The following is a 53,278-nucleotide window of genomic DNA, read 5'->3' as shown; positions in this document are numbered from 1 at the left end:
TGCGGTGCTGGTGGTGTGGCTCAAGCGCCTGGGCCGCGACGATACCTGGCTGGCCGTTGCGTTGGCCCTGGTGCTGGGCGGTGCGCTGGGCAACCTGTACGACCGCATCGTGCTCGGCCACGTGGTCGACTTCATCCTCGTGCATTGGCAGAACCGCTGGTACTTCCCGGCCTTCAACCTGGCCGACAGCGCCATCAGCGTGGGCGCCGTGATGCTGGCGCTGGATATGTTCAAGAGCAAAAAGTCCGGAGAACCCGTCCATGACTGATACCCGTATCGGCCAGAACACCGAAGTCACCCTGCACTTCGCGCTGCACCTGGAAAACGGTGATACTGTCGACAGCACCTTCGAGAAAGCTCCGGCGGTGTTCAAGGTCGGCGACGGCAACCTGCTGCCGGGCTTCGAAGCCGCGATCTTCGGCTTCAAGGCCGGCGACAAGCGCACCGTCAGCGTGGCACCGGAGAACGCCTTCGGTCAGCCGAACCCGCAGAACGTGCAGATCATTCCCCGCTCGCAGTTCCAGGACATGGAGTTGTCCGAAGGCCTGCTGGTGATTTTCAACGACGCGGCCAACGCCGAGTTGCCCGGCGTGGTGAAGGCGTTCGATGACGCGCAAGTGACCATCGACTTCAACCACCCGCTGGCCGGCAAGACCCTGAACTTCGAGGTGGAAATCCTCGCAGTCAAGGCCCTTTGAGCCAGGAGTCAGCCATGCAGATCAAACTCGCCAACCCACGCGGCTTCTGCGCCGGCGTGGACCGGGCGATCGAAATCGTCAATCGCGCCCTCGAGGTGTTCGGCCCGCCGATCTATGTGCGTCACGAAGTGGTGCACAACAAGTTCGTGGTCGAAGACCTGCGCGCGCGTGGGGCGATCTTCGTCGAAGAGCTCGACCAGGTGCCCAATGACGTCATCGTCATCTTCAGTGCTCACGGCGTTTCCCAGGCCGTGCGCCAGGAGGCGGCGGGGCGCGGCCTCAAGGTCTTCGACGCGACCTGCCCGCTGGTGACCAAGGTGCACATCGAGGTGGCCAAGTACAGTCGCGATGGCAAGGAATGCATCCTGATCGGCCACGAAGGGCACCCCGAGGTCGAAGGCACCATGGGCCAGTACGACGCCAGCAACGGCGGTTCGATCTACCTGGTCGAAGACGAAGAGGATGTCGCCAACCTGCAGGTTCGTGACCCCGAACGCCTGGCCTTCGTGACCCAGACCACCCTGTCGATGGACGACACCAGCCGCGTCATCGATGCGCTGCGCACGCGCTTCCCCAGCATTGGCGGGCCGCGCAAGGACGACATCTGCTACGCCACCCAGAACCGCCAGGATGCGGTCAAGCAACTGGCTGACGAGTGCGACGTGGTACTGGTGGTGGGCAGCCCGAACAGCTCAAACTCCAACCGCCTGCGTGAGCTGGCCGAGCGCATGGCCACCCCGGCCTACCTGATCGACGGTGCAGAAGACATGCAGCGCAGCTGGTTCGACGGTGTGGAGCGTATCGGCATCACCGCCGGCGCCTCCGCCCCCGAAGTGCTGGTGCGTGGCGTGATCGCGCAGTTGCAGGAGTGGGGCGCCACAGGTGCCGACGAGCTCGATGGTCGCGAAGAGAATGTAACGTTCTCGATGCCCAAGGAGCTGCGGGTGCGTTCACTGATCTGACCCGGCGGCCGCGCACAGCGGCTGATCGGTGGCGAGCTGGCGCAGGCTGACCCGCCCGGTGCGTGACAGCACCACCTGATGCAGGCTCCGGGTTCCGGGACTTTCGCACACGTGCAGGGTCCCGGCCTGGAACGCACCGCCCGCCTGCAGCGGTACCCCCAGCCCGCTGAAATGCACCTGCCGCGCCAGCGGCTGATTGCCCACCACCCGAACCTTCCCGCTGGCACGGTACTCGTGCAGCAAGCCTTCATCGTCGGCGCTCATTCGCCATCCCTTGCTCCAGTCGCTCTCAAGGGCCGTCAGGCTGACTCGCTGATTGCGCAGCAGGGCTTCGCTGCGGGCGCTGCGCAAGGCCTGGGCAAGGTTCTGCGCGCTGGCCTCGCGCTGTAGGCTCACGCTCATGGCGCTGTAGGCCGGCAGCCCTAACTGCGTCAGCGCCGCGATCAGCCCCAGCGCATACATCATTTGTATCAGTGTTACGCCCTGTTGCCCCATCGTGCATCCCTCCCTGGAAGTGCTTCTCTGTAGATTCAGTGCCGCTCGGTTGGGCGTCCAGTCGGCCGGGTAGGCAATCACATGGGGAAATTTCGCAGGAGGCGCACATGGCCAGGAGGCTGCAGCAGGGCATGACCCTGATCGAAGTGATGATGGCGCTGCTGGTGCTGTCACTGGGGGTAATGGCGGCGGCTGCGCTGCAAGGGCGGGCGTTGCACGGCACCGACGGCGCGCTGCGTACCACCCAGGCGCTGTACCTGGCCCAGGCCCTGCTCGAAGGCGCGCGCGCTGCGGGCGGGCTGAGGGCGGGGGAGGCCAGCGCCTTGCAGCGCGAGCTGGTAAAGGTGGCCGGCGCGTCCGCGCAGGCACAGGTGCGCCAGGCGGGCAATGGGCTCGCACTCGACCTGCACTGGCAGGGCGGTGGCCTTGCTGTGCAGGGGCAGGTGGGACCATGAGGCGCGACACCGGTTTCGGCCTGGTCGAGGCGCTGCTGGCGTTGAGCCTGGGCGTGCTGCTGGTGCTGGCCGGCAGTCGCCTGTTCATCGGTGCGCTGCAGGGTTGGCAGGCGCAGGGCGCACTTGCGCAGTTGCAGGAGGATGCGCGCTTTGCGCTGCAGCGCATGGCCCGTGACATCCGCATGGCCGGTGCATTCGGCTGCCTGCGGCGCGAGGCGATCAGCTTTGCCGACCCTGCCATTGCCGCGGCATTTGCCCTGCCGATCAGTGTCAGCCTCGAGCCTGACGGCACCCTGCGCAGCCTGAGCCTGGTTGGCGTGCAGGGTGGGGAGGCCGGTGGCCCGCCCAACTGGACGCTGCTCACCGACTGCCTGAGCACCGCCCAGGTGCAGGCAGGCGAGCGCTTGCCCGGGCCACACCAGTTCGCCTTGCCGGTTCGTCAGCAGGTGTACCGCCTGGTGGACGGGCAACTGCTGCTCACCAGTGGGGGCAGCCACGCGGTGCTGATCGAACATGTCAGCCAGCTGCAGGTTGACCTGGGCGTGGCGGGCGAGGGCGGTGAGCTGGCCTGGATGACGGCGGTGCCCGACCCTTCGCGCATTCGCAGCATCCGCCTGCGCCTGACCCTGGACGACCCCGCTGAACGGGTGCGCGCGCAAACCTATCAGATGGTCGCCGCCGTGCGTAACCGCCTGCCATGAAGCTGCAACGGGGCATGGCGCTGCTGGTGTGCCTGGTGCTGATGCTGCTGTGCGGCCTGCTGGGTGTTTCGGTGCTGCACAGTGCCGCCTTGCAGGCACGCATGGCCGGCAACCTGGTGATGGCATTGCAGGCGTTCGAAGCGGCGGAAGCCACGTTGCGGCTCGCCGAGGCCCGTGTGCTGGCGGGGCTTGAGCCTCCGGGCCCGTGCGTGTACTGCCTGCCGCCGCCGGAGGCACCCAGGGTACGCGCCGCCGGTGTGCAGGGCGGGGCGGGGCCAAGCTCCGGGCTGGGCTGGCAGGCGCAAGGGCCTGGCTTCTTCCTGGTACAGAACCTGGGCCGCAGCTCGCGCCCCGCGCGGCTGCCCGACGGCCTTGAGGTGCAGCTGCTTCGGGTGACTGCCGTGGGGCGTCAGCAGCAGGCGCGGGTGGTGCTGGAGAGCGTGCTGGCGCAGCCAGTGGTGTCGGCTGAATGGCCGGCGCAACGTATCTTGTGGCGGCAGATCCACTAGGGGCGCACAACATGCCGCGAACTCATCAGGGCCTGAGCCTGATCGAACTGTTGATTGTCGTCGCCGTGGTCGGCATTCTGGCGGGCATTGCCTACCCCAGCTACCGCGACACGGTGAAAAGAGCCGCACGCAGCGAGGTCGTGGGGCTGCTGTTCGACAGTGCGCAGCACCTGGAGCGCCATCGCGCCCGCACGGGCCAGTATGCCGATACCGATGCCGTGATCACCCCGTTGCCCCCCGGCACAGGCCATTACAGCCTGCACGCCAGCCGCGAGGCCGAGGGTTTCAGCCTGCTGGCCCGGCGTCACGCTGGCGGGCTGATGGCCGGCGACGCCTGTGGCGACTTCGAGCTCGATCAGCAGGGTGTGCGCGGCAACCCCGGCGCCAGTAACGAGGCGGACGGGGGGTGCTGGGGTAACTGACGTCTTTCATACGGGTACTGGACCAATAGATGACCAAGCAAGTAGTGATTGTCGGCGGTGGGGTGATCGGCCTGCTGACTGCGTTCAACCTGGCGGCCGATGTCGAGCAGGTGGTGGTGTGCGACAAGGGCGCGCTCGGCCAGGAGTCTTCCTGGGCCGGGGGCGGGATCGTGTCGCCGTTGTACCCGTGGCGCTACAGCCCGGCGGTTACTGCGCTGGCGCATTGGTCGCAGGACTTCTATCCGCAGCTGGGCGAGCGTCTGTTCGCCAGCACCGGTGTAGACCCCGAGGTGCATACCACCGGCCTGTACTGGCTGGACCTGGACGATGAAGCCGAGGCGCTGGCCTGGGCGGCCCGCGAGGGGCGCCCGTTGAGCGCAGTGGATGTGGCCCGCGCCTATGCGGCGGTGCCCGTGCTGGGGCCGGGCTTCGAGCGGGCCATCTACATGGCGGGTGTGGCGAACGTGCGCAACCCGCGCCTGGTCAAGTCGCTCAAGGCGGCGTTGCAGGCCCTGCCGAACGTGACCCTTCGCGAGCATTGTGAAATCACCGGGTTCAGCCGCGAGGGCGAGCGTATTTGCGGCGTTGAAACCGTCGATGGCCCGATCCGCGCCGACCAGGTGGTGCTTACGGCGGGGGCCTGGAGTGGCGACCTGCTGCGCCCGCTGGGCCTGGAGCTGCCGGTGGAGCCGGTGAAAGGGCAGATGATCCTGTTCAAGTGTGCGGAGGATTTCCTGCCGAGCATGGTGCTGGCCAAGGGGCGCTACGCGATCCCACGGCGTGACGGGCACATTCTGGTCGGCAGCACACTGGAGCATGCAGGCTATGACAAGACGCCCACCGAAGCGGCGCTGGCGAGCCTGAAGGCCTCGGCCATCGAATTGCTGCCGGCGCTGGCCGATGCCACGCCGGTCGGGCATTGGGCTGGGTTGCGGCCTGGCTCACCGGAAGGTGTGCCGTACATCGGCCAGGTGCCCGGGCATGAAGGCTTGTGGTTGAACTGCGGGCATTACCGCAACGGGCTGGTGCTGGCGCCGGCGTCCTGCCGGTTGTTCGCCGACCTGCTGCTGGGGCGTGCGCCGATCATCGACCCGGCGCCGTACGCGCCGGGGCCGCGCCTGCTGTAACAGCAGGCATGTGGAAACCGGCCTGGCCGGCGAAGGGGCCCTCAGCCCTGGCGGGTATCGTTGGGCCCCTGCTCCAGATGCGCCGGGCTGCAATACCACAGCTGGCCCCGGTGCAAGGCACGGTCGGTGGGCAGGTGCACGCCGCAATGGGCGCAGCGCACCATCTTCAGCGGGTCATCGAGGGTAGGGCGAGTATCGGCAGCAATGCCGGCCTTGAACTTGCGCCACAACCAGAACGCAGCAGCAATCAGGGCAATCCAGAGAATTAGGCGAACCATGGTGTCCAGCTTTGTCGAATGAAGAGCCCCCAGTTTAGGGCCTGGCAACAAAAAAGGGAGGCCATCGGGCCTCCCTTTTTCATTCACCGTATGGCGTGTCAGTCGAATACGCCAAAGGTCATGTAGCTGAACCACGAACGGTCTTCGTTGTTGCCTTCGGCTTCGTGGTTTTCTTCTTCGATCACGTCGCCATTTTCGTCCTTGGGCAGCAGTTCCTGCGGGATCGCGTCTTTGGCGTCCTGATACTGCTTCTGCACGTCCTGGTTGGCGCGGGTCTGGCCTGGCGGCAGCGGCGGCGCGCTGGAGATCAGGCCCAGGGTGGCCTTGGACAGCCACGAGCGGTTGTCCGCCTCGTCCTGCTGCGGCACGAACTGGCCGTCTTTCAGGCTCGGGTGATCGGGGTAGTTGAGTTTCAGGGTTTCCAGGCTGGTGGCTGCCAGTTCGTCCAGGTGCAGACGCATATAGGCTTCGGTCATCACCGCCAGGCCGTCACCGACCGATGGGGTTTCCTGGAAGTTTTCCACCACGTAGCGGCCACGGTTGGCGGCGGCAACATACGCCTGACGGGTCAGGTAGTAGTCGGCCACGTGGATCTCGTAGGAGGCCAGCAGGTTGCGCAGGTAGATCATGCGCTGCTTGGCGTCCGGCGCGTAGCGGCTGTTGGGGAAGCGGCTGGTGAGCTGGGCGAACTCGTTGTACGAGTCACGCGCTGCGCCCGGGTCACGCTTGGTCATGTCCAGCGGCAGGAAGCGCGCCAGCAGGCCGCGGTCCTGGTCGAACGAGGTCAGGCCCTTGAGGTAATAGGCGTAGTCGACGTTCGGATGCTGCGGATGCAGGCGGATGAAGCGCTCGGCAGCCGACTTGGCAGCCTCGGGCTCGGCGTTCTTGTAGTTCGCGTAGATCAGCTCCAGCTGCGCCTGGTCGGCATAGCGGCCGAACGGGTACCGCGACTCCAGGGCCTTGAGCTTGGAGGTGGCGCTGGTATAGCTGTGGTTGTCCAGGTCGGCCTGCGCCTGCTGGTACAGCTCGGTTTCGCTGAGGTTTTCGTCGACGACTTCCTTCGAAGAACAAGCAGCGGTGAGTCCGAGGATGGCGATCAGCAGCAGGTGTTTCACTTGCATGGCGGCTTGCGTCCCTATGACGGCTGCTGTCTTGGGCGAGGCCGTCCTGTTATGATGAGCACCCCGTTGGAACCCTCGGGGCAAAAGACGCCGTATTTAACCACAAGCGTGCAGCTGAAACCAAAGGCTGTGCCTCCGCCTGATTCGAGCATGTCCGAGAAAATTGAACTTCGCGCAGAGGTACCGTCCGAATTGGGCGGGCAACGCCTCGACCAAGTCGCCGCCCAACTGTTTGCCGAGCACTCGCGCTCGCGCCTTTCCGCCTGGATCAAAGAAGGCCTACTGACCGTCGATGGCAACGTCGTGCGTCCGCGCGACATCGTCCATGGCGGCGCCCTGCTGGCGCTTGACGCCGAGCAGGAAGCCCAGGGCGAGTGGGTGGCGCAGGACATCGAACTGGACATCGTCTACGAAGACGAGCACATCCTGGTCATCAACAAGCCGGCCGGGCTTGTGGTGCACCCGGCTGCCGGTCATGCCGACGGCACCCTGCTCAATGCCCTGCTGCACCACGTGCCGGACATCATCAACGTGCCGCGCGCCGGCATCGTGCACCGCCTCGACAAGGACACCACCGGTCTGATGGTGGTGGCCAAGACCATTCAGGCGCAGACCCAGCTGGTAGCCCAGTTGCAAAGTCGCAGCGTCAGCCGCATCTATGAATGCATCGTGATCGGCGTGGTTACCGCAGGCGGCAAGATCAACGCCCCGATCGGTCGTCACGGCCAGCAGCGCCAGCGCATGGCGGTGATGGAGGGCGGCAAGCAGGCCGTCAGCCACTACCGCGTGCTCGAACGCTTCCGCTCGCACACCCACGTGCGCGTCAAGCTGGAAACCGGGCGTACCCACCAGATCCGCGTGCACATGGCCCACGTCAACTTCCCGTTGGTCGGCGACCCGGTGTACGGCGGGCGCTTCCGCATCCCGCCGGCGGCCAGCGTGACCATGGTCGACGCGCTCAAGACCTTCCCGCGCCAGGCCCTGCACGCACGCTTCCTGGAGCTGGATCACCCGGTGACCGGTGAGCGCATGGGCTGGGAGTCGTCCCTGCCGGACGACTTCGTATGGCTGCTGTCGCTGCTCAAGCAGGACCGCGAGGCCTTCGTCGGATGAGCCCGCTGACGCACCACCTGCTGACCCCCGACTGGCCTGCGCCAGCCTGGGTCAAGGCGTGCGTCACCACCCGGGGCGGCGGCGTGAGCCTGGCGCCCTACGATTCGTTGAACCTGGGCGACCACGTCGGTGACGCCCAGGCCGCAGTGGCCGAGAACCGTCGGCGCCTGACCGCGCAGTTCGCCATCCAGCCCGCCTGGCTCAAGCAGGTGCACGGCATCGATGTGGTCGAGGCCGACCCGGCGCTGGTTGCCGAAGCCGACGCCAGCTGCACCAGCACCCCCGGCATCGCCTGCACGTCCATGACCGCCGACTGCCTGCCGGTACTGTTCTGCGACCGTGCCGGCACCCGCGTGGGCGCTGCCCATGCCGGCTGGCGCGGGCTGGTGGGTGGTGTGCTGGAGGCCACGCTCGATGCGCTGGGCGTACCGGCCAGCGAGGTGCTGGTATGGCTGGGCCCGGCCATCGGGCCCCAGGCGTTCGAAGTGGGCGGCGAAGTGCGCGAAGCCTTCATGACCGTTCATCCGGAAAGTGCCAGCGCCTTCGTGGCGGGGGCGCAGCCCGGCAAGTTCATGGCCGACATCTATGCACTGGCGCGCATTCGCCTGGCGGCCCGTGGCATCACTGCCGTGTATGGCGGCGGCCTGTGCACCGTGAGCGACCCACGCTTCTATTCCTACCGTCGCAGCCCCGTTACCGGGCGCTTCGCTTCGCTGATCTGGCTGGCGCCTCGCTGACCTGGATCAAGCCCGCTACGCTTGAATCTTCCACAATCACCCTTATCTATAGGGGTATCTCAGGCAGGTTTTTCTTCATCAGGTGTGTCCATCGCTCCGGCCTGCCCATTAAAGGAAGGTAAGTTATGCGAATAGACCGTTTGACCAGCAAGCTGCAACTGGCGTTATCCGACTCCCAGTCCCTGGCGGTTGGCATGGATCACCCCGCGATCGAGCCTGCGCACCTGTTGCAGGCGCTGATCGACCAGCAGGGTGGTTCGATCAAGCCCCTGTTGATGCAGGTGGGCTTCGACGTCAACAGCCTGCGCAAGGAACTGGGCAAAGAACTCGACCAGTTGCCAAAAATCCAGAACCCTACCGGCGACGTCAACATGTCGCAGGACCTGGCACGCCTGCTCAACCAGGCCGACCGCCTGGCCCAGCAGAAGGGCGACCAGTTCATCTCCAGCGAGCTCGTGCTGCTGGCGGCCATGGACGAGAACAGCAAGCTCGGCAAGTTGCTGCTCGGCCAGGGCGTGAGCAAGAAGGCGCTTGAAAACGCCATCAGCAACCTGCGCGGCGGCGAAGCGGTGAACGACCCCAACGCCGAGGAATCGCGCCAGGCCCTGGACAAGTACACCGTCGACCTGACCAAGCGTGCCGAAGACGGCAAGCTCGACCCGGTGATCGGCCGTGACGACGAGATCCGCCGCACCATCCAGGTGCTGCAACGCCGTACCAAGAACAACCCGGTGCTCATCGGTGAGCCTGGCGTGGGTAAGACTGCCATCGCCGAGGGCCTGGCCCAGCGCATCATCAATGGCGAAGTGCCCGATGGTCTGAAGGGCAAGCGCCTGCTGTCGCTGGACATGGGCGCGCTGATTGCCGGCGCCAAGTTCCGCGGCGAGTTCGAAGAGCGCCTCAAAGGCCTGCTCAACGAGCTGTCCAAGCAGGAAGGCCAGATCATCCTGTTCATCGACGAGCTGCACACCATGGTCGGCGCCGGTAAAGGCGAAGGCTCCATGGATGCCGGCAACATGCTCAAGCCTGCGCTGGCGCGCGGCGAGCTGCACTGCGTCGGTGCCACCACGCTGAACGAGTACCGCCAGTACATCGAGAAGGATGCGGCGCTGGAGCGTCGGTTCCAGAAGGTATTGGTAGAGGAGCCGAGCGAGGAAGACACCATCGCCATCCTGCGTGGCCTCAAGGAGCGTTACGAGGTGCACCACAAGGTGGCGATCACCGACGGCGCGATCATTGCCGCGGCCAAGCTCAGCCATCGCTACATTACCGATCGTCAGTTGCCCGACAAGGCCATTGACCTGATCGACGAGGCGGCCAGCCGCATCCGCATGGAGATCGACTCCAAGCCCGAGGTGCTCGACCGTCTGGAGCGTCGTCTGATTCAACTGAAGGTGGAATCCCAGGCGCTGAAGAAGGAAGACGACGAGGCGGCCCTCAAGCGCCTCGAGAAGCTGACCGAGGAGATCGTGCGGCTGGAGCGTGAGTACTCCGACCTGGAAGAGATCTGGACCTCGGAAAAAGCCGAAGTGCAGGGCTCTGCGCAGATCCAGCAAAAGATCGAGCAGTCCCGTCAGGAGCTGGAAACCGCCCGCCGCAAGGGCGACCTGAGCCGCATGGCCGAGCTGCAGTACGGGGTGATCCCGGACCTTGAGCGCAGCCTGCAGATGGTCGACCAGCACGGCAAGGCCGAAAACCAGCTGCTGCGCAACAAGGTGACCGAGGAAGAGATCGCCGAGGTGGTGTCGAAGTGGACCGGTATCCCGGTATCCAAGATGCTCGAAGGCGAGCGCGAAAAGCTGCTGAAGATGGAAAGCCTGCTGCACCAGCGCGTGATCGGCCAGGAAGAGGCCGTGGTGGCCGTGGCCAACGCGGTGCGTCGTTCGCGGGCCGGGTTGTCCGACCCTAACCGGCCAAGTGGTTCGTTCCTGTTCCTGGGCCCTACCGGTGTGGGTAAAACCGAGCTGTGCAAGGCGCTGGCCGAGTTTCTGTTCGACACCGAAGAGGCCATGGTGCGTATCGACATGTCCGAGTTCATGGAGAAACATTCCGTGGCGCGGCTGATTGGTGCACCGCCAGGCTACGTGGGCTACGAAGAGGGCGGCTACCTGACCGAAGCCGTGCGGCGCAAACCCTATGCGGTAGTGCTGCTGGACGAGGTCGAGAAGGCCCACCCGGACGTGTTCAACGTGTTGCTGCAAGTGCTTGAAGACGGTCGCCTGACCGACAGTCATGGCCGTACCGTGGACTTTCGCAACACGGTGATCGTGATGACCTCCAACCTGGGGTCGGCACAGATCCAGGAACTGGTGGGTGATCGCGAGGCGCAGCGCGCTGCGGTGATGGACGCGGTGGGTTCGCATTTCCGCCCCGAGTTCGTCAACCGTATCGACGAAGTGGTGGTGTTCGAGCCTCTGGGTCGCGACCAGATCGCCGGTATCACCCAGATCCAGCTGTCGCGTCTGCGCAGCCGTCTGGCCGAACGCGAGCTGAGCCTGGAGCTGAGCCCCGAGGCCCTCGACAAGCTGATCGCGGTCGGTTACGACCCGGTGTATGGCGCACGGCCGCTGAAACGGGCGATCCAGCGCTGGATCGAGAACCCGCTGGCGCAACTGATTCTGTCGGGTCAGTTCATGCCCGGCAGCAGCATCACCGCCAAGCTGGAGGGCGAAGAGATCGTCTTTGCCTGAGTTTTCGGCGGGTTACGCTAAGGCCTCGATTTTCGAGGCCTTTTTTCTTTGCATTTTGCTTCGAGTGCTTGTAAAGTGCGCCCCGCTGTATGTCGCCCCGCAGGTTTCCGGCAGAAGTGGGAATCTGAAAAAAAGTTGCAAATCAGTGTGTTGAATGCAAATTAAGGGTTGACAAGGGTTTTGAAGATTGTAGAATAGCGCGCCTCAGAGACATGAACGCAGCGATGCACAAGGTCGAAGAGTTCGAAGCGGTAGCGATACAGTTTTCGAAATTGCAGCAAGTTGTACTTGAAATTGATAGTTCCGCGATAGCTCAGTCGGTAGAGCAAATGACTGTTAATCATTGGGTCCCAGGTTCGAGTCCTGGTCGCGGAGCCAAATTTCAAACCGGGGTATAGCGCAGTCCGGTAGCGCGCCTGCTTTGGGAGCAGGATGTCAGGAGTTCGAATCCCCTTACCCCGACCATATTTGGGTCGTTAGCTCAGTTGGTAGAGCAGTTGGCTTTTAACCAATTGGTCGTAGGTTCGAATCCTACACGACCCACCATTTTTGAATCCGGTTCGCTGGGTTTGAATCTTAAAAGGTTGGTACGCCATTAGCGTCCAGCCATTAAAAAAGGCACCTTAATCGGTGTCTTTTTTTTACCGGGGTATAGCGCAGTCCGGTAGCGCGCCTGCTTTGGGAGCAGGATGTCAGGAGTTCGAATCCCCTTACCCCGACCATCTTCAGAAAAAGGGCACCTTGCAAAAGGTGCCCTTTTTCGTTTGCGCGGGGTTTAGCGCGTGTGCAGCCAGCTGGCGGTACTGCCTATGCCCAGCACATCCTGCAGGGGGCTGTAGTGCGGGGTGGCCAGGCGTTGCTGCAGGCGCAGCGCGCGCATCCGCGCCTCGTCGAAATACAGCTCGCCCCGGGTCAACCGCACCACGCCGCGGTACTGGCGAAACGCAGGCAACTCCCGATCGATCACCGCATTGAACATCTGCGGCCCACTCACGTGGCTGATGCGACGCGCATAGGCGTCCATGGTCGCCTGGCTGTCCTTGTAGTCGTAAGGGCGGCTGCGGAACAGGTCGCGGTTGCGCAGGTAACGCTGCAGGCTTTCCTCGCTGATGCGATCGAGCAGCGGGTTGTCGGGCAGCGAGCCGAAGTTGCTGTTGTTGAATTCGATGATCATCCCCAGGCGTGGATGGCTTGCCAGCCCGTTGAGCATCAGCTCGCCCGGCTTCACCTTCATTTGTACATCGCCCAGGGCGCGACGGGTGTCGCTGGGGCCATGTACCCAGTCGTCCACATCCATGTACAAGCCGCCCTCCATGCGCAACAACTGATAGCGCAGGGTATCGACCGCGCTGGCGTAGTTGATGGCCGGGCCGCTGCTGGCGCTGCGGTACTGCGGGTAGAACGGGCTCTGGCGAAACTGCTCGAAAAACGGCGTTTGTTCCAGGGTATGCAGGTGGAGGTTGGCCGGGCGCTGTTCCAGCAACTTCAAGGTATCGCGCAAGGCCTGGGGGTCGCCGATCGACAGGTACAGGTGGCATTCGAACGGGTTGGCGCCCCGTGCGGCCACCCGGGCATTGTCCAGCACCAGGCTGGCCAGCCTGCGTGGCAACGGGCCGCCGAGCCATATGCTGTGAATCTTGCGCGGTAGCGGCAGGCTGCCTTCGGCGTCCGGTATCTCGATTTCCAAGGGGATACGCGCCGCAATGTTCAGGGTGTCCAGCGCCTGCTGCATGCTGCTGGGTGATTCGGGTTCGGTGGGCAGTGCCGTCAGCAGATCGAAACCGCCGGTGGCGCTGTTGTAGCGGTAGGCGGTGCCTTGCGCGGTGCGCCAGCTAGCGCTGAACAAGTCATAGCGTACGTATTGGCGTGTGCCACCGGCCTCGATGCTGTAGAGCCAGCGCATTTCGCCAGCCGAGGGTTCGAGCACCCTCACCCCTTGCAGTAGGGTGGGCGCCTGGTGGATGACCCCAGCGTCATTGAGCGAGGGCAGTGGCGCCTCGAGTTCGCTCATCGCCATCAAGCGGCTACGCGAGGGCTCCAGACCCTCCAGTTGCAGGTGTACCTCGTCGAACAGCCAGGCCCCGTCGCCGAAGTCCTCCAGTGCGCGCGCGCCCTCTGCCCACTCCTGCATGAACGATGGCGCCAGCCCCTGTCGACTCAGGGTGAAGCGCCAGTTGTACTGCAGGTTGTGGCGCAGGGACGCGCAGGCCAGCCCCTGGCTGTCGACTTCATACACCACAAACGGGCCATCCAGCTCGGCCTTGGCGTACTCCAGCGCACCCGGCACGCTGGCGAAGGTGCGCACCACCTTGCCGGGCCGCAGGCGCGCACTGAAGTCGAAGCGCAGGGTTTCGCGTGGTACCAGCGAGCCTGCGGGCGAGCCGGTTTCGCCTCGCGCCAGCGCGTGCACCAGATACACGCGCGGCACATCGGTACGCTCGATCAGCCCCAGGCTGTTCCAGCGCTCGCCCGCCTGCAGCACGATGTTGTCCTGATGCAACTGGATCAGCGCCAGGCTTTCGCCGCTGTCCGGCACTTCAATGGGCGCGGGCCGGGGTACCGGGCTGTTCAGCGGGCCTTCGGCGGCCAGGGCTTCGTCGGCGAACACGAACGGCAGGCTGAAGGCGGCGGTGATCGCACTGGAAATGGCGTTGATAATCGCCTGGCGTCGCTGCTGGGTATCGGCGGCATGGACCGCCTCGATGCTGTTGAGGATCACGTTGGCCACCCCCGCACCGACCACCACCAGCGCCAGCGGCCAGGCGACCGGGGCGGCAACCCCGGCCAGGCCGATGAAGGCGCCCAGGTAGCGGGTCCACAGCTGGCTGGTGAGGTGGGCATTGCTCATCAGCAGGCGCTGGGCCTGCTGCGACATCTGCGTGATCGCCAGGCTGCGCAGCGCCTGGAAGCCGTCGCCCTGAATATGCTGCTCGGCCTGGTTGAGCAGGTCGATATGGGCGCCCTGCGCATCGCTGGCAAAAGTATCCAGCGCGCGGTTGGCCTTGTCCTGCTCGCTTTGCTGCAACGGGGCGAACGCGCCCAGATGGCGCAGCAGACGCTGACGGCCCGTGGGGCTCGCGGCCTGTTCGCGTACCCAGTCGTACAGCGCCTGGCGGTTGGCGAACGCCAGCAGGCTGGGGCTGCCGCCCGGCAGGTAGAGCACCTGGCGGCCCTGGCCGTTGACCACGCGCAGTGCCTGCGGCACGCGCAGGCCGGCAATGTCGAAGCTGTACAGACGGGTATCGGCCTGGGCGGGGGCCGGCATCAGCAGCCCGTCCAGGGTCAGCGGCTGGCTGACGCGTGCCCCGAGGCCGTGGCGCAGCATGCGCAGCTCCTCGCGGCCCAGCCTGCCGCTGGCGGCCTGCCGGGCCACCTGCGCCAGAAAGTGGGTCTTGGCCAGCAGGATGAAATCGTCGCCGCGGGAGTCCCAGAAGGTACGCAAGGCGTGGGTATAGGTGGCTGCAAAGTCGATGGCCCAGAAGTCCCGTGAAACCGGCGCCGCCAGCATCCTGACTTCATTGCGCTGGTCGAACCAGCTGTGCTCGGCGCCATCGGTGTAGAAGCCGCCCATCACCTGCAGGGTGTCCAGGTCATCCTGATCGCTGGCGGCGAAGCGCTGCAGCATCAATTGCACAAAGGTCAGCGAACGCAGCGGCGGGCCGCGGTGCTCCCACCCCGAAAAGCTCGCCGGGGTGCTGACGGCGCGGTCGAAGCGGTGCCACCAGACCTTCTCGGGGTCGAGCTGGCGGCCGGTATGCTTGAAGATGATGGCGCGAGCCTGGGTGATGGCCAGCTCATGCAGGTCGGGGAAGTGCTCCACCCATTCGCGGGCCTTGCGTGCCAGGGTGCTGGCGTTGACGTTCACGGGTTGCGTAGGCATGCCGATGCTCCAGGTCGATGAAGCTCGAGCCTGGCCCAGCAGGGCAGTTCGGGGAGGGTAGATAAGTATCGCCAGTGGCCTGGCGCCCATCCGGCCCCGGCAGGGCGCCGGGGCGGACGGGGGTAGCCGTCAGTGCAGCTTGAGGCGGGGTTCGGTGCCGCGGCCGATACGGCTGCCGAGCATCAGCATCAGCGTGCGGAAGGTGCCATACAGCGCCATCTGGTGCATGCGGTACAGCGACACATAGAACATCCGCGCCAGCCAGCCTTCGAGCATCACACTGCCGGTGAGGTTGCCCATCAGGTTGCCCACTGCCGAGAAGCGCGACAGCGAAACCAGCGAGCCGTAGTCGCGGTACGCGTAGGTGGGCAACGGCTTGCCCTCCAGGCGCGCCTTGAGCCCTTTGGCCAGCAGCGAGGCCTGCTGGTGGGCGGCCTGGGCGCGCGGCGGCACATTGCGGTCGCTGCCCGGCTGCGGGCAGGCGGCGCAGTCGCCGAACGCGAAGATGTCATCGTCCAGGGTGGTCTGCAGGGTAGGGCGCACCACCAGTTGGTTGATGCGGTTGGTTTCCAGCCCGTCGATGTCCTTGAGGAACGCCGGGGCGCGGATACCGGCCGCCCACACCTTGAGGCTGGCGTGGATCACCTCGCCGTTGGCGGTCTTGAGCGAGTCTGCGGTGACCTCGCTGACCGACGCGTTGGTCAGCACCGTCACGCCGAGTTTTTCCAGGGTTTTGTGCACCGGCACGCTGATGCGCTCGGGCAGCGCCGGTAACACCCGTGGGCCGGCCTCGATCAGGGTGATCTGCATGTCCTTGGGCTGGATGCGGTCCAGGCCATAGGCGGCCAGTTCGTGGGCGGCATGGCGCAGCTCGGCCGCCAGCTCCACGCCGGTGGCACCGGCACCCACGATCGCCACGCTGATCTTCTCGCTGGCAAGGTCGCCGGCGTGGGCGCGCAGGTAGTGGTTGAGCAACTGCTGGTGGAAGCGCTCGGCCTGCTTGCGGGTGTCGAGGAACAGGCAATGCTGCGCTGCACCCAGGGTGCCGAAGTCGTTGGTGTTGCTGCCTACCGCGATCACCAGCGTGTCATACGCCAGGGTGCGCGCCGGCAGCAGCTCGCGGCCGTCCTCGTCGAGGGTGGCGGCCAGCTGGATCTGCTTGCTCGAACGCTCCAGGCCGCTCATGCGCCCCAGCTGGAACTGGAAGTGGTTCCACTTGGCCTGGGCCACGTAGTTGAGCTCGTCTTCGGAGGAATTGAGCGAACCGGCCGCCACTTCGTGCAGCAGCGGCTTCCAGATGTGGGTCAGGTTGGCGTCGACCAGGGTAATCGCGGCAGTGCCGCGCTTGCCCAGGGTCTTACCCAGGCGGGTCGCCAGTTCCAGGCCGCCGGCGCCGCCGCCGACAATCACGATACGGTGAGTCATGGGGATATCTCATAAGGTTTGCGGAATTCTGGGTTGGGTCCTGAGTGGCCGGCCGCGCAGGGCGGGCGGTTTGGGCGAGCGCAAGGCAGCTCATAGCACCAGGTGGCTCAGGAGGCGGCTCAACAGGCCAAGGCTGATCGTCACGCCCACCACCAGAGCAAGGAGCAGCCATGGCCTGAAAGGCTTGCGCTCGACTTGGTGTTGGGGGGCACGCAGGTATTCATCGACTCGTCGCTGGTCTTCGGGGTTCAGGCGGCTGGTCATGGAGGCCTCCTCAGGTAGACGCATGTGACTGTGGGAACGCTACAGTGTTCACTGTAGTCCGTCGCCAAAGGCTTACCTGGGGGATCGAAGCGCTCGTGACAGCGAATGATTGCGCTTTGTATCACCCGCGCCGCATTTATGCCATCCCGCTTTGGCAGGGGGCGGCGATCACAGGCTGATCCCCACATCGAAGACGATGCTGCGCCCCAGGTTGGCGCGCAGAAAATCCGGCGCATCGGGGTGGGCGAACAGCACCCGGGCGAAGGTCGGGCCCACCAGCGACAGCGAGCGCCAGCCCTGGCGCAGGTACTCGGTGGGCGGCGGGAAGTGGCTGTTGAGGTCGAGCACTTCGCGCTTGAGGCTGGCGAAGGCAATGATGTCCAGTTCGCCCAGGTCCAGGTTGCGTTCGCGGTAGTTGTGCGACTTCTTGCGCAGGGTGGGCGCCAGGCGCTGTAGCAGCTCCTGCGCACTGATGCGTCGCGGCCGGGCCTCGCGCCTTACCAGCTGCGCGAGGGAGAACGCGCTGCGCCTGCGCTGCAACTCTTCGCGCCATTCGTCGTTGAGCCGGCGCCCTTCGTCGAGCACGAAGAACACCTCGAAGGCGGCATCGCGAAACAGCACGTCGGGTGGCTCCTGACCGGCGGCGGTGAAGTCCTCGCTGCGGTAAGGGATGTTCAGGCCTTGCAGCAGGCGCTGGCATACCCAACGCTCGCGCTCCCATTTGCGGGCATTGGACAGGAACGCATTGGCTTGTTCGGCCTGAATGGTTAGCAGGCGCAGGTAGTCTGAGTCATCCATGGGCACAAGCTTAGCGCCCAAATCATGACAACGCTGCATTCCAGGCCCGGTGGATGGCGGCAACAGGCCGTGGAACGGTGTGTAGAATGAGCCATCGTCGGGCGCAATGCACACAAGGGGCAGACAGCCGTGATTGGCGCACAAGTGTTATCGGAACAAAGCCTGCTGCTGGGCTGGCTGTGCTATGTGCCGCTGCTGCTGTGGGCGGTGTGGCGCGCGCCGTGGGTCGAGCTGTTCACCGACCGGCGGCGCCAGCACCTGCTGTTCGGCACCATCTTCGCACTGTTCGCGTTGTGGCTGGTACGCCGCGACTTCGACACCGGCGTGTCGTACCACTTCATCGGCATGACCGCCGTGACCCTGCTGCTGGACTGGCCGCTGGCAATCGTCGGTGGCCTGGTGGCGCAGGTGGGGCTGGTGGCGCTGGGGCGTCAGGACCTGGCGGCGATGGGCGTCAACGGCCTGCTGCTGATTGGCCTGCCGGTGCTGGTGACGGAGGGGGTGGCCATACTGGTGGAGCGCGCACAGCCTAAAAACCTGTTCGTGTACATCTTCTGTTCGGGGTTTTTCGCCGCCGCGCTGGCGACCTTGCTGTGCCTGCTGGCCAGCCTTGGCTGGCTGTGGCTGGACGGTATCTTCGTGATGCCCGAATGGCTGTCGGACTTCATCGGCTACCTGTGGCTGATCATCTTCCCCGAGGCCTTCATCAACGGCATGGTAATCAGTGCGCTGGTGGTGTTCTGCCCCGAGTGGCTGGAAACCTTCAACCGGACCCGCTACCTGCAGGCCCCGTGGAAGGACGATGAACCGCGCGGCTAGTGTTCGCGCGGGTTGAAGTCGCCGGAGAACAGCTCGTCTTCGGCATCCGGTGCCACCGGAATCTTGTGCTCTTCAGCGGCCCAGGCACCCAGGTCGATCAGCTTGCAGCGGTCGGAGCAGAACGGCCGGTAGGTATTTGTGGCACTCCATTCAACAGGGGCGCCACAGGTCGGGCAGTCTACGGTCAGGGGTTGGCTCATGCTTGGCCTCCACGCAAAGTCAGGTAAAAGTGATGCAGGCGGTCGACCTCCGAATGCAGCCAGGCCAGGTCGCGGTCGTTGACGATCACGTCGTGGGCATGGCGCAGGCGCTCTTCGCGGCTGGTCTGCGCCTTGAGAATGGCCTGCACCTGTTCGGGGCTGGTCTGGTCGCGCTGCAGTGTGCGTTCGATCTGCAAGGCCTGCGGCGCGTCGATCACCAGCAGGCGCTGGGTGCGCTGATACTGGCCCGACTCGATCATCAGCGGTGAAACGAACACCGCATAGGGCGACTCGGCCTTGGCCAGGTAGCTGAAGATCTCCTGGCCGATCAGCGGGTGCAGCAGGGCTTCCACCCAGCGGCGTTGCGCCGGGTCGCTGAAGATCAGCTGGCGCAGGGCGGCGCGGTCCAGTTGCCCGTCGCTTTGCAGCACGCCGGGGCCGAAATGCTCCACCAGGCTGGCCAGCGCCGGGCGCCCGGGCTCGACCACCCAGCGTGCGGCCTGGTCGGCATCCACCAGGTGCACGCCCAGCTCGATGAAGCGTTGTGCCGCGGCGCTCTTGCCACTGCCGATGCCACCGGTGAGGCCGAGAATCCAGGGTGTGAAGGCGGGTGTGGTCATTGCAGTCCGGCAAATTGCAGATAGGAAGTGGTCATTTGACCACCCCAGAGCAACGCGATCCAGCCCGCAATGGCCAGATAGGGCCCAAACGGAATCGGCGTGCTTGCCTGCTGGTTGCGCAGGCGCAGCAGCACCAGGCCCAGCAGCGCGCCCACCAGCGAGGCCAGCAGCAGCGTCAGCGGCAGGATCTGCCAGCCGCCCCAGGCGCCGAGCATGGCCAGCAGCTTGAAATCGCCATAGCCCATGCCCTCCTTGCCGGTGACCAGCTTGAACAGCCAGTACACCGTCCACAGGCTCAGGTAGCCGGCCACGGCGCCCCACAGCGCCTGGTCCAGCGGCACGAACACCTCGAAGGCATTGAGTATCAGGCCCAGCCACAGCAGCGGCAGCACCAGCACATCGGGCAGCAACTGGTGCTCGATATCGATCAGGCTCATTGCCAGCAAGCCCCAGCTCAACAGCATGAACGCCGCCGCGCTGGCGCTGAAGCCTAAATGCCAGGCCGCGAACAGGCCAAGCCCTGCGCAGGCCAGCTCCACCAGCGGGTAACGCGGGCTGATCGATGCCTTGCAGGCCGAACAGCGCCCACGCAGGCACAGGTAACTCAGCACCGGGATGTTCTCCCACGCGCGGATGCGGTGCTGGCAGTGCGGGCAGTGGGAGTGGGGCAGCATCAGGTCGAAACGCGGTTCGGCCGGGCTGGGCAGCTCCAGCACTTCGCGGGCCTCGCTGCGCCATTGGCGCTCGAGCATCATCGGCAGGCGATGCACCAGCACATTGATGAAGCTGCCCACAATCAGGCCAAGCAACAGGGCGACGCATTGGTAGGCCAGCGGCTGGCGGGCCAGGGTTTCGAACAGGTCCATAGTCAGATCACATCGCCCAGCTGGAAGATCGGCAGGTACATGGCGACCACCAGGCTGCCCACCACCAGCCCGAGAATCAGCACGATCATCGGCTCCAGCAGGCTGGCCAGGTTGTCGAGCCATTCGTCGACGGCCGTTTCGTGGTGGCTGGCGATCCGGTCGAGCATATCGTCGAGCGTGCCGGATGTCTCGCCAATGGCGCACATCTGTAACGCCAGGCACGGGAACAGCGGCTCGTTGCGCATCGCCGCGCTCATCGACAGGCCGTTGCCGATGGCCTGGCGCAGCCGCAGAACGGCTTGCTCGTACAGCGTATTGCCGCACGCGGCGGCCACCGGCCCCAGGGCTTCGGTGAGCGGTACGCCGGCACTGAACGACGTCGCCAGGGTGCGCGCAAAACGAGCCAGCGCCGCATGCTGCATCACCGGCCCCAGAACCGGCATGCGCAGCCCCTGGCGCAACACCCATAAACGCACCGCCTGCTGACGCTCGAAGGCGCGGCGCAGGGCAAATCCCGTGGCCAGCATTACCCCAAGCACCCACAGCAGATACTGCCCCAGCCATTCGGCCAGGTTGATGACACCCTGGGTGAAGGCTGGCAACGGCGCGCCGAAGCCTGCAAACATGGCCTGAAACTGCGGTACCACCTTGAGCAACAGCAGCGCCGCCACCCCCAACCCCACCAGCAGCACCAGCGCGGGGTAGACCATGGCCTTTTTCAGCCGGGCCCGCAGCGCCAGGCGTTTCTCCTGCAGCGTTGCCAACTGGTCGAGCAGGCTGTCCAGGCAGCCGGTTTGCTCACCCACGGCCACCAGGTTGCAATACAGGCTGTCGAACTGGCGCGGGTGCCTGCGCAGCGCATCGGCCAGGCCGCAGCCGGCGGCGATATCGTTTTTGAGGGTGCCCAGCAGGCTGCGCAGCGGTGGGTTGTTGGCGCCTTCGGCGATCATGCCCAGCCCTTGCAGCAGCGGCACGCCGGCCTTGAACAACGTTGCCAGCTGGCGGCTGAAGCGGGTGATGTCCTTGGCGCCGAGCGAAGCGGGCAATTGCAGGGTAATACGGCGTGCCGCGTTCACCTGGGTTGGGCGAATGCCGCGACCGCGCAGCAGCGCCTTCACCAGCGCACTGTTCTGCCCGCTGCTGTGCCCGCTCACGTGGGTACCGGAGCGGTCGATGCCTTGCCAGGCATAGGTTTTTGTCTTGTGGTTCATCGCTACCTCCATGCAGCGGTGGACAGTCACAAACCCTGTAACAGCTTCAGGGTGATAGGCTCGGGCAATCCCGCCCGGTGACCACTAGAGTAGTCGAGCGCGGTGCTGGGTTAAGTACCCGCAGGGTGACAAAAGGTGTCTGTTCGGGCCTACTGGCGCGCTGGTCTGCGGCGGTGCCCGTGGCGGGATTTGTGAGTTTTTGCGAGGGGAGTGCCCATGAAGGGACAGCGCGGTATTACATTGATCGAGTTGATGATCGTGGTGGCGATCATCGGCATTCTGGCGACCATTGCCATGCCCATGTACACCAACCACCAGGCGCGGGCCAAGGCCACGGCGGCGCTGGCCGAGGTGTCGGCATTGAAGACCGCCTTCGAAGTGCAGATCAACCAGGGCAAGGACGTGGCCGATGTCGTCGCCCTTGGCGGCCAGCCGACCACGGCCAACTGCACCTTGAGTGCGCAGGGCGTGGCGGCGACTGGTGTGGGCACCCTTGCATGCGTGCTGGTGGATGCGCCGGCGCCGGTGGCGGGCAAGCACCTGACTTGGGCCCGTTCGGCCACGGGCTGGGCGTGCAGCACCGATATCGAGGCCGACCTGGCCCCGGCCGGGTGCACCGCGGTGCAGGCGAGTGGTGGGCAATAGCTGTTGATAAACAGTGATTTGCGAAAGCGTGGCGGCAATGGTAGCGTTGTCGCCACGCCGGTGTAGCTCAGTCGGTAGAGCAGCGCACTCGTAACGCGAAGGTCGCAGGTTCGATTCCTGTCTCCGGCACCAGAGACCAGTTTCCAGAAGTCTATGACTGTCTACGAAACACAACGCAAAGCCCGCACAGTGCGGGCTTTGTTGTTTCTGTCTGTCTCGTTTTGTCTATGGGCATCTACGCGATTTAGGGATATGGTTAGGGATGTCTCGATTCGACAAGGTGAATCGCCCCTGGTTTCGTAGACACCTCCTGGCCTCATAATGAGGCCTGGAGGTGCCTTAGTCGTCAGCGTTACCCCGAAGAGCTCAAGATCGAAGCGGTCAAGCAAGTGACCGAAAAAGGCAAACATATTGCCGATGTCGCCCAGCGTCTGGGCATGTCCGTGCACAGCCTTTACGCCTGGATCAAGGTCTATAGCAAGCCCCAAGAGCAGCGTCAGCAAGATGATGATCAGCAGGCCGAGTTGCGCAAGCTACGCGCTGAACTCAAGCGTGTGACGGAAGAGAAAGACATCTTAAAGAAGGCCGCCGCGTACTTTGCCAAGAAGTGCGGCTGAAGTACGCCTTTATCAAGCAGCACGCGGGCGAGTATTCGATTCGACGGCTTTGCCTGACGCTGAAAGTCCATCCCAGCGGTTATTACGCCTGGCTGTCTGAGCCGCAATCTCTACGAGCCAAAGGCGACCGGCGACTACTGGGTTTGATTAAGCATTCATGGCTGGAGAGCGGCGGCGTTTATGGCTATCGCAAAATCCATGACGATCTGCGCGAGGCCGGTGAGGATTGTGGTCGTCATCGTGTGGCAAGGCTGATGCGTCTTGAAGGTCTGCGTTCTCAATCAGGTTATCGACGTCGCCCTGGAAAGTACGGCGGTAATTCAGCAGTCGCTTCACCCATTTGCTGAAGCGCCAGTTTGATGTCGTAGAACCCAACAAGGTTTGGGTCACCTACATTCACATCGTAAAACGTCGGCATGGCTTCAACAATGAACTGTCGCCGGTAGAGTAAGAGAAACGCTATTTTCTGAGGCTTGGAGAGTGTCTAGGAAATCAGGGGCGATTCAAACATCTTGGACGCCTAGTATTTAGCCGCTCGATGCAGTAGCTGCCTTACCACCGAAAATGCTGGGATGTGCGGAGTGGGGAGCGTGCTACTTGACTACTTGGAAGGCATATTGCCATGATGCGGTGCTTCTCGAAGCGAGAAATCTAAGAGGTTTGTGCAATAGAGAATTGGGAGTTAACGAAGTACAAGTTATTAGTGCCCAGAAAGTTTCAAGTTAGCTATTGGCGAGAGCAGTGAGCCGCTGTCGATTGGACTCAACGCTAAATATTTTGATAAATAATATAAAAAGCGCAAGCTAAGGATGGTCATGATAGTTGGCATTTTGATTAGAAATTTCAAGATCTATCAAAATATAAATTATATTCCTATGTCTAATGGGAGTATGTTTAGTGCTATTGTTGGGGAGAACGGCTCAGGAAAGAGCTCAGTGCTCGAGGCCTTAGATAGTTTCTTCAATAATATTGAATGGAATTTTAATCACAGTTTATCGAAGGGGTTCGCAGAGAGGGAGCCATACATCTGTCCAATATTCTTGATAGAAAAAACTATAATTGAATCAGATGACGAAAATAACATGGTTTCTCTAGAGCGGCTCAGTCAATGTGTTTGGGGTGCTAATAGTCAGGCATTTAACTCATCTCCTAAGCCAGTAAGTGAATTTTGTAAGCATCGAGAAAACTTAAAAAGTCAAGGTTACAATGATCAGACTCACTACCTAGTGCCTTTTGGTATAATGAAGTCATCGCCCACTGGTTCTTCTTCACCATATTTCTCTATTTTTGAGTCATTAAGCGTGTTTGAAAAACTCCAAGAAGACTCTCATTGGGCGAAGTTTGTTCAGGCGTTTACTGCCTATGTACATGGGTCTTACCAGTACATATACATACCATCGGAAATAAATTTTAAGGAGTTTACGAAAATTGAAAGTGCTACGGTGCAAGCGTTGCTGGGTACAAAAATTGAAGAAATTGTAAGAAATATTGTTAATAAGTCGACGGTGACGGATATCAATCAAAAGCTAAATGCTTTTTTGGTGGAGGTGTCAAAAACATTAGAAATTTATGAGTATAAGAAACCGGCCAAGAAACAGAATTTATTTAACCAGTCTCATCTAACCGAAAAAATCATAGAGGCCTTCTTTGATAGCAAAATCCTAACCAAAAAAGTTGGGAGAGAGGTTGTACCTGTAAATAATCTTAGCTCAGGAGAGAAGCGGCAGGCATTGATCGATATCGCCAAAGCCTTTTTGTTAGAAGCCAAAAGACCTAGAAATCAACTGCTCATTCTTGCTATCGATGAGCCTGAGCTTTCTCTACATATATCCGCTTGTTTCGAGCAGTTTGAAAAGTTAAAGGAAATATCTCAGGCTGGAGTGCAGACACTTATTACGACACATTGGTATGGGTTCATGCCTGTTATTTCAAATGGGGTGGCAATATATTGCCCGAAAGTCGAAAGTGAGCTTGTCATGATTGATCTGAGGTGTTTTCGGGAAGATATTTCTAAGTTGCGCAAAACTAGCCAAGGTAAACTGCCATCCGACTTAGAACTCAAAGGCCTAAATGACCTTGTGCAGTCAATGATCGCTTCTATAACCGGGAGAGATTACAAATGGATAGTTTGCGAAGGGTCGGCTGATAAAATATATTTGGATTTCTATTTGGCTAGGAATAAGCTTTTTATTCTTCCCGTAGGTGGGTCCAAACATGTGAAGAAGATATTTAAATATTTGGAGATGGCGCTTGACGAAAACCGAGACGACATCAAGGGTAAGGTGTTTTTGCTTCTTGATACTGATAAAGCCTTCGAGAAGTATGATGCCAGTGAGGGTATTGAACAAATAAAGATTAAGCGTATTCATAATGATGAATACAAGCTTGAGACCTTGTTGAAGTCAACCAGTAATACGGAGTTTTATCCTCCTACTGTTATTGAGGATACTTTAAATCCCAAGGATTTTATTTTGGCTCTTAAGTGTTTTGAAGAGGATCCTAGCTACGGCGAGCAGGTTTCTTCTTTGCTGCAGTTTATATCATTTGCACAGAGTGATTTGCCAGCGTCACTAGCGTTCGATTTTACGGGTACGCAGCAACGAAGTGTTGAAGAGCTGTTTAATATGCCAGGGTTCAAAGTAAAGTTTGCACTCAAGTACGCAGAGGTTGCTAGTCGCGAGACAATTCCGTCGTGGATGTCAGAAATAGATAGCTATCTTTTTGCACCTAAAAGGAAATCTCGGCAGGCCAAGTAAGATTCTTAGCTGTTACTTATTGGAGTGTAAGTTAATTTTCTTTGGGTTAGGTGGATTCAGATTTAGTGGTCGTGCTTAAAAAATGTTCATGTGTTACTATAAGTTGTGTGTGGGTGTTGCCTCTTTATAATTACTATGGAAACACTGCCTTGGTCATTCTCGGGCGGGCTCTACGCACGATAAAAAATGGTTGCTTAGATTAAGATTGAATTTATTTCCCAGGTCTTAGTGTTATTTAGCTTTCGATAAGGTTTTAAGTTTTTGTGAATTATTCTCTCACTATGTTAAAGGCGATTCATGTAATGATGAATTCGTGATACCGCCTTTTTTCTGGGTTCAGGCTAGACTCAAAGAGGACAGGTTTACATGTATGTACCATACGGCCGATGATTCGAGTGATTTCTCAAATTAAGGCTCATGTATCCTAAACTAAGGAGTTGCTGCGGTTACAGTATCTGTATAAACGAAAGGCGACCTAGAACGGGTCGCCTTTGCTTTGCTCAACTGTGGTCAAAATAAATCTGTCCCCTTTTGGGTCATAACCTAGATGCAGGCTTTATTGAGTAAATAGTGGCCCGAAGCCCTTCGCCTGCTATGGTTGCGTCCTGAGCAGGGTTGTCGATGTAGTGCTATGTATTGAGCTATTTTCGGTCGCGATAGTGATGCGATTTAATTGAGGTTTCGGTAAATTTAAAAATCACATTTTCAAGCAAGGATTGAATATTGGCGTCAAAGCTAGTTTTTGGTTTTTCAGAGTTAAGAGCTAATGCGAATGATCTGTAGAGGGGGTCTATGAACGAATACTTTCCAGAGTTTTCGTCGAACCGAATAAGTGGGGTTCTATGGGCCTTGCAGAGCTTTTCCATTCCTCCGCTGAAGCTTCGTGAAGTATAGGTTGGTTCGACTTTTTGAATCTTTCTGAGTAGTTCGTTTTTAGTAGCGCCATCCTGAGACAGCTGTGCTAATGCGTGAATTATTAGTTTAGGGTGGTCGTATTTTCCCTTGCGCACCTGTTTAAGCGATGCTTCGAAAGCCATCTTCAATGTGTCAGATGAATTGGATAGGTATTTTTTTAGGGCAGGCTCCAGTTCTTCGTCCGTAAACTTTACAGGTGTGTCGACTTCTTCATATATACCGTTATGTTGGCATACGCTAAGACAAAGTGTGTGGCAGATTGCTGGCAAGCCGTTCGCATAGTGGCTAATTTTGTTGGTCAGGCTTGGGCTAAATGCAATTTTTAGAATTCTAGTACCTAAGTTTATGATGCTTTGAAGTTCGTGCGGTTCCATGAGTGGAACATGAATCTCTGCGATGCGTGTGCGCATTTCTGGATCATACTGAACTACTTGCCGAGCAGAATCTACAGCACCTACTGCAATGACTTTTACAGCTTTGTAATCATCTGCCATATCCATGAAAACTTTCATTGTCTGAGAAAGTTTTATGCGCTCGGACTCTTCTATCTTATGAAAGTCTTCGAGTACCCAACAACAGTTGGCCTCACCCATAAGCTTGGCTAAATTTTGAGCTGTTAATTGGGGGGGGATAATTCTGGTTTTTTTAGCTGAGTTTTCAGATGAAGCTGAGACGGTAGCGGATAATTCGCTTCTGATGGATGCAAGCGTAGTTTTAGCAGACGCAGATATGGTGGAGGTGTTTTTCTCTTGAAGCTCGGAAATGTAATATCCATTCAAGTCGTCGAAGGCACTTAGCATTAGTTGCTCAAAGCTGGATGCTGATGTGCACCTTGTTGTTACTTCGTGTTCGTAAAGTTGGCGCAATTTATTTCGCAGTAGAGTTGACTTTCCAGAGCCTGAGTATCCGTAGACGACTAGTTGCGTGCCTGGGGTTCTAAGTGCATCCACCAATTTATCGTTGACTTCGTCTCTTTCGATAAAAGACGCTTTAGCAGGCGTTGTTGGAGTAAAAACTTCATATACACTCGTAGACGACTTCATGTCTCGCACAAGTCCATGAGGTGGAGGAGCCTAGATTTTCTGTTGGACAACCAAATGCGTCAACATAGGAATGTAAATTTATGCCGTCTTAGGTGTAGGCCATCACCTGCGACAGTGAGTGGCTGTGTGGGCGAACGAAGCTTAGCGCGCTAGCTTCCTCGAAGCAGATTGGCTGTCATTTGCGCCGGCTGTCTGAATCGCCATCGATTTGGTAGACACCTCGAAGGGTTGCAAAAGGCGAAAGCTGTCGCTCGGTAATGACCGCTTTTGGTCGTTTTCTGCCCTCCTCGAAAGGCCGCTGTGGGTCGTTTCTGTCGTTCACAGTCCCCCGACCAGCTACAGGGCGAGCATCCCTATGATCGCCTGTCCATCGTCCAGCTCCACGAGATGGGTCCTAAATACCGTGGCCTTAAGAGCGCAACAACGGGACGATCTTCCCCGGCAATATTTTCCGCAGCCCTGTTACACCCCTAGCGCAGGTATCCCCATGACCGACCAAGAACGCTTGTCCACCATCCAACGCTACGCCTGGACCCTCGAACTACTCGGTGAAGCGCTCGTCCAGCATGACGAGGTGCTGGAGTGCGAGCACAACCCGCAGCTGAGCTTTCGCAACACGGCGGGTATTCATCAGGCCATCCGGATCATCAGCCAGTTGGCCAGTGAGCAGTGTGGAAAGTTGCTCAAGCCTGACGACTGATTACTGAGCGCAGACTGGCTCCATTGGCCATGAATTTAAATAGAACCGCTCTATATCGCCATGCCCATCAAACCGCAGTTTCCCAACGTTAATACACGAAATAAAAATAACAATTATCATTGACTAATGGCCATTTGACACTATTTAAAGCTGTGCCTATAAACCCTTGCGGTCTTTTTTTGTTAAACAAAAACTGTTTAGGGGAAAGCGGCATGGATCAGGATTTTCACTTCTACGGTACTTACCACTCAGCACTGTGCGGCGGCTTCAACAAGGACGATGCAACCCTTATTGCCAAGGCAGCCAACTTCATCGACTTCTTCAGCGAGAGCACCTATGCCTCTTACTGGAGCCTGGTCAGCGACACCCAAAAATCTGCCAAGTACAACGTCGTGGCCAAGATGGACAACCCGCGCTACACCTACCAGGGCGGGCTGCTGGGCACGATGGGGGAGCCTGAAGATGGCCTGTGGTGCTCGTACCACTTCATCCCCGGCAACTACAACGACCCGGCCGGCACGCCCAGCCGAGAAGAAACCCATGGCGCCGAAGTGGCCAACTACCTGCCCAAGTTCATCAAGCGCGACACCTTTGGCGGCGAGCAGATACTGAGAAAGTACAACGCCAGCAAGGTGAAGGATCTGCAATACGGCAAGATGCTCAACCGGCCGCAAAGCGCACTCTCGCGCAGGCTTGTTCAAGATGCCGTGCTCTGCGCCACCGATGACGACCGGCTGGAGAAGATCATCAGCCTGGCCATCGGCGGGGCAGAGGTGCTGAAGGACAATCGTGCAGACGTGCTGCGCAGGTTCAGGCTGATCCTGCTGGGGGTCAGGGCGCATGTGATCGCCGACACCTGGGCCCACCAGGACCACTGCGGCCTCGACAACGTGATGAACACCTACTGGGATGCGGACTACGACCCGGACTCCTGGGAATGGTCCAAGATGGGCTACGGCCCACAGGCCATCTATTACATGGACGGCTCGTCGAAAAACTGGAACAGGAAAGTCCTGAAGTCATCCGACACCAAGGGCGTGCCGTTCGCGAACCCCAACTTCGAAGCGGCCCCCAGCGGTACCAGTTATCTGGGCCACGGCTGGCTCGGGCACTTCCCCGACTACAGTTTCGCCAAGTTCAGGTACAAGCCTTGCTGGTCCAACCCCAAGCAGATGGTCGAGCGCGATAACCCCAAGGAATACGAATCCGCCTGGCTCGAGTTGACCAGTTTGTTTTGCCAGGTAAAAACAGGCAGGAAGTTGCAGTTGGATGACCGCATCAAAGACGAAATGAGCAAAGCCCGCCAGGCCATCGAGGCCCCCTGCGACCTTACCAAGGGCACCTCGGGAAGAAAGAGTTCGGAGCTCGCCTGGAAGCGCATTCTTACCGAAAAGCCAAGTTCGGAAATCAATGTGGACCTGGAGCCCGACACCCATGCGGTTCTGGAGGGCATGGTCCAGATCAGTACCGAGATCCATCGCTTCGGCACCAACTACGTGAATATCCAAAGCGATCTGTACCTGTTCCAGATTGCCGCCGACTATCACTTCCAGTTCGTGAAGCACTACGTCCAGGCCAACGATATCTATCACTTCACAAGCTCGTGGTCGCGGCAGCGAAGTACGTTGTCGGATGCCATCGTGAACCTGTTCGAGTAGCGCCGGATAACGGCTATCAACCCCCCGGCGACATGCCGGGGGGCTTGCCGTTCGGCACCGTCGCGGCATCCGCCCCTTGCATTCGCCCAAGGGTCAGGAATATAGTTGACTGATTACTCAGTCTTCTTAAGCGAACCTCCCTCCATGGCACGTCCCCTCAGCCCCGAAAAACGTGAAGCCTTGCTGTTGTCTGCGATGCAGGCAGTCGCCGAGCTGGGCGTGATGGCCAGCACGTCGAGCATCGCGCGGCGCGCCGGGGTTGCCGACGGCACCTTGTTCACCTACTTCAGCAGCAAGGAGGTGCTGTTCCAGGAGCTCTACCTGCACCTCAAGCAAAGCCTGGTGACGGCCATGATGTCGGACTTCCCGGCCCAGGCCGACTACCGCCAGCGCATGGAGTACATCTTCAATCGCTATGTCAGCTGGGGCCTGAACAATGCCCTGGAGCGCGTGGTGCTGGCACGGCTGTCGGCGTCGGGGCAGGTAACCGCAGACACCCGCGCACTGGGCGCGCAGCCGTTCCAGGCCGTGTCCAGGACGATGGAGGGCGGGGTAGAGGACGGCGTGCTGATCGATGCCCCGATCAGCTTCATTTCTTCCGTGATCGAGAGTATCGCCACCACCACCATCGAACACATCGAGAAGTCCCCGGAGGAGGCCGACAGCCACCGCCAGCTGGGCTTCCATATGCTGTGGCGCGCCATTACGGCGTAAAAGCCTTGTCTTTTAACTGAGTGATTAATCACTCACAATTTGTAACAGGAGTATCTTCATGGCTGTTCAAAAGTGGTTCATTACCGGTGCTTCGGGTGGCCTGGGCCTGGCCCTTACCGAAAAGGCGCTGGCCCAGGGGCATACCGTGGTCGCCGCCGTGCGTCGTGTGGAGGCGATGCAGGCGTTGCAACAGGCGTATCCAAAGCGTCTTCATGTGGAAGCGCTCGACGTGACCGACCGCGAACAGGTACGCGCCGTTGCTGCCCGCCATCCCGATGTGGAGGTGGTGGTCAACAACGCGGGCGGGGCGGTGATCGGTGCAATGGAAGAGATGACCGACGCCGAAGTCGACCAGCAGATCGCGCTCAACCTGATGGCGCCGATACAGGTCACCCGCGCCTTCATGGCGGCGATGCGCGCACAGCAGCGCGGTACTTTCATCCATGTCAGCAGTGTCGGCGGCCGTACCGCCTACCCGGGCGGCTCGCTGTACCACGCGGCCAAGTACGGTCTGGAAGGCTTCGCCGAAGCGGTGGCGCAAGAGCTGGCCGAGTTCGGCATCAACACCCTGATCATCGAGCCAGGCTCGATCAAGACCGGCTTCGTGGCCAACATCCGCTGGACCGAGCAGCTCGACGCCTACAAGGGCAGTGCGGTCGGCAACCTGCGCGGGTGGATCGAACAGCATGGCGAAGACACCGCCTCGGGCGACCCGCTGAAAATGGCCGACGCCATCTACACCCTCAGCCAGCTGCAGAAGCCGCCGCTGCGCACCGTGCTCGGCGGGGATGCCTATGCGGCGCTGGAGGCCGGCTATGCCCGCAGCCTGGCGGACATTCAGGCACAGAAGACGCTTGCCGAGTCGGTGATGCTGGAAGGCAAGGCCGGCTTTCGGCCCGAGTGAGCAGTCCCCTCTTTTATGTTGCCCATGCGCTGCGGTCGGCGCGTTGAAAAGGTTGAATGATCATGTCTGAAGTCTGGTTGATTACCGGTGCGTCCCGAGGCCTGGGGCGCGCCATTCTGGAGGCGGCGCTGCACAGCGGCGCCAAGGTGCTGGCCACTGCACGCGACATCACACGCTTCGTCGAGCTGCAGGCGCAGTACGGCGCCAACCTGGCCACGTTCGAACTGGACGTGACCGACGAACAGCAGGCAAGGCACGCCGTGGCCGAGGCCGTGCGCCGTTTTGGCCGGCTGGATGTGCTGGTCAACAACGCGGGCTTCGGCCATATCCAGCCGTTCGAGCACATCCCCACCGATGATTTTCGCGCCGAGGTCGAGACCAATCTGTTCGGCGTGGTCAACCTCACCCGTGCGGCCATTCCGGTGATGCGCGCCCAGGGCCGCGGCCATATCTTTCAGGTGTCATCGGCCGGCGGTCGCATCGCAAGCCCGGGCCTGTCGGCCTATCAGGCGGCCAAATGGGCCGTGGGCGGGTTCAGCGACGTGGTCGGCAAGGAGGTCGCGCCGTTCGGCATCCAGGTGTGCACCCTGGAGCCCGGCGGCATGCGTACCGACTGGGGCCACCAGGCCCGCAGCACGCTCAGCGAGCTGGCCCCGGACTACATGGCGTCGATGGCCGCGTTCAAGGCCTTGATCGAGTCCTACGTGGGCAACGAAGTGGGCGACCCCGAGCGCATTGCACAGCTGATCGTGGCGCTGGCCGCTCGTGAAGGGCTGCCGTCGCGTCTACTGTTGGGGTCGGACGCCTTGTATGTGGTCGAGGTGGAAGAGGCCGCCCGCAGCGAAGCGATGCAGCGCTGGAAGCCGGTCAGCCTCGCGGCCGATTTCGGCACGGCACCGCCGCAATGGCCGTCGGCATGAAGCCGGCGCACCCTTCAAACTGAGCGAGGCCAGCCTACGCCATGAACATAGTGATCTTTGGTGCATCCGGCATGATCGGCAGCGGGGTGCTGCGCGAATGCCTGGCGGCGCAGGATGTGGAGTCCGTTCGCTTGATCGGGCGCTCACGCCTGAACGCCCAGCACCCCAAGCTCCGGCAGGTGGTCAGGCCGGCCTTCGCCGATAACCCGTCCACGCTGCTCGACGACGACCTGCGCGATGTGGATGCGTGTTTCTTCTGCCTGGGCGTTTCGGCGGCGGGCATGACCCAGGCGCAGTACACCCACATGACCTACCGCCTGACCCTGGCGGTGGCCCAGCGCGTGTGCGAGCTCAACCCGCATGCCACCTTCATCTACGTCTCCGGGGCGGGCGCCGACAGCAGCGAAACCAGCTCGACGATGTGGGCGCGGGTGCGCGGCATGACGGAGAACAGCCTGCTGCGCCTGCCGTTCAGGCGCGTGCACATCCTGCGCCCGGCGGTGATTCAGCCGTTGCATGGGGCCACCTCCAGAACCCGCGCGTACCGCGTGTTCTACCGGCTCACCGGCCCGCTGCTGAGCCTGGCGCGTGCGCTGTTGCCCGAAAAGGTGCTGAGCACCGAGGTCATCGGCCAGGCAATGCTGTCGATCGCCCGCCATGGTGCCACCCAGCCCGTGCTCGATTCGGCGCAGATCTACCACACGGCCTTGCGCGAAAAACCGGCCCCCAACGGCGGGTGACGCGCTGGGGAGGTTGATGGCAGGCGCTGAAAAATCCGGTTGCAGATAACATATGGATATCCGTATATTCGGTTATCCATATGTAAGGGCCGCCCACAATGATTACCCCACCCGAGCTGTTCAAGAGCCTGGCCGACGAAACCCGCGCTCGCGCTGCGCTGCTGATCGCAGAGCAGGGCGAGTTGTGCGTGTGCGAGCTGATGTGCGCCCTGGGCGACAGCCAGCCCAAGATCAGCCGTCACCTGGCGCAGCTGCGTACCAGCGGCCTGTTGCTCGACCGCCGCCAGGGGCAGTGGGTCTATTACCGTCTCAACCCGCAACTGCCCGGCTGGGTGCACGACCTGCTGCAGGTGACGCTGCGCGCCAATGCCGACTGGCTCAAGGACAACACCACACGCTTGCAGAACATGGACGGGCGCCCCGTTCGTGCTGCTGCCTGCTGCTGAGCCAGGAGCGCGCCGATGCTGACTGCCATCGCTGTTTTTCTGCTCACCCTGACCCTGGTCATCTGGCAACCCCGCGGCCTGGGCGTCGGCTGGAGCGCCAGCCTCGGCGCACTGCTGGCCCTGGCGCTGGGCGCGGTGTCGCTGCACGACATCCCCACGGTGTGGGCGATTGTGTGGAACGCCACCGCCACCTTCATCGCGATCATCGTCATCAGCCTGCTGCTCGACGAGGCTGGCTTCTTCGAATGGGCAGCCCTGCACGTGGCCCGCTGGGCGCGCGGCAACGGGCGCCGGCTGTTCGCCTTCATCGTGCTGCTGGGCGCTGCGGTGTCGGCGCTGTTCGCCAACGACGGCGCGGCGCTGATCCTTACCCCTATCGTCATGTCGATGCTGCTGGCGCTGCGTTTCTCCCCGGCTGCAACCCTGGCGTTCGTCATGGCCGCAGGCTTCATTGCCGACACCGCCAGCCTGCCGCTGGTGGTCTCCAACCTGGTGAACATCGTCTCGGCCGATTACTTCGGCCTGGGCTTTGGCGAATACGCAGCGGTGATGGTGCCGGTGAACCTGGTGAGTGTGGCGGCCACCTTGCTGGTGCTGTTTATGTACTTTCGCCGCGACATACCGGGGGTGTACGAGGTACAGGCACTGAAGGCGCCGGTGCTGGCGATCCGCGACCGCGCCACCTTCCGCGTGGGCGGGGGCGTGCTGGTGGCGCTGCTGGTGGGCCTGTTCCTGCTCGAGCCGCTGGGCATCCCGATCAGCGCCGTGGCGGCGGCCTGTGCAGTGGTGCTGTTCATTGTCGCTGCGCGCGGGCATGTGATCTCCACCCGGCGCGTGCTGCGCGATGCGCCCTGGCAGATCGTGGTGTTTTCGCTGGGTATGTACCTGGTGGTGTACGGCCTGAAAAACGCCGGCCTTACCGACTTGCTCACCCAGTTGCTGGACCGTCTTGCCGCCTATGGCGTGTGGGGCGCGTCTCTGGGCACCGGGCTGCTTGCCGCGGTGCTGTCCTCGGTGATGAACAACCTGCCCAGCGTGCTGATCGGCGCGCTTTCGATCCACGCCAGCGAAGCACAGGGTGTGGTGCGCGAGGCGATGGTCTACGCCAACGTCATCGGCTGCGACCTGGGCCCCAAGATCACTCCCATCGGCAGCCTGGCCACATTGCTCTGGCTGCATGTGCTGGCGCGCAAGGGTACGCGCATCACCTGGGGCTACTACTTCAAGGTCGGCCTGCTGCTGACCGTGCCGGTGCTGTTGATCACGCTTTCGGCCCTGGCCCTGCGCCTGAGCCTTTGACCGTTCTGCCTGCCAAAGGGAGTACACCACCATGCGAGTTCTGTTCATGTGCACGGCCAACAGCTGTCGCAGCATCCTCTGCGAAGCGATGTTCAATCACCTCGCCCCGGCGGGCTTCGAGGCGCTGAGCGCCGGCAGCTTCCCCAGGGGGCAGGTGTTGCCGCGCAGCCTGCTGACCCTGCAGCAGGCCGGCATCAGCACTGCGGGCCTTAGCAGCAAGGGCAACGAGGCCTTCGCGGCCAACCCGCCGGATATCGTCATCACCGTGTGCGACAAGGCCGCAGGCGAGGCGTGCCCGGTGTTTTTCGGCCCGGCGCTCAAGGCCCACTGGGGCCTGGCCGACCCTTCCGAACAACCCGGCACCGACGACGAGGTGGAGGCGAACTTTCACCATGCGCTGGCGCGTATCGAGCGTCGCTGCCGGGCGTTTTTCGCGCTGCCATTCAGCCAGCTCGATGCCCACGCGCTCAAGCGTGAACTCGACCGCATTGCCACGCTCTGACCCGGAGGCCCCATGCACCACGACCTGCCCAACCTCGACCCGAGCCTGTTCGAAGGCCTGCCCACCGCCCTGCAGGCCGGCGAGCGAAAGCCGCGCATCCTTTTGCTGTACGGTTCCACCCGCGAGCGTTCCTTCAGCCGCTTGCTGACCGAGGAGGCCGCGCGCCTGCTCCAGCATTTTGGCGCCCAGACGCGCATCTTCGACCCCAGCGGCCTGCCACTGCCGGACGACGTACCGGTGGAGCACCCCAAGGTTCAGGAACTGCGCGAGCTGGTGCTGTGGTCCGAAGGCCAGGTGTGGTGTTCGCCTGAGCGGCACGGCGCGATGTCGGCGGTGTTCAAGGCGCAGATCGACTGGGTGCCGCTGGCCCTCGGCGCCATTCGCCCCACCCAGGGCAAGACCCTGGCCGTGATGCAGGTGTGTGGCGGCTCGCAGTCGTTCAACGTGGTCAATCAGCTGCGCGTGCTGGGGCGCTGGATGCGCATGTTCACCATCCCCAACCAGTCGTCCGTGCCCAAGGCGTACATGGAGTTCGACGAGCAGGGCCGCATGAAGCCCTCGCCGTATTACGACCGGGTGGTGGATGTGATGGAAGAGCTGGTCAAGTTCACGCTGCTGCTGCGCGACAGCCAGGCGCACCTGGTGGACCGCTATTCCGAGCGCAAGGAAACGGCGCAGGCGTTGTCCGATCGCATGCGCCAGGCGTCGATCTGACGCCAGGGCGCAACCGGCGGGCAGCCCTCAGGCAGCCCGCTCCAGCGCCCCCAGCAGGTCGACGAATTCGCGTGACAGCTTGTGCCGCGGTGCCATGTGCACCAGCGGTACCGACAGCTCGTGGGATTCGCGCATCTTCACCGAGCTGCTCAGGTACACCGGCAGCACCGGCAGGCCCTCGGCCAGCAGTTCATCAACCAGGCTCTGGTGCAGCGCGGTGCGCGCGACGAACTGGTTGGCCACCACGCCTTCCACCTGCAGTGACTCGTTGTGGTCCTGGCGCAGTTCTTCCACCTGCTCGATCACGCTGTACAGCGCCTGGCGCGAAAAGCTGTCGCAATCGAACGGAATCAGCAGGCGGTCGGCGGCCACCAGCGCGCTGAAGGTGTAGAAGTTCAGCGACGGCGGGGTGTCGATGTAGATGCGCTCGTAGTCTTCGGACAGTTCAACCAGCAGCTTGCGCAGCTTGTTGATCTTGAACTTGCTCTCCAGCTTGGGCTGCAGGTCGGCCAGGTCGGGGCTGGCGGTCACCAGGTCGAGGTTGTCGTAGCGGGTGGGGGTGATGCACACGCGCCCGCGCTTGCTGCCCGGTGCGCTGGAGAGGGTCTGCTTGAAGAAGTCGCTGATGCCGGCCGGGATGTCGTCGCCGAGCAGGCCGGTGAGGTAGTGGGTGGTGTTGGCCTGGGGGTCGAGGTCCACCAGCAGCGTCCGATACCCTTCGGCGGCGCTGACGGCGGCAAGGTTGCAGGCGATGCTGGTCTTGCCCACGCCCCCTTTCTGATTGAATACGACACGGCGCATTGAGTTTCGAGTCCTTGTCAAAGGCGCGCTGCAACAGGGCTGCAGCGGGAACAGCTTCCATACTATGACCAAAAGGTTGCAGTTTTAAGACAACTGCGGGGCGGGCACCTCAGTCGGTGAACGGGGCAACGATGGCCTTGCGGCACACCTCGATGATTTCGTCGGCCAATGGGGCATCGTCCGGGCAGGCGCGCGACAGCATGATCGCGCCCACCGCCTGGGCAAAGCGCTCGATCATCCTGGCGCGTGCGGTGTGCGGGTCTTGATCGCCGTTTTCGGCACCTGCGTGCTCGGCCCGCTTGAGCAGGCCCTCCAGGCCGTCGGCAAAGGTCGCCTTGATTGCGGCCGGCTGGCGCGCCGCGTCGCCACACAGGGCGGCCATGGTGCAGCCGGTGCTGCGTGCATCGCGGTGTTCGCGCGACAGGTAACGCTGGAAAAATTGCGCCACGTCCAGCGCTTCTTCGGCGCTGGCAGTCTTGGCCAGCCCGCAGGCAGCAGCCTCGGCCATCAGGTCGGCCTTGGAGCCGAAGTGCTTGTAGAAGCCGCCGTGGGTAAACCCTGCCGCCGCCATCAGGTCTGCCACGCCCACCCCGTCATAGCCGCGCTCGCGAAACAGTTCGGACGCGGTTTCGACGATGTGCGCGCGATTGGCCTGCGCCTGTGCCTTGGTGACCCTCATGTGCAGATTCCTCGCTGCGTGTGCCGTCAGTCAGGGGCCCACTATACATTGATGTCAACCGTCATCAAAACCGTTGACGGTTAAGATTATGGTCATCATCATAGCGGCTCGTTACCCACCCATCGAGAGCGCAACCCCATGACTACCCTTGCCACTGTTCTCATCACTGGTGCTTCTTCCGGTATCGGCGCTACCTACGCCGAGCGTTTTGCCCGTCGTGGCCATGACCTGGTGCTGGTAGCCCGCGACAGGCCTCGCCTTGACGGGCTGGCCAGCCGCCTGGCCCAGGCTCACGGCGTGGCCGTCGAGGTGTTGCAGGCCGACCTGACCCTGGCCGAAGACCTTGCCAGGGTCGAAACCCGCCTGCGCGAAGATGCCCGCATCGGCGTCCTCATCAACAACGCCGGGGCGGCGCAGTCGGGGGCCTTCGTCGAGCAGAGCGCCGACAGCGTCACGCGCATCATCACGCTCAACACCCTCGCGCTGGCGCGCCTGGCCCATGCCATCGCGCCACGGTTGGCGCAGGCCGGGGAGGGGGCCATCGTCAATATCGGCTCGGTGGTAGGGCTGGCACCGGAGCTGGGCATGACGGTGTATGGCGCCACCAAGGCGTTCGTGCAGTTCCTGTCGCAAGGGCTGAGCCTGGAGCTCTCGCCCAGCGGCGTATACGTGCAGGCGGTGCTGCCTGCGGCCACGCGTACCGAGATCTGGGAGCGCTCGGGCATCGACATCAACACCCTGACGCAGGTGATGGAGGTGGACCACCTGGTGGATGCGGCGCTGGTGGGGTTCGATCGCCGCGAGGGGGTGACCATCCCGCCGTTGCATGACGACGCCCGCTGGACGGCCTTCCAGGCAGCCCGTCACACCCTGATCTCGGACATCCGCCAGGCCGAAGTGGCGGCGCGTTACACCGAGCTTGCCTGAGGCGGGCGCGGGCCGGCGCGCCGATGATCGGCGCCCGTGCCCGCGCAACCTGCCGGTGGCCGAACCCACAATGATAAGTCGCTGCGCCCCTGGGGCTGAATGACCTGTTCGGGCTGGTACTGCGCCGCACCGCGCGTTACGTTAGCCAGAAACAGACGGTCTACGCCTCGCGCATCACCCACACGGGCTGGCTCACCCGCTGGCCGATGCTGCGCTGCGAAGGGCCCTGAAGGAGCCGGCACCGATGAATCAACCCCTCACCACCCAGGCGCCCAGCGTTGCCCAGCCGTTTCGCGAAGAGGCGGCAGACGGCTTCAGCCTGGGCGGCTTCACCTGGCGCCACGGCGCGGCGGACCCCACGCGGGCGGTGGTCATCATCAACGCCGCCACCTCGGTGCGCTGCCGTTTCTACTCGCGTTTTGCCGACTACCTGTTCGCCCATGGCGCCGACGTGATCACCTACGACTACCGCGGCATCGGCGAATCGCGCCCCGCCGCCTTGCGGGGTTTTCAGGCCAGCTGGTCGGACTGGGGCCGGCTGGATTTCGAGGCGATGCTCCAGCGCGCCCGGCGCGAGTTTCCCGGGCAGCCCATCGATGTGGTCGGGCACAGTTTCGGCGGTTGCGCGCTGGGCCTGGCGGCGTCGGCGGCGAGCATCCGGCGGGTGGTCACGGTGGGCGCGCAGTTCGCCTACTGGCGTGACTATGCCCCAGGCAGCCGCTGGCAGCTGCTGTGCAAATGGCACCTGGCAATGCCGCTGCTGACCCGCGTGTTCGGCTACTTTCCCGGCAAGCGCCTGGGCTGGATGGAGGACACCCCGGCCGGCGTGGTCCGCGACTGGGTAACACCCGCCGCCACCTATGAACAGCGGCCCAGCGGTCGCGCACTGGGGGCGTTGGGCTTTGGCCAGGTGCAGGCCAGTATCCTGGCGATCAGCCTGACCGACGACCCGTTCGGTACGGTGCCGGCCATCGAGCGCCTGCTGGGCTACTTTACCGCCAGCGCGTGCACGCACCTGCGCATCGCCGCGCAGCAGGTCGATGCCAAGGGGGTCGGTCATTTCGCGTTCTTTCACAGCCGCTTTCAGGCGCAGCTGTGGCCCATAGCACTGGGCTGGCTGCGCAGTGCACAACTGCCGGCGCAGGTGCCCGGGCAGGTGATCGAACCCCAGGCATGAAAAAACGGCCCAGGCGGGCCGTTCTTGTGCAGCGGTGTGGCGTCAGCCCTTGCGTTGCAGCGGCGCGCCGGCGAACGTCACGCCGGCCAGGCCGTGCTGCATCAGCGCACGGATATTGGCGTGGTCGCTGCCCTCGGGGGTGGCCAGCACCGAGCGGTAGTGCTCGCCGAACGCCAGCAGCGCGTGCTGCTCGCTCAGGCCTTCGAGCAGTGCCAGGCCCAGGGTCTTGCACGACCCTTCGTTTTGCCCGGCGGCGTTTTCCACACCGCCATTGGTGAAGGCCTGTGGCTGGTAGGTGTAGCCCTGGGCGATGAACGCCAGCGTGTCGGCGAATACATGTTCGCCACTGTCGAGTTGGCTGCGCAGGGTGTTCAGGTCAGTCATGGGGTTTTCCTTTGGCGAACGCCGCTTGCTGTTCGGCGCTGGCTTCTTTCTGGTATTGGGTTTTCCACTCGGCGTAGGGCATGCCGTAGACCACTTCGCGGGCGTCATCCAGGCTCAGGTCGATCTGGCGCTCGTCGGCGGCGGCCTTGTACCACTTGGACAGGCAGTTGCGGCAGAAGCCGGACAGGTTCATCAGGTCGATGTTCTGCACATCGGTGCGCTCGCGCAGGTGCGCTACCAGGCGGCGAAAGGCCGCCGCTTCGAGTTCGAGTTGCTGTTGCGGGTCCATGGGGGTTCCCTTCACGGTGCAGCGGCTCATCCGGCCGCGATGCGGTTCTTCAAATGGCGGCCACCGTTGATGACCACGTTGCTGCCGGTGCTGTACTGGCTGTCGAGCAGGAACATCACGGCCTCGATCAGCGGCTGGGCACCGGGTTCGAATTCAAGCAGGGCCTTCTTCAGCGCCTGCTGGCGGTACTGCTCGTCGCCGTCTTCCTTGAAGATCAGCAGGCCGGGCAGGATGGCGTTGACGCGCACGCTGGGGGCGTACTTCTCGGCGAACGACAGCACCATGTTCTGCAACGCCGCCTTGGTGGCGGCATAGCCGATATGGCTCTTGCTGCCGCGCGAGGAGGTTTCGTCGCAGATGTGGATGATGTCCGACTTGTCCAGCTTGAGCAGTTGCTCACCCAGTGCCAGGTTCAGGTGGTACGGCGCTTCCACGTGCAACTTGAACATGGTGTTCAGGTTGGCCAGGTCATCGTCGAGCCACAGCGAGGCGTTGTGGATGATCGCCCGCAGGCCGTCATAGCGGCTGCGCAGGTGGTCGATCAGGGCCAGGCGGTCCTGCTCCAGGCACAGGTCGGCCTGGAACTGCACGATGTTCGGGTGGGGCGCCTGCGCGCTGATGCTGCGGCTGGCGCTGACGACCGTGTGGCCGGCCTGCGCCAGTTTGATGGCCAGCGCGAGCCCGACTCGCTGGCTGGCCCCGGTAACAAGAATTGGGCTGTTCATGTAATGGGCGGTCAACTTCAGATATTCGCTTGGGTAGGCCCCAGCATACCCGAACTCGCCGCCGTTGCACGCCCCGGGGCGCTGCGTCAGCGGGTGCCCACGGGCGGCGCGGCAACGCTCTGCGGGGCAGGCTTGGGGTGCAGCCAGCTGGCCAGCAGGTGGGTCGACAGCGGGATGAACAGGTAGACCATCAGCGGGGTCAGGGCCAGGGTGCTCAGCAGTACCCGTGGCACCAGGCCGAGCTCGCCCAGCCAGTGGCCGAACAGCAGGTTGAAGGCCAGCGACACCGGAAAGAACGCCAGCCAGATGGCCACGGCCTGTTTCCAGCGCGGTGGACGTTGTGCCAGGGCCGGGCCGAACCAGCCGTCGATGCCGCTGACCCGGTGTTCGTGGGGCTGCTGGAACAGGCCGTTACCGCGGGCCAGCCAGGCGCTGCGCGAGGCGGAAAACTCCCAGGCATGCAGGGTTTTCTCGTCGGCGAAGCGGAAGATGATCTGGAATTCGTCGTCGTTGGGCGGCGGGGCCAGTACGCCGGAACCCAGGTAGCCGGGAAAGTCGGTAGCCAGCTGTTCGCCTTCGCGCAGCCAGGCGATCAGGTCTTCGTAGCGACCCTCGGCAACGCGGCGCGCCACCATCAAGGTAACCGGAGGGGTAGACATCGTGTATCTCCTGGTAAAAACCGGCGCGGCGGGTAGCCACGGCCATGCAACGCTGCCCGGGGTGGTGGGTGGCGTTCGAGTGTTCGTGTGGGAACAAGCAAGGATTATTCCGCAAATAAGCTGACTCGTCAGTGCTGATGTGTCGGCTGCCCGGCGCATGGTGCTTGCGGCGGGCTGGTACAAGGGGAGTAGAATTGCCTTTCACTACGCAATCACGGTCTTTACGGCGATGATCGAGCCTGATTCGGCTTCCCTCCCTGATGCTCCCCACCGCCAGGAGGAGCTTTTCCCCATCCGTGAAGTGGCGCGCCTGACCGGCATCAACCCGGTCACCCTGCGTGCCTGGGAGCGCCGTTATGGGCTGATCCAGCCGGTGCGCACCGAAAGTGGGCACCGCCTGTATTCCCAGGCCGACATCGATGACGTGCGCAGCATTCTGGGCTGGATCGAGCGCGGCGTGGCGGTGAGCAAGGTCGGCAAGATCCTTGCGCGCAACCAGGCGACCCAGCAGCAGGCCCCCTCGGCTCAGGCGCCCGGCACCCAGGCGGACTGGAAGCAGTGGCAGGTGCAGCTGCGCCAGGCCGTCAAGGCATTCGACGAGAGGCGCCTGGAGCAGGTGTACGGGCAGGTCTTCGCCAGCTATCCGCTGGTGGTGGTGTTCCAGGACATCCTGATGCCGGTATGGCACGACCTGTGCGCGGCCGGCGAGGCATTCGGTGCGCAGAGCGAGTGGCTGTTTCTCGACGGCTTCCTGCGTGCCCGGGCCTTGCAGCGCCTGCAACTGGCCCGCGAGCAGCAGGAGGTAAGCGTGGTGCTGGCGGCGATGCCAGGGCATTGCCGCGAGCTTGAGTTGCTGGTGGCGGCCCTGATGCTGGGCAGCAGCGAGGTGGTGATCAGGGTGTTGGCCGTGGGGCAGCCGCTGGAGGAACTGAGCCTGGTGTGCGAGCGCATGGCGCCGCAGGCACTGGTGCTGTTCTCCAACCATTCACCGACGGCCGAGCTGCCCAAGCGCTTGATGCGCCTGGCCCAGGGCCTGGATTGCCCGTTGTTGTTCGCGGGGGAGGCGGCGGAGCTGGCCCAGGATGCGCTGATGCGCTCGCAGGTGGCGTGCCTGGGCAGTGAGGGGCGCTTGATGCGTCGGCGCCTGCAGCAGTACCTGGCAGAGCACCTGGATACCTGAAACCCCTTCGCCGGCAAGGCCGGCTTCTGCAGGCAGTTGCAACCCTGCAGGGGCCGGCCTTGCCGGCGAAAGCCGCGCTGCGGTGTTAATCCGGATGCAATTCGGGATGCGCCAACCGGTGCTGGCGCAGGATGTACTGGCGCAACCGCTCGATCTCTTGGGGTTGGTGCTGGCTCAGCCGATACGCTGCCAGCCCGTCGGCCGTCTTGCGCTGCAAGGTGCCCTGCAGGTTGATCGGCGCGTCGGCCTCGGGGCTGAACCACAGGTTGAAGGTCTTGGGCGGCTTGCGATTGCGCGGTACCTGCACCAGCACACCGCGAAACGACATCTCGCACACCTTGAGGTCGGTGCTCAGGCCCAGCTCGTCGTCCAGCGCAACCGGCGGCTCCAGCGTGAGGCGCCAGGGGCGCATCATCGGCCCGTCTTCATAGATGCTCGGTGCGCCCAGTTGCAGGCTCACCGCATGGAACTCGTCTTCCACCAGCTGCAGCGGAAAGCTCATCTGCTGGTTCTCGAAATTCGCCTGCAGGGTCACCTGCTCCTGGGCCACCAGCCGGGTCAACAGTTGCTGCACCTCGCTGCCGCCATCAAGGCGCAGGCTGGAGGTGACGTCCGTCAGGTTCAGCTGTGGCGAACGGTGCATGGTCTGAATGAAATCCAGCTCATCCTGGGTCAGGAGGGCATCTGATTGCATGGGCGAACTCGGCAATTTCAATCGGGAATCATTTCTTCGTGGGTGATGGACAACGATTCGCTGGCTTTGTTAAGACCGTCCGTCGGGTTTCTGCGCGTCGAGCTTGGCGTACGCCCGGGCCAGTTCCTGCTCCAGTTCCAGCACCCGCTGCTCGGCGGCCACCTGGCGGCTCACGTCCTTCTGGATACCGATGAAGTACTTGAGCTGGTCGGCCTCGTTGAACACCGGGGTGATCGACAGCTCGTTCCAGAACGGCGTGCCGTCCTTGCGGTAGTTGAGCAGCACTTCCCGGCATGGCTGGCCGCTGCGGATGGCGTCGCGGATGCGTGCCCGGGCCGCATCGTCGCGCGGCTCGCCCTGCAGGAAGCGGCAGTCGCGGTACAGAATGTCGTTGGCCGCGTAGCCGGTAAGGCGTTCGAAGGCCGGGTTCACATAGATCAGGATGGTGTCGTCGTCGCCTTCCTGTTCGGCTACCACGATCCCGTCGTTGGAGGCATCAATCATGCGTTGCAGCAGCTTGGCGTTGATCATCGTGTCGAACCGAATGTGAAAGGGGCACCCAGGCGAAGGATTCTAGTGGATTGCCGAGCGGTCGGCATCTGCATGCGGGCCAATTGCCAGCGTCCGGTACCCGCATCAGGTGGTAGTATCCTACGCTTTTACTCAGCTTCGGGATTAGTTATGAAAGTTGCCATTCTTTCCGGCTCGGTCTACGGCACCGCCGAGGAAGTTGCACGCCATGCCGCCTCGCTGCTCCAGGCGGCGGGTTTCGAGACCCTGCTGGCCAACCGTGCCAACCTGCAGGACGTTCAGGGCTTTGCCCCGCAGGCCTTTCTGGCGATCACGTCCACCACCGGCATGGGCGAGCTGCCCGATAACCTGGTGCCGCTGTACAGCGAGATCCGCGATGTGCTGCCAGGTGCCTGGCGCGGCTTGCCCGGTGCGGTGATCGGCCTGGGCGACTCCTGCTATGGCGACACCTACTGCGGCGGCGGCGAGCAATTGCGCGAGCTGTTCGCCGAACTGGGCCTCGACGAAGTGCAGCCGATGCTGCGTCTGGACGCCAGTGAAACCGTCACTCCCGAAACCGATGCAGAGCCCTGGCTGGCCGAGTTCATCGCCAGGCTGCGCGGCTGATCACAGCGGTTGCGGGCGCTCGCGCAGCAGCGCCAGCCAGGCCTGCGCCGCCCGTGACAGGTAGGCGCCCTGGCGCCAGATGAAGGCGATGTCCCAGCGCAGGTCGCTGGGCTCGCTCAAGGTCACACGCACCACCCCCGGCCGTTCCAGGCCCCGCGCCACCACCCGTGGCAGCAGCACAACGCCCTGGCCTGCCGCCACCAGTGCCGCCAGAAAATCCGCCTGGCCGCTGCGTCCGCCTTCCTTCGGGGTAAAGCCGTAGGCCTGGCAGGCCGCCAGCAGGCGATCATTGAGCACGAAGCTGCGCTGGTACAGCAGAAACGGCGTGTCGGCCAGTTGCCCCAGGTTGATGCTGCCGGCAGTGGCCAGTGGGTGGGCTACCGGCAGCAGCGCATCCAGCGGTTCGTTGCAGAAGGGCTGGCACTCGAAGCCCGGCGTGGTGGGCGTGAGGCTGCCGCCCAGCTCCAGCTCGCCGCTGCGCACGGCGTGCTCCACGTTCAGGCTGCCGCCTTCGAGCAGTTGCACGGTGATGTTCGGGTAGCGCCGCCGGTACTCGGCGAACAACCCGGCAAACAGCGCGTCGCTGCCCAGCAGCGGCAGCCCCAGGCGCAACTCGCCCCGCGCCAGCTGGCCAAGGTCGTCGAGTTCGTTGTGCAGTTCCTGGCGCAGCCGCAGCATGGCCTCGCCGCGGGCCAGCACGATCTTGCCGGCGTCGGTCAGGTGCAACTGCGAGCCGTGGCGATCGAGCAGGGCCATGCCCAGGTCGTGCTCCAGCTGCGCCACCTGCTTGCTTACGGCCGACTGGCTGATATGCAGGGTCTGCGCGGCCTGGGTGAAGCCGCCGCGATGAACCACTTCGACAAAACTGCGTAGTTGCTTGAATTCCATTGCCTGAATTCCATTATGGAATGGAGGCCAGTCTAACAATTCGCTTTTTGCATGGGCAGCGGGATTTTAAACTGCAGGCCTCAGAGGACCCCTTCGATGACTGCCGTTTCATTCAAGAAATTTTCGCGCTTGCTCGCTGAACTGGGCGTGCTGCTGGTGCTGTACCTGCTCGGTTGCCAGCTGTCGGCCTGGCTGCACTGGCCGATCCCGGGCGGTGTGGTGGGCATGGCGCTGTTGCTGCTGGTGTTCGCCACCGGGCGGGTCAAGCCGGCCACCCTGCAGACCGGCGCCACCCTGCTGATGGCAGAGATGCTGCTGTTCTTCATTCCGGCGCTGATGAGCCTGCTCGACTACGGCCCGCTGCTGCGCAGCGAAGGCTGGCGCATTCTGCTGGTGATCGGTGCAAGCACGCTGCTGGTGATGCTCGCCACTGCCTTCACGGTGGAGTGGGCGTGCCGCTGGAGGCTGCGCCATGACGCTTGAGCCGATGTCGCTGTTCTGGCTGGCGCTGACTCTGCTGGCCTACCTGGGCAGCCGCTGGCTGTACCGACGTACCGGGCGCTACCTGCTGTCGCCGCTGATCCTGGTCCCGGTGGTGCTGCTGGCGGTGGCGGTGCCATTGCACACCGGTTACGCCGAGTATGCGCGCAACACCCACTGGCTGATGTCGGTGCTGGGCCCGGTCACCGTGGCCTTTGCGGTGCCTATCTGGCAGCAGCGGGCGCTGCTGGCACGCCACTGGCCGGCCCTGTCGCTGGGCATGCTGGTGGGCAGCGCGGCGTCCATTGGCAGTTCGTGGGCCCTGGCCCATGCGTTGTCGCTGGACAATCAGGTGAGCCTGTCGCTGCTGCCACGCTCGATCACCACACCCTTTGCCATGCCGCTGGCCCACGACCTGGGCGGTGTGCCGGAACTCACCGCGGTGTTCGTGATGTTCACCGGGGTGCTCGGTGCCCTGATGGGCGGGGTACTGCTCAAATACCTGCCCTTGCGCACGCCGCTGGCACGCGGGGCGCTGTTCGGGGTGGGGGCGCACGGCGCCGGGGTCAGCCGAGCCCATGAGGTGGGCGGCGAAGAGGGCTCTGTGGCGGGGTTGGTGATGGTGCTGACGGGCATTTTCAACCTGTTCATGGCGCCACTGTTACGTCACCTGCTGTAACTATTTACTGCCCTGACCCGGTGGGCCAATAAGCTGGCTGGCAATGCAACACCCGCTATCGAGTCGCACCTCTAGACTGACCGGCAGCAGAGCACACCCATGTGCCGAGGTGATTGCAATGACCGCCGCCAACCCTTTGCCCGACAACGCGCTGCCCCCAGGAAGTTGCAGCCCCGAACCAGGACCTGCGTGATGCCCCTCGCCGAGATTCCCCTGAGTGTCTGGCGTACCCGTGGTCGCAGTTTCACGTTTCGCCAGCAATCGATTCGCTACTGGAGCGCAGGGCAGGGCGAGCCCCTGCTTCTGCTGCACGGCTTCCCCACCGCCAGCTGGGACTGGCACTACCTGTGGCAACCCCTGGCCCAGCGCTTTCGCGTGATCGCCTGCGACATGCTCGGCTTCGGTGACTCGTCCAAGCCGTTGCACCACACCTACAGCCTGCTGGAACAGGCAGACGTACAGCAGGCCCTGCTCGAACACCTGCAGGTTCAGGAGCCGGTGCACCTGCTGGCCCATGACTATGGCGCCACGGTGGCCCAGGAACTGCTGGCCCGTCACCACGAGGGGGCGGCCCAGGTGGCCAGTTGCGCGTTTCTCAACGCCGGCCTGTTCCCGGAGTGCCACCGTGCGTTGCTGGTGCACAAGCTCCTGCTCAGCCGGCTTGGCTGGCTGGTGGCGCGCTCGTTCGGGCGCGACGACCTGGTCAGGAATGTCACCCACCTCTATGGCCGCAGCACACGCCCCAGTGAAAGCGTGCTGGATGACTGCTGGAGCCTGATCGCCTCCAACCGCGGCAATCGCATCCTGCACAAGCTGGCAGCCTATGTACCCGAACGCGTCACCTGGCGCGAGCGCTGGGTGGCGGCCTTGCAGCAGTCAGGCGTACCGCTGCGCCTTATCAATGGCGCCGCCGACCCGGTATCGGGTGCGCATGTGGTGGCGCGCTACTGCGAACTGGTGCCCCAACCCGACACCGTGACCCTGCAGGGCATCGGCCATTATCCGCACACCGAGGCACCGGTACAGGTGCTGCGCCACTACCTGGCATTTCGGCAGCAACCTCTGCCAAGCCTGGCGCACAAGGTCGCCTGGTCCTGATCATCCCGCTGCCTTATTGCCTGCCATTCAGCGTCCGCCCGGTTGATTGTCCGGGGCCGGGCGCTGGCTGACACTGGCTGCCATATTCCTTGCAGTTAACGGAGTGCCGAGATGACCGAGTCGATTCGCCTGGATGAAAAAGTAGTGATTGTGACCGGCGCTGGCGGGGGCCTCGGGCGTGCCCATGCGCTGCTGTTCGCCCGTCATGGTGCCCACGTGGTGGTCAACGACCTGGGAGGCTCCACCCATGGTGAAGGCGCCAGCGCATCGGCGGCCGACCGTGTGGTGGCCGAGATTCGCGAGGCGGGCGGCACGGCGGTGGCCAGCCATGACTCGGTCACCGATGGCGAGCGTATCGTCCAGCAGGCGCTGGACACCTTCGGTCGCGTGGATGTGCTGGTCAACAACGCCGGCATCCTGCGGGACAAGACTTTTCACAAGATGGAGGACAGCGACTGGGACCAGGTGTACCGCGTGCATGTGGAGGGTGCCTACAAGCTCACCCGCGCCGCCTGGCCGCACCTGCGCGAGCAGAACGCGGGGCGGGTGATCTTCACCTCGTCCACCTCGGGCATCTATGGCAATTTCGGCCAGGCCAACTACGGCATGGCCAAGCTGGGCCTGTACGGGCTGACCCGCACTCTGGCGCTCGAGGGGCGCAAGCACGGCATCCTGGTCAATGCCATCGCCCCCACCGGTGGCACGCGCATGACCGAGGGGCTGATTCCGCCGCAGGTGTTCGAACAGCTCAAGCCCGAGCTGATCAGCCCGCTGGTGGTGTACCTGGGCAGTGATCGCTGCCAGGACACCGGCGGGCTGTACGAGGTCGGTGGCGGCTGGGTGGGCAAGGTGCGCTGGGAACGCAGCCTCGGGGTGGGCTTCGACCCGCGCCAGGGCATGAGCGTGGAAGACATCGCCGCAAGTTGGGATGCCATCGGCGATTTCGAGGGCGCGGTGCACCCGCAGGACAGCCTCGAGGCGTTGCAGCAGATGATGGCCAATCTGCACAGGCACGCAGGCTGAACCGGGCAGCACAAATAAAAAAGGCCGCTGCAAAAGCAGCGGCCAAGCAAGACGTAGATCAAGGAGCTTCAAAATCAACGTCGGTGAACCTGAAGGGGGAGGGTTCAACGTGTCAGGTGGTTACTCTAGGGGGAGAGGATTAACCTGACATTAACCGCCAAACCATCGGCCCAGCGCCTGGCGAAACCGCGTTTCGCTGCAAGCCCGGCCAGCATAGCCAGCCCCCCTACCGAAAAAAATAGACGTTTCGGACATTCACTGTTGCAAAGTGGGTAACAGTGCACCAAAACAGGTCACTGTGGTTCATAGCCCATGCGCCAGCTGATTGCCTGAGCCGCCGCCTGCAGCTGCTGCGCCGCCGGGCCCTGTTCATCGGCATGGAAAATCGAGGTAGGGCCCACCACGGTCAGCACGGCAGCGATGTTGCCCATGGCGTTGAACACCGGTGCCGACAGCGCATCCACCCCCGGCATCAGCAGGCCATGCACATGGTGCAGGCCGCGTGCGCGGATCTGCGCAAACAGCGCTTCGTAGTCTGCGGCGTCCTGGCCCAGGGCAAGCAGTTCCTGGTCGCGCAACTCGATGGTCTCGCGCTGGGGCAGGTAGGCCCCGAACACCAGCCCGGTGGACGAACTGAGCAACGGCAGCACCGAGCCGATCTGCGTCACCACTGTCACGGCGCGCACCGCAGGTTCGATGTTCACCACCGTTGCGCCCTGGTTGCCCCACACCGCGATAAAGCAGCTTTCATTGAGCGCGTCACGCAGCTGTGACAACGGCATGGCCGCCACTTTCAGCACGTCCATCCCGCCCAGCGCGGCCAGGCCCACGCGCAGGGCTTCACGGCCCAGCCCGTAGTGGTTGGTGGCCGGGTTCTGCTCGGCAAAGCCGCTGGCGATCAGGGCCTGCAGGTAGCGATGCACCTTGCTCGCGGGCATCTGCACATGCTCGGCCAGGCGCGACAGCGAGGTGGCCGGCGAGAGCTGGGCCAGCGCCTTGAGAATGTCGGTACCGACCTCCGCCGAGCGGACCTTCTGTTTGCCGTTGCTGTCGGCGGTGCTGGTTTTGCTCATGGGAAAGGGGTCCGTGTTGACAGGTGGGCGTCTTTATAGCTTGACGGGTTACAGGTATCAAATTACGTTATGCGTAATCAGTTTACGATAATAATAACGCTACCTGACTGGAGGCTCGATGAACGTCGATTCCACTCCCGCCCTCGCTTACCAGAGCGGCTTCGGCAACGAATTTGCCAGCGAGGCATTGCCCGGCGCCCTGCCGGTTGGCCAGAACTCCCCGCAAAAAGCCCCGTATGGCCTGTATGCCGAGCTGTTTTCCGGCACCGCATTCACCATGGCGCGCAGCGAGCAGCGGCGTACCTGGCTGTACCGTATCCGGCCATCGGCACTGCACCCGGCATTCGAACGCCTCGAGCGCCAGTTGAGCGGCGGCCCGCTGGGCCCGGTAACCCCCAACCGGCTGCGCTGGAGCCCGCTGGACATCCCGGCCGAGCCCACCGACTTCATCGACGGCTGGGTAGCCATGGCGGCCAACTCGGCGGCGCAAAAGCCGGCCGGCATCAGCATCTACAACTACCGCGCCAACCGTTCCATGGAGCGGGTGTTCTTCAACGCCGATGGCGAACTGCTGCTGGTCCCCGAGCAGGGTCGCCTGCGCCTCGTCACCGAGCTGGGCGTGCTGGACGTGGAGCCGCTGGAAATCGCCGTGCTGCCCCGTGGCCTGAAGTTTCGCGTCGAGCTGCTCGACAGTCAGGCGCGTGGCTACATTGCCGAAAACCACGGCGCGCCGCTGCGCATTCCGGACCTGGGCCCGCTGGGCAGCAACGGCCTGGCCAACCCGCGCGACTTCCTCGCGCCGGTGGCCCACTACGAAGAGCAGCAGGGCCCGGTGCCGCTGGTACAGAAGTTCCTCGGCGAGCTGTGGGGCTGCGAACTGCAGCACTCGCCGCTGGACGTGGTGGCCTGGCACGGCAACAACGTGCCGTACAAATACGACCTGCGCCGTTTCAACACCATCGGCACGGTCAGCTTCGACCATCCCGACCCGTCGATCTTCACCGTGCTCACTTCGCCTACCAGCGTACCGGGCATGGCCAACATCGATTTCGTGATTTTCCCGCCGCGCTGGATGGTGGCCGAGAACACCTTCCGTCCACCGTGGTTCCACCGCAACCTGATGAACGAGTTCATGGGGTTGATCAAGGGCGAGTACGACGCCAAGGCCGAAGGCTTCCTGCCCGGCGGCGCCTCGCTGCACAGCTGCATGAGCGCCCACGGCCCGGACGCCGAAACCTGCGCCAGGGCGATTGCCGCCGACCTTGCACCGAGCAAGATCGACAACACCATGGCGTTCATGTTCGAGACCAGCCAGGTGCTGCGCCCGACCCGCCATGCGCTTGAATGCCCGCAACTGCAGGCCGACTACGACACGTGCTGGGCCACCTTGCCGAGCACCTTCACCCCGAATCGGAGATAACCATGAACCAGTCCGCCATTGCCCGCAGTTGGGTCGAGCACGCCAACGGGCATAGCGATTTCCCGCTGCAGAACCTGCCGCTGGGTATCTTCAGCCGTGGCAGCGACGAGCGTCGCTGCGGTGTGGCCATCGGTGACGCGATTCTGGACCTCGACGCGGTGCTGGCCGCCGGGCTGTTCGACGGCCAGGCCCGCAATGCGGTGCAGGCCACCCGCGGTGGTGCGCTGAACGCCTATTTCGCCCTGGGCCGTGAGGCCCGCGTGGCCCTGCGCGAGCGCCTGCTCGAACTGCTGGGTGCCGACAGCCCGCACCAGGCTGCGCTGAAGCCGGCCCTGTACCCGGCCGCCGAGTGCCAGTTGCACCTGCCGGCGCGCATCGGCGACTACACCGACTTCTATGTAGGCATCGAGCACGCCAAGAACGTCGGCAAGCTGTTCCGCCCCGACAACCCGCTGCTGCCCAACTACAAGTACGTGCCGATCGGCTACCACGGCCGTGCCTCGACCATTCGCCCGTCGGGTACCGATGTCCGTCGGCCCAACGGCCAGACCCTGCCCGCCGGGCAAACCGAGCCGAGCTTCGGCCCGTGCGCGCGGCTGGACTACGAACTGGAGCTGGGCATCTGGATCGGCCAGGGCAATGCCATGGGCGATGCCATCCCGGTAGCGCAGGCAGGCGAACACGTTGCCGGCTACTGCCTGCTCAACGACTGGTCGGCCCGCGACATCCAGGCCTGGGAATACCAGCCGCTGGGCCCGTTCCTGTCCAAGAGCTTCATCTCCACCGTGTCGCCCTGGGTGGTCACCGCCGAGGCGCTGGAGCCGTTCCGCTGCGCCCAGCCGGCACGCCCCGAAGGCGATCCGCAGCCGCTGGCGTACCTGCTCGACCCGCGTGACCAGGCGGGTGGCGCGTTCGACATCGAGCTGGAAGTGCTGCTGCTGACCGAGCGCATGCGCGAGCAGAACCTGCCGGCGCATCGCCTGACCCTGAGCAACACCCTGAGCATGTACTGGACCGTGGCGCAGATGGTTGCGCACCACAGTGTCAACGGCTGCCAGTTGCAGCCAGGCGACCTGTTCGGTTCGGGCACCCTGTCGGGCGCCAAGCCTGGCCAGTTCGGCAGCCTGCTGGAGATTACCGAGGGCGGCAAGGTGCCGATCGAACTGGCCAGTGGCGAGGTGCGCAGGTTCCTTGAAGACGGCGACGAGATCATCCTGCGCGCGCGCTGCAAGCGTGATGGCGTGGCGTCGATCGGTTTTGGCGAGTGCCGCGGCAAGATCCTGCCGGCACATTGAGAGGGTACGAGCATGGAACTGTATACCTACTACCGTTCTACCTCTTCGTACCGCGTGCGCATTGCGCTGGCGCTCAAGCAGCTGGATTACCAGTCGCTGCCGGTCAACCTGCTCAAGGGCGCGCAGCGCGAGGCCGAGTTCCTGGGGCTGAACCCCCAGGGGCGCATCCCGGCGCTGCGTATCGACTCGGGCGAGCTGCTGGTGCAGTCGCCGGCCATCATCGAGTACCTGGAGGAGGTTTATCCACAGCCTGCGCTGTTGCCGCAGTCGCCGGTGGCGCGGGCGCAGGCGCGCGCCGTGGCGGCGTTGATCGGTTGCGACATCCACCCGCTGCACAATGTCAGCGTGCTCAACCAGCTGCGTGAGCTGGGGCATGACGACACCCAGGTGAACGCCTGGATCGGCCACTGGATCACCCAGGGGCTGGCGGCGGTGGAGCAGATGATCGGCGAGGCGGGGTTCTGTTTCGGCGATGAGCCGGGGCTGGCGGATGTGTACCTGATCCCGCAGGTGTATGCGGCCGAACGGTTCAATGTGGACCTGTCGGGCTGGCCACGGATTCGCCGGGTGGTGGCGCTGGCCGGTGAGCATGATGCGTTCGTGCAGGCGCACCCTTCGCGTCAGCCGGATGCCCCCTGATGGCCCATTCGCCGGCCAGGCCGGCTCCTGCAGGCGCTGCGCGGCCCGTGTAGGAGCCGGCCTGGCC

General features: G+C 62.8%; 58 protein-coding genes, 5 tRNA genes and 1 pseudogene (1 of these 64 cut by a window edge). 42 read left to right on the top strand and 22 right to left on the bottom strand.

Features of this window, described 5'->3' with window-relative positions; translation table 11 throughout:
• The 3 genes in view from lspA to ispH are tightly spaced (at most 14 nt apart) and all read left to right on the top strand, a layout consistent with a single transcriptional unit that may run on beyond the window.
• A protein-coding gene (lspA, locus tag QMX96_RS15180; RefSeq protein WP_043860308.1) for a signal peptidase II crosses the window boundary here: on the top strand, nt 1-268 show its 3' portion. 248 nt of this gene lie to the left of the window's left edge; the window shows 268 of its 516 coding nt (coding positions 249-516); its start codon lies off the left edge, out of view; its stop codon occupies nt 266-268.
• Complete coding sequence (gene fkpB, locus QMX96_RS15175; protein ID WP_054914918.1) at nt 261-698, top strand: FKBP-type peptidyl-prolyl cis-trans isomerase; 438 nt, start codon at nt 261-263, stop codon at nt 696-698. The genes lspA and fkpB overlap by 8 nt, the downstream gene beginning before the upstream one ends.
• Nucleotides 699-712: 14 nt before the next feature.
• Nucleotides 713-1,660, top strand: a complete 948-nt coding sequence (gene ispH, locus QMX96_RS15170; RefSeq protein WP_043860310.1) for a 4-hydroxy-3-methylbut-2-enyl diphosphate reductase — start codon at nt 713-715, stop codon at nt 1,658-1,660.
• Here the strand turns inward: ispH and QMX96_RS15165 are convergent.
• Nucleotides 1,649-2,125, bottom strand: coding sequence for a GspH/FimT family protein (locus QMX96_RS15165; protein ID WP_282361999.1), 477 nt, complete (start codon nt 2,123-2,125; stop codon nt 1,649-1,651). The genes ispH and QMX96_RS15165 overlap by 12 nt on opposite strands.
• Nucleotides 2,126-2,262: 137 nt before the next feature.
• Here QMX96_RS15165 and QMX96_RS15160 point away from each other — a divergent pair, with 137 nt between their 5' ends.
• From QMX96_RS15160 to thiO, 5 genes are read left to right on the top strand one after another with little or no spacing between them, the layout of a single operon-like run.
• Nucleotides 2,263-2,610, top strand: coding sequence for a prepilin-type N-terminal cleavage/methylation domain-containing protein (locus QMX96_RS15160; RefSeq protein ID WP_196932536.1), 348 nt, complete (start codon nt 2,263-2,265; stop codon nt 2,608-2,610).
• Complete coding sequence (locus QMX96_RS15155) at nt 2,607-3,311, top strand: hypothetical protein (RefSeq protein ID WP_282361997.1); 705 nt, start codon at nt 2,607-2,609, stop codon at nt 3,309-3,311. Before QMX96_RS15160 ends, QMX96_RS15155 begins: the two co-directional genes overlap by 4 nt.
• Nucleotides 3,308-3,820: a PilX N-terminal domain-containing pilus assembly protein gene (locus QMX96_RS15150; protein ID WP_043860313.1), complete on the top strand. Its 513-nt coding sequence runs from the start codon at nt 3,308-3,310 to the stop codon at nt 3,818-3,820. Before QMX96_RS15155 ends, QMX96_RS15150 begins: the two co-directional genes overlap by 4 nt.
• An 11-nt stretch (nt 3,821-3,831) precedes the next feature.
• Nucleotides 3,832-4,242: a type IV pilin protein gene (locus QMX96_RS15145; protein WP_043860314.1), complete on the top strand. Its 411-nt coding sequence runs from the start codon at nt 3,832-3,834 to the stop codon at nt 4,240-4,242.
• Nucleotides 4,243-4,271: 29 nt separating this feature from the next.
• On the top strand, nt 4,272-5,369 hold the full coding sequence (gene thiO, locus QMX96_RS15140; protein WP_100633437.1) for a glycine oxidase ThiO: 1,098 nt from the start codon (nt 4,272-4,274) through the stop codon (nt 5,367-5,369).
• 41 nt (nt 5,370-5,410) lie between these two features.
• Here the strand turns inward: thiO and QMX96_RS15135 are convergent, their stop codons facing one another.
• Both QMX96_RS15135 and QMX96_RS15130 read right to left on the bottom strand, forming a co-directional pair.
• Complete coding sequence (locus QMX96_RS15135; protein WP_254996768.1) at nt 5,411-5,647, bottom strand: PP0621 family protein; 237 nt, start codon at nt 5,645-5,647, stop codon at nt 5,411-5,413.
• A 98-nt stretch (nt 5,648-5,745) separates the two neighbouring features.
• Nucleotides 5,746-6,768 (bottom strand): outer membrane protein assembly factor BamD, encoded by a 1,023-nt coding sequence (locus QMX96_RS15130; RefSeq protein ID WP_043860317.1) that lies wholly within the window; start codon nt 6,766-6,768, stop codon nt 5,746-5,748.
• Between the two features lie 150 nt (nt 6,769-6,918).
• Between QMX96_RS15130 and rluD the strand changes: the two genes are divergently transcribed.
• The 7 genes from rluD to QMX96_RS15095 all read left to right on the top strand — a co-directional run bounded on the left by rluD (nt 6,919) and on the right by QMX96_RS15095 (nt 12,030).
• A complete protein-coding gene (gene rluD / locus QMX96_RS15125; RefSeq protein WP_043860318.1) occupies nt 6,919-7,881 on the top strand; it encodes a 23S rRNA pseudouridine(1911/1915/1917) synthase RluD in 963 nt (320 codons plus the stop codon).
• Nucleotides 7,878-8,618: a peptidoglycan editing factor PgeF gene (gene pgeF, locus QMX96_RS15120; protein ID WP_278929353.1), complete on the top strand. Its 741-nt coding sequence runs from the start codon at nt 7,878-7,880 to the stop codon at nt 8,616-8,618. The genes rluD and pgeF overlap by 4 nt, the downstream gene beginning before the upstream one ends.
• Nucleotides 8,619-8,743: 125 nt before the next feature.
• Nucleotides 8,744-11,308: an ATP-dependent chaperone ClpB gene (clpB, locus tag QMX96_RS15115; protein ID WP_043860320.1), complete on the top strand. Its 2,565-nt coding sequence runs from the start codon at nt 8,744-8,746 to the stop codon at nt 11,306-11,308.
• A gap of 302 nt (nt 11,309-11,610) precedes the next feature.
• Nucleotides 11,611-11,686: transfer RNA gene (locus QMX96_RS15110), tRNA-Asn, on the top strand.
• A 10-nt stretch (nt 11,687-11,696) separates the two neighbouring features.
• Nucleotides 11,697-11,773: transfer RNA gene (locus QMX96_RS15105), tRNA-Pro, on the top strand.
• A gap of 5 nt (nt 11,774-11,778) precedes the next feature.
• Nucleotides 11,779-11,854: transfer RNA gene (locus tag QMX96_RS15100), tRNA-Lys, on the top strand.
• A 99-nt stretch (nt 11,855-11,953) separates the two neighbouring features.
• Nucleotides 11,954-12,030 (top strand) — tRNA-Pro (locus QMX96_RS15095).
• Nucleotides 12,031-12,083: 53 nt separating this feature from the next.
• On the opposite strand, the gene QMX96_RS15090 is transcribed toward QMX96_RS15095, so the two are convergent.
• From QMX96_RS15090 to QMX96_RS15075, 4 genes are all read right to left on the bottom strand, one after another.
• Nucleotides 12,084-15,188 (bottom strand): DUF6543 domain-containing protein, encoded by a 3,105-nt coding sequence (locus tag QMX96_RS15090; protein WP_282361995.1) that lies wholly within the window; start codon nt 15,186-15,188, stop codon nt 12,084-12,086.
• 129 nt (nt 15,189-15,317) lie between these two features.
• Complete coding sequence (locus tag QMX96_RS15085; protein WP_282361994.1) at nt 15,318-16,613, bottom strand: NAD(P)/FAD-dependent oxidoreductase; 1,296 nt, start codon at nt 16,611-16,613, stop codon at nt 15,318-15,320.
• A gap of 90 nt (nt 16,614-16,703) precedes the next feature.
• On the bottom strand, nt 16,704-16,877 hold the full coding sequence (locus QMX96_RS15080; protein ID WP_043860322.1) for a DUF3094 family protein: 174 nt from the start codon (nt 16,875-16,877) through the stop codon (nt 16,704-16,706).
• A 168-nt stretch (nt 16,878-17,045) separates the two neighbouring features.
• On the bottom strand, nt 17,046-17,675 hold the full coding sequence (locus QMX96_RS15075) for a DUF1780 domain-containing protein (protein ID WP_043860323.1): 630 nt from the start codon (nt 17,673-17,675) through the stop codon (nt 17,046-17,048).
• Nucleotides 17,676-17,804: 129 nt separating this feature from the next.
• On the opposite strand from QMX96_RS15075, the gene QMX96_RS15070 reads away from it, so the two are divergent.
• Nucleotides 17,805-18,494: an energy-coupling factor ABC transporter permease gene (locus tag QMX96_RS15070; protein ID WP_043860324.1), complete on the top strand. Its 690-nt coding sequence runs from the start codon at nt 17,805-17,807 to the stop codon at nt 18,492-18,494.
• Here QMX96_RS15070 and yacG read toward each other — a convergent pair.
• Genes yacG through QMX96_RS15050 form a run of 4 tightly spaced genes read right to left on the bottom strand, consistent with a single transcriptional unit; the run spans nt 18,491 to nt 21,391 of the window.
• Nucleotides 18,491-18,694, bottom strand: a complete 204-nt coding sequence (gene yacG, locus QMX96_RS15065) for a DNA gyrase inhibitor YacG (RefSeq protein WP_043860325.1) — start codon at nt 18,692-18,694, stop codon at nt 18,491-18,493. The two genes, QMX96_RS15070 and yacG, sit on opposite strands and share 4 nt — an antisense overlap.
• On the bottom strand, nt 18,691-19,314 hold the full coding sequence (gene coaE / locus QMX96_RS15060; RefSeq protein ID WP_078479476.1) for a dephospho-CoA kinase: 624 nt from the start codon (nt 19,312-19,314) through the stop codon (nt 18,691-18,693). Before coaE ends, yacG begins: the two co-directional genes overlap by 4 nt.
• A complete protein-coding gene (locus QMX96_RS15055; protein WP_282361992.1) occupies nt 19,311-20,180 on the bottom strand; it encodes an A24 family peptidase in 870 nt (289 codons plus the stop codon). The genes coaE and QMX96_RS15055 overlap by 4 nt, the downstream gene beginning before the upstream one ends.
• Nucleotides 20,181-20,182: 2 nt before the next feature.
• The gene (locus QMX96_RS15050) at nt 20,183-21,391 is read right to left on the bottom strand and encodes a type II secretion system F family protein (RefSeq protein WP_282361991.1); all 1,209 of its coding nucleotides are present in this window, start codon (nt 21,389-21,391) and stop codon (nt 20,183-20,185) included.
• A gap of 216 nt (nt 21,392-21,607) precedes the next feature.
• On the opposite strand from QMX96_RS15050, the gene QMX96_RS15045 reads away from it, so the two are divergent.
• From QMX96_RS15045 to QMX96_RS15030, 4 genes and pseudogenes are all read left to right on the top strand, one after another.
• Nucleotides 21,608-22,036 (top strand): pilin, encoded by a 429-nt coding sequence (locus QMX96_RS15045; protein WP_054914904.1) that lies wholly within the window; start codon nt 21,608-21,610, stop codon nt 22,034-22,036.
• A 56-nt stretch (nt 22,037-22,092) separates the two neighbouring features.
• Nucleotides 22,093-22,168: transfer RNA gene (locus tag QMX96_RS15040), tRNA-Thr, on the top strand.
• Between the two features lie 152 nt (nt 22,169-22,320).
• A pseudogene (locus QMX96_RS15035) lies at nt 22,321-23,062 on the top strand (IS3 family transposase); the annotation flags it as partial.
• 406 nt (nt 23,063-23,468) lie between these two features.
• On the top strand, nt 23,469-25,409 hold the full coding sequence (locus QMX96_RS15030; RefSeq protein ID WP_282361990.1) for an AAA family ATPase: 1,941 nt from the start codon (nt 23,469-23,471) through the stop codon (nt 25,407-25,409).
• 641 nt (nt 25,410-26,050) lie between these two features.
• Here QMX96_RS15030 and QMX96_RS15025 read toward each other — a convergent pair.
• A complete protein-coding gene (locus QMX96_RS15025) occupies nt 26,051-27,367 on the bottom strand; it encodes an ATP-binding protein (RefSeq protein ID WP_282361989.1) in 1,317 nt (438 codons plus the stop codon).
• A 487-nt stretch (nt 27,368-27,854) separates the two neighbouring features.
• Between QMX96_RS15025 and QMX96_RS15020 the strand changes: the two genes are divergently transcribed.
• The 10 genes from QMX96_RS15020 to arsH all read left to right on the top strand — a co-directional run bounded on the left by QMX96_RS15020 (nt 27,855) and on the right by arsH (nt 35,964).
• Nucleotides 27,855-28,067, top strand: a complete 213-nt coding sequence (locus QMX96_RS15020; protein WP_078479484.1) for a hypothetical protein — start codon at nt 27,855-27,857, stop codon at nt 28,065-28,067.
• A 212-nt stretch (nt 28,068-28,279) separates the two neighbouring features.
• A complete protein-coding gene (locus QMX96_RS15015; protein ID WP_058540834.1) occupies nt 28,280-29,725 on the top strand; it encodes a DUF6765 family protein in 1,446 nt (481 codons plus the stop codon).
• Nucleotides 29,726-29,869: 144 nt separating this feature from the next.
• The gene (locus QMX96_RS15010; RefSeq protein WP_043860443.1) at nt 29,870-30,439 is read left to right on the top strand and encodes a TetR/AcrR family transcriptional regulator; all 570 of its coding nucleotides are present in this window, start codon (nt 29,870-29,872) and stop codon (nt 30,437-30,439) included.
• Between the two features lie 58 nt (nt 30,440-30,497).
• The gene (locus QMX96_RS15005) at nt 30,498-31,343 is read left to right on the top strand and encodes an SDR family NAD(P)-dependent oxidoreductase (RefSeq protein WP_282361987.1); all 846 of its coding nucleotides are present in this window, start codon (nt 30,498-30,500) and stop codon (nt 31,341-31,343) included.
• Nucleotides 31,344-31,405: 62 nt separating this feature from the next.
• Entirely contained in the window at nt 31,406-32,263 is an 858-nt protein-coding gene (locus tag QMX96_RS15000) for an SDR family NAD(P)-dependent oxidoreductase (protein ID WP_282361985.1), read from the top strand.
• A 41-nt stretch (nt 32,264-32,304) separates the two neighbouring features.
• A complete protein-coding gene (locus QMX96_RS14995) occupies nt 32,305-33,003 on the top strand; it encodes an epimerase (protein ID WP_123752874.1) in 699 nt (232 codons plus the stop codon).
• A 98-nt stretch (nt 33,004-33,101) separates the two neighbouring features.
• Nucleotides 33,102-33,449 carry a metalloregulator ArsR/SmtB family transcription factor gene (locus QMX96_RS14990; protein ID WP_282361984.1) on the top strand — a complete coding sequence of 116 codons (348 nt, stop codon included), beginning with the start codon at nt 33,102-33,104 and terminating at the stop codon, nt 33,447-33,449.
• Between the two features lie 15 nt (nt 33,450-33,464).
• Nucleotides 33,465-34,748: an arsenic transporter gene (locus QMX96_RS14985; RefSeq protein ID WP_282361983.1), complete on the top strand. Its 1,284-nt coding sequence runs from the start codon at nt 33,465-33,467 to the stop codon at nt 34,746-34,748.
• A 31-nt stretch (nt 34,749-34,779) separates the two neighbouring features.
• The gene (locus QMX96_RS14980; RefSeq protein WP_043860438.1) at nt 34,780-35,250 is read left to right on the top strand and encodes an arsenate reductase ArsC; all 471 of its coding nucleotides are present in this window, start codon (nt 34,780-34,782) and stop codon (nt 35,248-35,250) included.
• Nucleotides 35,251-35,262: 12 nt separating this feature from the next.
• Entirely contained in the window at nt 35,263-35,964 is a 702-nt protein-coding gene (arsH, locus tag QMX96_RS14975; protein ID WP_043860437.1) for an arsenical resistance protein ArsH, read from the top strand.
• A 27-nt stretch (nt 35,965-35,991) separates the two neighbouring features.
• On the opposite strand, the gene QMX96_RS14970 is transcribed toward arsH, so the two are convergent.
• Both QMX96_RS14970 and QMX96_RS14965 read right to left on the bottom strand, forming a co-directional pair.
• A complete protein-coding gene (locus tag QMX96_RS14970; RefSeq protein ID WP_054914890.1) occupies nt 35,992-36,765 on the bottom strand; it encodes a ParA family protein in 774 nt (257 codons plus the stop codon).
• 109 nt (nt 36,766-36,874) lie between these two features.
• Complete coding sequence (locus QMX96_RS14965; protein ID WP_282361982.1) at nt 36,875-37,444, bottom strand: TetR family transcriptional regulator; 570 nt, start codon at nt 37,442-37,444, stop codon at nt 36,875-36,877.
• Between the two features lie 138 nt (nt 37,445-37,582).
• Here QMX96_RS14965 and QMX96_RS14960 point away from each other — a divergent pair, with 138 nt between their 5' ends.
• The 3 genes from QMX96_RS14960 to QMX96_RS14950 all read left to right on the top strand — a co-directional run bounded on the left by QMX96_RS14960 (nt 37,583) and on the right by QMX96_RS14950 (nt 39,548).
• Nucleotides 37,583-38,371: an SDR family oxidoreductase gene (locus QMX96_RS14960; RefSeq protein ID WP_123752871.1), complete on the top strand. Its 789-nt coding sequence runs from the start codon at nt 37,583-37,585 to the stop codon at nt 38,369-38,371.
• A gap of 89 nt (nt 38,372-38,460) precedes the next feature.
• Nucleotides 38,461-38,601, top strand: a complete 141-nt coding sequence (locus QMX96_RS14955; RefSeq protein ID WP_309475768.1) for a nucleotidyltransferase family protein — start codon at nt 38,461-38,463, stop codon at nt 38,599-38,601.
• A 14-nt stretch (nt 38,602-38,615) separates the two neighbouring features.
• Nucleotides 38,616-39,548, top strand: a complete 933-nt coding sequence (locus QMX96_RS14950) for an alpha/beta fold hydrolase (protein WP_054914887.1) — start codon at nt 38,616-38,618, stop codon at nt 39,546-39,548.
• Between the two features lie 42 nt (nt 39,549-39,590).
• Here the strand turns inward: QMX96_RS14950 and QMX96_RS14945 are convergent, their stop codons facing one another.
• The 4 genes from QMX96_RS14945 to QMX96_RS14930 all read right to left on the bottom strand — a co-directional run bounded on the left by QMX96_RS14945 (nt 39,591) and on the right by QMX96_RS14930 (nt 41,605).
• On the bottom strand, nt 39,591-39,932 hold the full coding sequence (locus QMX96_RS14945; RefSeq protein ID WP_210014848.1) for a HopJ type III effector protein: 342 nt from the start codon (nt 39,930-39,932) through the stop codon (nt 39,591-39,593).
• Nucleotides 39,925-40,221: a DUF1244 domain-containing protein gene (locus QMX96_RS14940; protein WP_043860431.1), complete on the bottom strand. Its 297-nt coding sequence runs from the start codon at nt 40,219-40,221 to the stop codon at nt 39,925-39,927. The genes QMX96_RS14945 and QMX96_RS14940 overlap by 8 nt, the downstream gene beginning before the upstream one ends.
• 26 nt (nt 40,222-40,247) lie before the next feature.
• Nucleotides 40,248-40,946 (bottom strand): dihydromonapterin reductase, encoded by a 699-nt coding sequence (gene folM, locus QMX96_RS14935; protein WP_054914885.1) that lies wholly within the window; start codon nt 40,944-40,946, stop codon nt 40,248-40,250.
• Between the two features lie 86 nt (nt 40,947-41,032).
• A complete protein-coding gene (locus QMX96_RS14930) occupies nt 41,033-41,605 on the bottom strand; it encodes an antibiotic biosynthesis monooxygenase (protein WP_043860429.1) in 573 nt (190 codons plus the stop codon).
• 229 nt (nt 41,606-41,834) lie between these two features.
• Here QMX96_RS14930 and QMX96_RS14925 point away from each other — a divergent pair, with 229 nt between their 5' ends.
• A complete protein-coding gene (locus QMX96_RS14925; protein WP_043860428.1) occupies nt 41,835-42,785 on the top strand; it encodes a MerR family transcriptional regulator in 951 nt (316 codons plus the stop codon).
• Nucleotides 42,786-42,870: 85 nt separating this feature from the next.
• On the opposite strand, the gene QMX96_RS14920 is transcribed toward QMX96_RS14925, so the two are convergent.
• Nucleotides 42,871-43,479, bottom strand: coding sequence for a hypothetical protein (locus QMX96_RS14920; RefSeq protein WP_043860427.1), 609 nt, complete (start codon nt 43,477-43,479; stop codon nt 42,871-42,873).
• A 69-nt stretch (nt 43,480-43,548) separates the two neighbouring features.
• Nucleotides 43,549-44,010: a PAS domain-containing protein gene (locus tag QMX96_RS14915; protein ID WP_088515564.1), complete on the bottom strand. Its 462-nt coding sequence runs from the start codon at nt 44,008-44,010 to the stop codon at nt 43,549-43,551.
• 150 nt (nt 44,011-44,160) lie between these two features.
• Between QMX96_RS14915 and QMX96_RS14910 the strand changes: the two genes are divergently transcribed.
• The gene (locus QMX96_RS14910; RefSeq protein WP_043860425.1) at nt 44,161-44,616 is read left to right on the top strand and encodes a flavodoxin; all 456 of its coding nucleotides are present in this window, start codon (nt 44,161-44,163) and stop codon (nt 44,614-44,616) included.
• Here QMX96_RS14910 and QMX96_RS14905 read toward each other — a convergent pair whose 3' ends face one another.
• Nucleotides 44,617-45,504 carry a LysR family transcriptional regulator gene (locus QMX96_RS14905; protein ID WP_043860424.1) on the bottom strand — a complete coding sequence of 296 codons (888 nt, stop codon included), beginning with the start codon at nt 45,502-45,504 and terminating at the stop codon, nt 44,617-44,619.
• 96 nt (nt 45,505-45,600) lie between these two features.
• Here QMX96_RS14905 and QMX96_RS14900 point away from each other — a divergent pair, with 96 nt between their 5' ends.
• The 4 genes from QMX96_RS14900 to QMX96_RS14885 all read left to right on the top strand — a co-directional run bounded on the left by QMX96_RS14900 (nt 45,601) and on the right by QMX96_RS14885 (nt 48,784).
• A complete protein-coding gene (locus QMX96_RS14900; RefSeq protein ID WP_043860423.1) occupies nt 45,601-45,987 on the top strand; it encodes a CidA/LrgA family protein in 387 nt (128 codons plus the stop codon).
• Entirely contained in the window at nt 45,977-46,663 is a 687-nt protein-coding gene (locus QMX96_RS14895) for an LrgB family protein (protein WP_043860422.1), read from the top strand. Before QMX96_RS14900 ends, QMX96_RS14895 begins: the two co-directional genes overlap by 11 nt.
• 192 nt (nt 46,664-46,855) lie before the next feature.
• Nucleotides 46,856-47,761: an alpha/beta hydrolase gene (locus QMX96_RS14890; protein WP_043860421.1), complete on the top strand. Its 906-nt coding sequence runs from the start codon at nt 46,856-46,858 to the stop codon at nt 47,759-47,761.
• A gap of 111 nt (nt 47,762-47,872) precedes the next feature.
• On the top strand, nt 47,873-48,784 hold the full coding sequence (locus QMX96_RS14885) for an SDR family oxidoreductase (RefSeq protein WP_054914880.1): 912 nt from the start codon (nt 47,873-47,875) through the stop codon (nt 48,782-48,784).
• Between the two features lie 293 nt (nt 48,785-49,077).
• On the opposite strand, the gene QMX96_RS14880 is transcribed toward QMX96_RS14885, so the two are convergent.
• Complete coding sequence (locus tag QMX96_RS14880; protein ID WP_043860419.1) at nt 49,078-49,857, bottom strand: IclR family transcriptional regulator; 780 nt, start codon at nt 49,855-49,857, stop codon at nt 49,078-49,080.
• Nucleotides 49,858-49,975: 118 nt separating this feature from the next.
• Between QMX96_RS14880 and hmgA the strand changes: the two genes are divergently transcribed.
• Genes hmgA through maiA form a run of 3 tightly spaced genes read left to right on the top strand, consistent with a single transcriptional unit; the run spans nt 49,976 to nt 53,211 of the window.
• On the top strand, nt 49,976-51,277 hold the full coding sequence (hmgA, locus tag QMX96_RS14875; protein WP_043860418.1) for a homogentisate 1,2-dioxygenase: 1,302 nt from the start codon (nt 49,976-49,978) through the stop codon (nt 51,275-51,277).
• Nucleotides 51,278-51,279: 2 nt separating this feature from the next.
• Entirely contained in the window at nt 51,280-52,572 is a 1,293-nt protein-coding gene (gene fahA, locus QMX96_RS14870) for a fumarylacetoacetase (RefSeq protein WP_043860417.1), read from the top strand.
• 12 nt (nt 52,573-52,584) lie between these two features.
• Nucleotides 52,585-53,211, top strand: coding sequence for a maleylacetoacetate isomerase (gene maiA / locus QMX96_RS14865; RefSeq protein ID WP_253086573.1), 627 nt, complete (start codon nt 52,585-52,587; stop codon nt 53,209-53,211).
• Nucleotides 53,212-53,278: the final 67 nt, after the last annotated feature.

The organism is Pseudomonas sp. PS01300 (assembly GCF_029960155.1).
Classification (GTDB): Bacteria; Pseudomonadota; Gammaproteobacteria; order Pseudomonadales; family Pseudomonadaceae; genus Aquipseudomonas; species Aquipseudomonas palmensis.
Note: the sequence above shows the minus strand (reverse complement) of the source record. Positions and strands in the feature narration are given on the sequence as shown.

Coding starts and splice junctions, on each gene's coding strand:
- QMX96_RS15030 (WP_282361990.1), top strand. CDS start 23,469: ATGATAGTTGGCATTTTGATTAGAAATTTCAAGATCTATCAAAATATA.
- QMX96_RS14985 (WP_282361983.1), top strand. CDS start 33,465: ATGCTGACTGCCATCGCTGTTTTTCTGCTCACCCTGACCCTGGTCATC.
- QMX96_RS14880 (WP_043860419.1), bottom strand. CDS start 49,857: ATGAGCAAAACCAGCACCGCCGACAGCAACGGCAAACAGAAGGTCCGC.
- QMX96_RS15000 (WP_282361985.1), top strand. CDS start 31,406: ATGTCTGAAGTCTGGTTGATTACCGGTGCGTCCCGAGGCCTGGGGCGC.
- QMX96_RS15050 (WP_282361991.1), bottom strand. CDS start 21,391: ATGAACCACAAGACAAAAACCTATGCCTGGCAAGGCATCGACCGCTCC.
- rluD (WP_043860318.1), top strand. CDS start 6,919: ATGTCCGAGAAAATTGAACTTCGCGCAGAGGTACCGTCCGAATTGGGC.
- fahA (WP_043860417.1), top strand. CDS start 51,280: ATGAACCAGTCCGCCATTGCCCGCAGTTGGGTCGAGCACGCCAACGGG.
- QMX96_RS14925 (WP_043860428.1), top strand. CDS start 41,835: ATGATCGAGCCTGATTCGGCTTCCCTCCCTGATGCTCCCCACCGCCAG.
- QMX96_RS14915 (WP_088515564.1), bottom strand. CDS start 44,010: ATGATCAACGCCAAGCTGCTGCAACGCATGATTGATGCCTCCAACGAC.
- thiO (WP_100633437.1), top strand. CDS start 4,272: ATGACCAAGCAAGTAGTGATTGTCGGCGGTGGGGTGATCGGCCTGCTG.
- QMX96_RS15020 (WP_078479484.1), top strand. CDS start 27,855: ATGACCGACCAAGAACGCTTGTCCACCATCCAACGCTACGCCTGGACC.
- QMX96_RS14965 (WP_282361982.1), bottom strand. CDS start 37,444: ATGAGGGTCACCAAGGCACAGGCGCAGGCCAATCGCGCGCACATCGTC.
- QMX96_RS15165 (WP_282361999.1), bottom strand. CDS start 2,125: ATGATGTATGCGCTGGGGCTGATCGCGGCGCTGACGCAGTTAGGGCTG.
- QMX96_RS15135 (WP_254996768.1), bottom strand. CDS start 5,647: ATGGTTCGCCTAATTCTCTGGATTGCCCTGATTGCTGCTGCGTTCTGG.
- QMX96_RS15150 (WP_043860313.1), top strand. CDS start 3,308: ATGAAGCTGCAACGGGGCATGGCGCTGCTGGTGTGCCTGGTGCTGATG.
- QMX96_RS15055 (WP_282361992.1), bottom strand. CDS start 20,180: ATGGACCTGTTCGAAACCCTGGCCCGCCAGCCGCTGGCCTACCAATGC.
- folM (WP_054914885.1), bottom strand. CDS start 40,946: ATGAACAGCCCAATTCTTGTTACCGGGGCCAGCCAGCGAGTCGGGCTC.
- QMX96_RS14905 (WP_043860424.1), bottom strand. CDS start 45,504: ATGGAATTCAAGCAACTACGCAGTTTTGTCGAAGTGGTTCATCGCGGC.
- QMX96_RS15075 (WP_043860323.1), bottom strand. CDS start 17,675: ATGGATGACTCAGACTACCTGCGCCTGCTAACCATTCAGGCCGAACAA.
- QMX96_RS15005 (WP_282361987.1), top strand. CDS start 30,498: ATGGCTGTTCAAAAGTGGTTCATTACCGGTGCTTCGGGTGGCCTGGGC.
- coaE (WP_078479476.1), bottom strand. CDS start 19,314: ATGACCACACCCGCCTTCACACCCTGGATTCTCGGCCTCACCGGTGGC.
- QMX96_RS15155 (WP_282361997.1), top strand. CDS start 2,607: ATGAGGCGCGACACCGGTTTCGGCCTGGTCGAGGCGCTGCTGGCGTTG.
- QMX96_RS14890 (WP_043860421.1), top strand. CDS start 46,856: ATGCCCCTCGCCGAGATTCCCCTGAGTGTCTGGCGTACCCGTGGTCGC.
- ispH (WP_043860310.1), top strand. CDS start 713: ATGCAGATCAAACTCGCCAACCCACGCGGCTTCTGCGCCGGCGTGGAC.
- QMX96_RS14895 (WP_043860422.1), top strand. CDS start 45,977: ATGACGCTTGAGCCGATGTCGCTGTTCTGGCTGGCGCTGACTCTGCTG.
- QMX96_RS14910 (WP_043860425.1), top strand. CDS start 44,161: ATGAAAGTTGCCATTCTTTCCGGCTCGGTCTACGGCACCGCCGAGGAA.
- QMX96_RS14990 (WP_282361984.1), top strand. CDS start 33,102: ATGATTACCCCACCCGAGCTGTTCAAGAGCCTGGCCGACGAAACCCGC.
- QMX96_RS15025 (WP_282361989.1), bottom strand. CDS start 27,367: ATGAAGTCGTCTACGAGTGTATATGAAGTTTTTACTCCAACAACGCCT.
- QMX96_RS14970 (WP_054914890.1), bottom strand. CDS start 36,765: ATGCGCCGTGTCGTATTCAATCAGAAAGGGGGCGTGGGCAAGACCAGC.
- QMX96_RS15145 (WP_043860314.1), top strand. CDS start 3,832: ATGCCGCGAACTCATCAGGGCCTGAGCCTGATCGAACTGTTGATTGTC.
- QMX96_RS15010 (WP_043860443.1), top strand. CDS start 29,870: ATGGCACGTCCCCTCAGCCCCGAAAAACGTGAAGCCTTGCTGTTGTCT.
- QMX96_RS14995 (WP_123752874.1), top strand. CDS start 32,305: ATGAACATAGTGATCTTTGGTGCATCCGGCATGATCGGCAGCGGGGTG.
- yacG (WP_043860325.1), bottom strand. CDS start 18,694: ATGAGCCAACCCCTGACCGTAGACTGCCCGACCTGTGGCGCCCCTGTT.
- QMX96_RS15085 (WP_282361994.1), bottom strand. CDS start 16,613: ATGACTCACCGTATCGTGATTGTCGGCGGCGGCGCCGGCGGCCTGGAA.
- fkpB (WP_054914918.1), top strand. CDS start 261: ATGACTGATACCCGTATCGGCCAGAACACCGAAGTCACCCTGCACTTC.
- maiA (WP_253086573.1), top strand. CDS start 52,585: ATGGAACTGTATACCTACTACCGTTCTACCTCTTCGTACCGCGTGCGC.
- QMX96_RS14945 (WP_210014848.1), bottom strand. CDS start 39,932: ATGACTGACCTGAACACCCTGCGCAGCCAACTCGACAGTGGCGAACAT.
- arsH (WP_043860437.1), top strand. CDS start 35,263: ATGCACCACGACCTGCCCAACCTCGACCCGAGCCTGTTCGAAGGCCTG.
- QMX96_RS14960 (WP_123752871.1), top strand. CDS start 37,583: ATGACTACCCTTGCCACTGTTCTCATCACTGGTGCTTCTTCCGGTATC.
- QMX96_RS14980 (WP_043860438.1), top strand. CDS start 34,780: ATGCGAGTTCTGTTCATGTGCACGGCCAACAGCTGTCGCAGCATCCTC.
- QMX96_RS15080 (WP_043860322.1), bottom strand. CDS start 16,877: ATGACCAGCCGCCTGAACCCCGAAGACCAGCGACGAGTCGATGAATAC.
- QMX96_RS14920 (WP_043860427.1), bottom strand. CDS start 43,479: ATGCAATCAGATGCCCTCCTGACCCAGGATGAGCTGGATTTCATTCAG.
- QMX96_RS14940 (WP_043860431.1), bottom strand. CDS start 40,221: ATGGACCCGCAACAGCAACTCGAACTCGAAGCGGCGGCCTTTCGCCGC.
- QMX96_RS14900 (WP_043860423.1), top strand. CDS start 45,601: ATGACTGCCGTTTCATTCAAGAAATTTTCGCGCTTGCTCGCTGAACTG.
- QMX96_RS15045 (WP_054914904.1), top strand. CDS start 21,608: ATGAAGGGACAGCGCGGTATTACATTGATCGAGTTGATGATCGTGGTG.
- QMX96_RS15130 (WP_043860317.1), bottom strand. CDS start 6,768: ATGCAAGTGAAACACCTGCTGCTGATCGCCATCCTCGGACTCACCGCT.
- QMX96_RS14950 (WP_054914887.1), top strand. CDS start 38,616: ATGAATCAACCCCTCACCACCCAGGCGCCCAGCGTTGCCCAGCCGTTT.
- hmgA (WP_043860418.1), top strand. CDS start 49,976: ATGAACGTCGATTCCACTCCCGCCCTCGCTTACCAGAGCGGCTTCGGC.
- QMX96_RS14930 (WP_043860429.1), bottom strand. CDS start 41,605: ATGTCTACCCCTCCGGTTACCTTGATGGTGGCGCGCCGCGTTGCCGAG.
- QMX96_RS15015 (WP_058540834.1), top strand. CDS start 28,280: ATGGATCAGGATTTTCACTTCTACGGTACTTACCACTCAGCACTGTGC.
- clpB (WP_043860320.1), top strand. CDS start 8,744: ATGCGAATAGACCGTTTGACCAGCAAGCTGCAACTGGCGTTATCCGAC.
- QMX96_RS15160 (WP_196932536.1), top strand. CDS start 2,263: ATGGCCAGGAGGCTGCAGCAGGGCATGACCCTGATCGAAGTGATGATG.
- QMX96_RS14885 (WP_054914880.1), top strand. CDS start 47,873: ATGACCGAGTCGATTCGCCTGGATGAAAAAGTAGTGATTGTGACCGGC.
- pgeF (WP_278929353.1), top strand. CDS start 7,878: ATGAGCCCGCTGACGCACCACCTGCTGACCCCCGACTGGCCTGCGCCA.
- QMX96_RS15090 (WP_282361995.1), bottom strand. CDS start 15,188: ATGCCTACGCAACCCGTGAACGTCAACGCCAGCACCCTGGCACGCAAG.